A 44,410-nucleotide genomic window follows, 5' to 3' on the forward strand; every position below is an offset into this window, starting at 1 on the left:
GTTAACCAGGGCGGCTGGTACGTCAATAACGGCCTGATGGTGCTGCCGCCGAGCGCTTTTTTTCTGATCGCCTTTCTGATCTGGGCCATCAGAACCTGGAAACCCGAGCAAAACGAAGAGGACTAGTCCTATGGAACATTATCTGAGTCTTTTTATAAAATCCGTTTTCATCGAAAACATGGCGCTGGCATTTTTTCTGGGTATGTGCACCTTTCTGGCTGTATCCAAAAGTGTCAAGACTGCCATCGGATTGGGCGTGGCGGTGATTTTGATTCAAACGATCACAGTGCCGATCAACAATATCCTTTTTCAGTTTCTGCTAAAATCCGGCGCCTTGTCCTGGGCCGGTTTAGAGCATCTGGATTTAAGCTTCCTGGGTCTGCTGACCTATATCGGCGTTATTGCGGGCATGGTGCAAATCCTGGAGATGGTGCTGGATCGATTTATGCCCGCCCTGTATAACGCCTTGGGTATTTTTCTGCCCTTGATCACCGTTAACTGCGCCATTTTGGGCGGATCGCTGTTTATGGTCGAGCGTGATTATAATTTTGCGGAAAGTATTGTATACGGCATGGGTGCCGGAACCGGCTGGGCGCTGGCGCTGGTCTGTCTGGCCGGCATCCGGGAAAAGCTGGCCTACGGCAACCCGCCGGCCGGTATGCGGGGGCTGGCACTGACGTTTACGATCTCGGGCCTGATGGCAATGGCATTCATGGCCTTTTCGGGCATCAAGCTTTGAAAGGTTCAGGGTTCAGGGTTCAGGGTTCAAGGTTAAGGATTCAGATGATGCCTCATTCGTTAGCAACCGAAACCCATTAACCCGGACACGCGCACTAAAGGAATTGCAGGAAATATGACCAAAATTTTTACAAAGTCAGAACTAAAAAGAAAGATGGAGATTGGGATATGAACGAGCTATTTATTGCGGTGGGATTGTTCACCCTCATCGTTTTGATGCTGGTCAGTTTGATTATGTTCGCCAAGGCAAAACTGGTGCCCAGCGGCGATATTAAGATGGTGATCAACAAAGAGAAGGAGCTGGTTGCCCAGCCCGGCGGTAAACTACTGGGAAGTCTGGCGGATCAGGGTATATTTGTCCCGTCGGCCTGCGGCGGCGGCGGCACCTGCGGTCAGTGTCTGGTAAAGGTGCACGAGGGGGGCGGCGACATCCTGCCCACCGAACTGGCGCACATTACCAAACGAGAGGCCCGCGAGGGGGATCGGTTGGCCTGTCAGGTGGCGGTCAAGCAGGACATGGACGTTGAAGTACCGCCCGAGGTGTTTGAGACCAAGAAATGGGTCTGCAAAGTCAAATCCAACGACAGCGTGGCCGACTTTATCAAAGAGCTTATTCTGGAGCTGCCCGAAGGCGAAGAGGTCGACTTCAAGGCCGGCGGCTATATCCAGATCGACGTCCCGCCCCATGAGCTCAGTTACAAGGAATTCGATATCCCGGAACAGTTTCGGCCGGAATGGGACAAGCGCAATCTGTGGGAGCTGACCTCCAAGATCACCGAACCCATCACCCGGGCATATTCAATGGCCAGCTGGCCGGGGGAAAAGGGCGTCATCATGCTCAACGTTCGGGTGGCGCTGCCGCCCGCACAAGGGATACCGACAGGAATTGCCTCATCCTACATTTTCAACCTCAAACCCGGCGATGAGGTGAACATATCCGGGCCTTACGGGGAGTTTTTTATCAACGAAACCGAAGCTGAAATGGTCTACATCGGCCGCGGAGCAGGTATGGCGCCTTTGCGCAGCCATATTTTTGAACTGCTCAAAGGCCAGGACAGCCAGCGCAAAATATCCTATTGGTACAATGCCCGCAACCTGGGCGAATGCTTCTATCTGGATGAATTCGCACAGCTGGCCGAAGAGCACGAGAACTTTTCATTTAAGCTGGCCCTGTCACGTCCGGCGCCTGAAGACAACTGGGACGGACTCACCGGCTATGTTCATCAGGTACTACACGACAGTTACCTGGAAGAACATCCGGCGCCGGAAGATATCGAGTACTATATGTGCGGGCCCCCGGTAATGAGTCAATCGATCATGGACATGCTGGACAATCTGGGGGTCGAGCGCGAAAATATCAACTTTGATGATTTTGGGACCTAATTGATTTTGCTCACCGCAGAGACGCAGAGTACGCAGAAAAAACATTTTATCTAAAAGGGAATAGATTTGGTTGAATTTTTGATCACATTTGTTGTTATCTTGTTTTTCGCTTTCAGCGTGACATTAGGAATTCGCTTGAAAAGACACAAATCCGTAGTAAATTGTCATTGTGAACCCCAAGCCGCCCGCAAAGCGGCAGAATCGCCTTGTCAATCATGCGGGGCAATCGATTCCTGTCATGAATCCGGATAAGTTAGGTGTCAGTACTCCAAATCTTCCCTGAAACCTGACACCTGCTTGCCGCGGCGTAGCTAGCTTGAGCGAAGCCGGGACACCTGAACCGCCAGCGGCGGAACTATAGAGAATGACACCTGAAACCAGATTCTAAAAATTATTTTCAACTCTGGCCGGCAGCGGAATCTGCCGGGCAATGATGGAGAGAAACAATGTTCAAAAGAAAAAAAAGCAAAAATAAGCCGCCTGAAATGCAACATGCGGTTACCACCGGATCGCAAAATTTGATGCGCAAAGTGCCGCGGGTAAAAGATATTATGACCGAAGAACCGGTGACCTTCACCCTGGGCACGACGGTTCACAATGCGGCTAAAAAGCTATTGCAAAAAAGCATTGTAGCCGCCCCGGTGGTCGACGCCGACGAGAATTTCGTCGGCATGTTTTCTCAGCAGGGCTGCATGGTCGGCCTGGTGGACGGCGTCTATCACGAAGTGCCCCAACCGATCCATATAGACGATTATCTGGAGCCCGAAGCGCATACCCTCACGGTCACCGAAACTGCGCCCATCATGACGGCTGTGGCCAAATTTGCCGGCAGTGAGCAGCTGGTCCTTAGCTTGCCGGTTCTGCGCGGTAAAAAAGTGGTCGGCATCCTCGCTCGCCAGGATGTGATCCGCACCTTCTTTGAAATGACCGCCGGGATTCCCGAAGCCGGAGCAGCCATTTTATATATCAGCGGGCTTGAAAAAGAACAGCAGGAGATTAAAAAGCTGCAATGAAAAGAGAATTAGGCTTTTTCTAATGGCTCTGTTTGGGCTCGTCTGGCTGTTGTTGGGGGTGTATTAACGTTTTACCAATCCATTTGCGTTCAATATCATTCGCACTTTTTTAAGGCTTGAAATCCTAATTATATTCGACTATTTAATAAAATCTGTAATCCGATTTCAACGGAGGAAATCTGTTTTTTTGCGTAATTAAAACAGAGTCACATCCGATGAACACCCAACAACCCAATTAAAACATGGAGAACCTTATGCAAAGCCTGCATACCCCGAAATCTCAACAGCGGCATCGCCGGCTCAGATCATTGTTCTTTCTGATGTTTGTCATGCTGTCCATCGGTCTGCTGCAAAGCTGCGCCGTCGGGCCGGACTACACAAAACCGGAATACCAGGTGCCGGATTACTGGCAAATCCGTCTGACAGACGGTCTGGCTGCCGGGGAAGCGCCCCTGGCTACCTGGTGGCAAACCCTCAATGACCCGATTCTCAACAGCCTGATGGAACGGGCTGTAGACGGCAACCTGGACCTGAAGGAGGCTTTTGCCCGTATCAAAGAAGCCCGGGCCATACGCGGCATTGCCACCGGGGAACGCTGGCCGGATGTCAACGCTGACGCTGAAGTGACCCGCCAACGCAACAGCGAAGACTTCTTCACGGTCGGCGTGGACAAAGACGGGAATCCGGACAGCGCTTCGGATACGATCCGCGGCGGCAACTTCAATGCCAACTGGGAGATCGATTTCTGGGGCCGGGTTTCACGCTCGATTGCCTCGGCCAACGCCAACTTCGAGGCCTCGATAGAAGATTATCGCGATGCTCTGGTGATCCTTTACGCCGAAATTGCGTCCAACTACGTGGAGCTGCGCACCTTACAGGAGCGAATTAAGGTAACCCAGTTTAATGTCGAAACCCAGCGGGGCACCCTGGGAATCACCAAGGCGCGCTTCAAGGCCGAGCTGACTTCCGAGCTCGACGTGCGCCAGGCCGAGCTCAACCTGGCACGCACCGAAAGCCGCATCCCGGCATTGCGGCAACTGGCTGCCCAGGCCATTCACCGGCTGGGGGTGCTGATCGGAACATTTCCGGGTGCGCTTTACGCCGAGCTCACACCGCAGAAGCCCATCCCGCAGCCGCCGCCCGAAGTGTTGATGGGCGCACCGGCGGACGCAATGCGCCAGCGCCCGGACATCCGCGCGGCCGAACGGCGCCTGGCGGCCCAGACCGAGCGCATCGGGATTGCCACGGCCGATCTGTATCCGACGTTTTTCCTCTTAGGCGATTTCGGCTACCTGGGGATTCGCAACGATCTCATCGACGGCAGCCGCAAGTCGTACTCTTTCGGCCCCACCCTGAGCTGGAATATCTTTGACGGCGGTCGCGTCCGCAACCGGATCAAGGCCGAAGACGCACGCACCGAGAAGGTTTTGGCCAGCTATGAGAACACTGTGCTCAAGGCACTTGAGGATGTGGAAAATGCGGCGGTCGCCTACACTGAGGAACTCCAGCGCCGGGATATGCTATATCGATCGGTGGTGGCAGCCGAAAAATCGGTCAAACTGGTCAGTGTGCAATACAAAACCGGTTTGACTGACTTTCAGAACGTGCTTGACATGGAGCGCTCACTGGCTGAGCAGGCGGATCGACATGTGGAGAGCGTGGGTCTCGTGACCCAGGATCTGATCTTGATCTACCGGGCATTAGGGGGCGGCTGGGAGCCGGATCCGCCGACGCTGCAAGGCGAAATCCAAAATGCTGCCATGCAAGGCGAGCCTATATTTTGAGACCCTGAACTTGGCACAGTCAGTTTAAAGTGTTCAAAATACTATTGATTTTGCGTTTTTGAACCATAACCTACTTAGATGCGATTTCATTTATTATCAACAAAGGCAGGTATACCATGAAGCGAGTGCTTGTTTTATTGACTATGCTGTTCTTAGCATACTGGACCCTGATGGGGTGCGAAGAAAAAACCAAGCCGGAAATCATTCGGCCCGTTAAAGCCATCAAACTAGAAAGTATTGCCGGTTTCGGCGGGAACAGATTTCCCGGCCGCGCTGAAGCCACCACCGAGCTCAACCTGGGTTTTGAGGTCTCTGGCACGATTAAAGAGCGGCCCGTCAATAAGGGCGACAATGTCAAAAAAGGGCAGCTTCTGGCACGGCTGGATCTGCGTGACTTCAGAAATGAAATCGCAGCCGTTGTCGCCGAGCGTGACCGCAACGTGGCCTATCGCGACCGCATTGCCGAGGCCCTTAAATCCAATGCGGTGTCCAGGCAGTCTCTGGACGACGCCGAGGCCCGGCTGGAGCAGTCCCGCGCGGCGGTGCGCATCAAGCGCAAAGCCCTGGAAGACGCCCATATTAAAGCGCCTTTTGACGGCACGGTTTCCTGGACCTATAAAGAGGCCGGCCAGCGTGTGCGGGCCAAGGAAAACGTCCTGCGCCTGCTGGATATTTCGCGCATCGAGTTCACCGTGGATGTGCCTGAAACTTTGATTGCCAACGCTTATAACGTCGAGGATGTTACCATTGTCTTCGATGCTTTCCCGGATCGCGAGATTGCAGCCCGCATCAAGGAAATCGGCACCGAGGCCTCAGCCGGCACCCGAACCTTTCCGGTGACGCTGATATTCGATCAACCCGAAGACATTGCCATCCTGCCGGGGATGGCCGGGACCGCCACCGGTGATCCCAATGCTGGACAGGCGGAAACTACCGAGCCTGAATTTCTATTGCCGCTGACCTCATTTTTTACCGCCGACGGTAAGACGCACAAGGTCTGGGTGATTGATGAAGCCACCATGATTGTCAAGGCGCACGAAGTGGTCAGAGGCAAGCTGGTAGCCGAAGGCCAATTGACCAAAGGCCTGCAGGAAGGCATGTGGGTGGCCACGGCCGGTGCCCATACGCTGCGAGAGGGGCAAAAAGTCAAATTTGCTGAGCCGACGCGGCGCCGAGAGTGACCTTTGAATGATTAGAAATGATTAGAATGGTTGCTGCCAGGTAACCAAGGAGGATACATGAGCATTACGGAATACGCCATTAAGAACAAGGCCGTCAGCTATTTATTTATTGCGATCGTGCTCTTTGGCGGCATTGGAGCTTATTTTGTACTGGGCCAGCTGGAAGACCCGGTCTTTACCATCAAAAAGGCCATTGTGGTGACCCAATATCCGGGTGCCAGTGCCTACGAGGTGGAACTGGAAGTGACCGACGTCATCGAAAAGGCCATCAAGGAAATTCCCGATGTCGAACATTTGTACTCGTTTTCACGACCGGGTGTGTCCATCATCAAGGTAGACATCGAGCAGCATATCTGGATGGACACCCTTCCCCAAATCTGGGATGAGATGCGTAAGAAAATTCGCGATAAATTGCCCGATTTGCCCCCCGGGGCCGGCAAGCCGGACATTTCGGATGATTTCAACTTTGTTTATGGTTTTGTTTTGGCCATTACCGGTGACGGTTTCAGCTATGCCGAGCTCGAAGAATGGGCCGATGACATCAAAAAGGAACTGGACCTGGTGGAGGGGGTATCACGGGTCGAGCTCTGGGGCGTGCAGGACAAGGTCATCTACATTGATGTGTCCGATCAGCAAATGGCCAACAGAGGACTGACCGCCGAGAATTTCATCGAAACGCTGGGTCGGCAAAACATGGTGGTGGATGCGGGCTCCATTGACGTCCAGGATCTGCGGTTTCGGGTGGCCCCCACTGGTGAGTTCAAAGCCCCGCAAGATATCGGCGAGCTCTTCTTGCACCCCCGGTTGCAGAGCCAGGTCGATCGAATTGCTGCCCCTGATACGACCGACCGGCAGGTCTCCCAGACCGGACGTCCCACTGGCGTTGGAGGCGTGCGCCCCGAAGTAGAGCTGATCCGCATCAACGATATTGCCACCGTCTCAGCCGGCTACCTGGAACCGCCCCAGTCAATGATGCGCACGGACGGACGGCCGGCGGTGGGTATCCAGATTGCGGCCCGTGAGGACGTCAATGTTGTGGACGTGGGCCGGCGGTTGGAAAAGCGCATCGAGGAAATCCTGCCGCACATGCCGGTGGGGCTTGAAATCACCAAGGTCGCCTGGCAGTCCGAGCTGGTTACCGAGTCCATCAGGAGCTTTTTTACCAACCTGGCCGGCTCGGTGGCGATCGTCCTGATTGTCTTAACTGTGCCCATGGGCTGGCGCATGGGCCTGATCATCGGCAGCGGCCTGATATTGACCATCCTGGGCACCTTCGTGGGCATGACCATATTCGGCTACCCCTTTCAACGCATGACCCTGGGGGCGCTGATCATTGCCATGGGGATGATGGTGGACAACTCCATTGTGGTAGCCGACGGCATTCAGGTGAAAATTAATTCTGGGATGGAACGGGTCAAGGCCGCCATCGAGGCGGGCAGCAAGCCGTCCATGGCACTGCTGGGCGCCACCATCATTGCGGTGATGGCCTTTTACCCCATTTTTGCCTCACGAGCGGATGCGGGCGAGTACTGCCGCTCCCTGTTTGTGGTGGTGGGCCTTTCGTTGTCACTTAGCTGGGTGCTGGCCCTTGTGCAGACGCCGCTGATGTGCCTGAGTATGCTGCCCGACGTCAAGACCACCGAGGGCGAGGAGCAAAAAGACCCCTTTGACACCAAATTCTTCAACGGCTACAAGGGGCTGCTGGAGACCGCCATCCGCTTTCGCTGGATTTTCATGGGGGTTATGGTGGCTTTACTGATCGGCGCCATCTATAGCTTCGGTTATGTCAAACAGATGTTTTTCCCCTATGCCTCACGCAACCAGATTATGGTGGACTTCTGGTTTGACGAGGGCACCCGCATCCAGACGGTTGCCGAACGGGTCAAAGCGGCCGAAGAGCAGCTGATGAACAATGAGCTGGTGACGACGGTCAGCTCATTTTTCGGCAAGGGGCCGCCGCGTCTGTATCTGCCGGTGGACCCGGAACTGCCCTATTATCAGAACTATGTCGAAATGATCGTAAATACCAAAAGCTATAAGGATATCGATCAGTTGATTGCCGAGTTTGAGCCCTGGGTCAAGGAAAACTATCCCGACATTACCACCCGGGTGCGAAAATACGGGGTCGGCCCCAGCGATACCTGGAAATTCGAATGGCAGATCACCGGGCCGGCCGAAGCCGATGTTGCCTTCTTGCGCGAGATCGGGGAAAAAGGAAAGGCCATATTGCGAAAAGAACCCCGGGCCAAGGAAATCAAGACCTCATTGATGAACCGCCGGGAAAAAATCGTGCCGGTCTACGACCAGCCCCGTGGGCGCTGGGCCCAGGTCAGCCGCGAAGACATTGGCCGGGCCACCCGCAAGGCCTACGACGGCCAGCAGGTGGGATTGTACCGCGAAGGCGATGACCTCTACCCCATCTTACTGCGGCACCCGCCCGAAGAACGCTATGCGGCTACGGACAATCTCGACGTGCTGCAGGTCAAACCAACCTTCTCGGCCCAGACCGTGCCGCTGGCCCAGGTTACCCAGAATATCCAGACTGAATATGAGGAGCCGTTCATCAATCGCTGGGATCGGCGCCGGACGGTCACCATTCAGGGCACCCCGGCCTGGTGGTCGACCTATCCGGATTTAAAAAAGCACGTCTGGCCCGAATTCAAAAAGCTGATGGACAGCTTGCCGCCTGGCTACGACATCTTCATGGACGGTGAAGACGAAAGCCAGCTCGACAATCAATCATCGCTGCAGCCCGGTATCCTGCCGGCGCTTATCATCATGTTGTTTGTCATGGTTGCGCTCTACAATGCCTTCCGTCCACCGCTGATTATTATTTGTACCATTCCGTTTGCGATCATCGGGGTCACCACCGGTCTGCTGGTCAGCGGCGAGGCCTTCGGGTTTCTGGCAACGCTAGGGGCCATGAGCTTGTCGGGTATGATGATCAAAAATGCCATCGTGCTGCTTGATACGGTGCAGGAGGAAATTGACGCCGGCAAGACCCGTTATGAAGCCATCGTCAGATCCGGCGTCACCCGTCTGCGACCGGTGTGCCTGGCGGCGGCTACCACCGTGCTGGCGCTGATCACCCTGGCGCCCGATGTGTTCTGGGCGGCCATGGCTTACACCATTATGTTTGGGCTGACCTTCGGGACCATGCTGACCATGTTCGTGGTGCCGGTGCTGTATTGTATCTTTTACAAGGTGAAATCACCGGAAAAGGCCTAACCCTGAAATAGGTGTCAGGTTTCGAGCCTTCTGTGCGCCATAGCGGCTTCGTACTCGCAGACGGGTATCGGTCGCCTCGTTCAAAGGTTCAGCGTTCATAGGTTCAGAGGTTAAATAACTGCATAAAAAGGCAACTGCGATCGAAGGACAGAGAATATCTGCCCTATTGTGACGAGGTCGGTCGAGTCGGGGACGAAACCTTTGAACCCCTGAACCCAGAACCTCTGAACATTAGTAACTGATAGCTGAAACCACCCAGTTTCTGAAAAATGCTGTTCTAAGGGCCTAAAGCCTATGACTATAACCAGGGGCCCCATCGATAGAATATCGCATTCCAAGCATCGGTTTTTGATCCTGCTGTGCCTGATCCTGGGATTGCTAGTACTGGTACCGATTATACAGCGGTTTGTCGCCATGAGGATTTTTATCGATGTTTTCCTCACAGCGATTGTCATTTCCATGGTCTACACTGTCAGCGATAAAAAAAGTCATGTCATCATTGGGCTGGTGCTGGCGATTGTCATGGTGGCGCTGCTGTGGCTGCAATATTTTCATCCCAGCCATTGGATTGCCGGCATCAGTATGCTGGCCGGCATCCTTTTTGGTGCCGTGGTGATCACCAGCATCGCGGGCTTCATATTCAAAACTACTGAAGTCAACCGGGAAGTCATCTATGCGGCCATTCTGTTGTACCTCATGGCGGCACTCACGTGGGCTTTTGCCTATACGTTGCTGGAATTAATCGATCCGGCATCTTTTAATATCGATCTGAAACGACCGGAAGGCTATGTATTGCTTTTTCAATATTACAGCTTTGTAACCATAACCACCCTGGGTTATGGTGACGTCACACCGGTCAGCGATGTGGCCAAAGCCCTTTCAGTGCTAGAGGCGGTTGTTGGTCAGCTTTATCTGGTCGTCGTGATTGCCTGGCTGGTAGGAATGTATGTATCTGCTAAATCAAAGCCGTAAGCAGTCAAAAAGATCAGGAAAAGCGCTAAAAATTGAGTATATTTCAAAAATTTACTAGAAATGATGGGGCAATGCACACCGTATCGACAAAATTGACGCTCTTTTGCCAGAATCGCAGACGGGTTTCAAACGCAGAGACCATCACAAGGGGATACAAATGGCCACGGATGATCGACCGAATCTGACGCGCCGCCAGTTCTTAACAGCATCGGCTGCTGGAGCTGTTGGCATGGGCATGGCGCCCTGGGGAACCAGCGCCTTTGCCTCCGAGACGCTGGCAAAAAAACCTTTACAAGCCCATTCGCCCGCTAAAGGGCTCTACAACATCCTGTTCATCCTCACCGATCAGGAACGTTACATCAATCCGGCAGAATACCCGCCCGGCTATGCCCTGCCGGGTCACGAGCGGCTGCGGAGCAAAGGGCTGATGTTTACCAAGCACCAAATAAGTTCGGCGGTTTGTACCTCATCGCGCTCGGTCATCTACACCGGTCAGCACATCCAGCATACCCGACTGTTCGACAATCTGGATTTTCCATGGTCAACCGGCCTCGATCCAAAGCTTGGAACGCTGGGCGACATGCTGGGTAAAGCCGGCTATTATGCCGCCTACAAGGGCAAGTGGCATTTGTCCGGGGAGTTGGGCACGCACAACGAGATGTCTTTGCCCCAGGAAAAGCTGACCCGGGTTATCGAGAGCTATGGTTTCAAGGATTACGTCGGCATTGGTGACGTCATCGGTATGACCCATGGCGGTTATTACAACGACGAATATATCGGCGCCCAGTACCGCCGCTGGCTGCGGCTGCACGGTCAACCCATGGCCCGGCAGGGAAAACCCTGGTTTATGGCCATCAATCTCGTTAACCCGCATGATGTTATGTTCTACAACACCGATGCTCCCGGACAGCACATTCAGGACACACCCAGGCCTTTGATGGCAATCGCCCGCGAACCGAAAATACCGCCTTACGAAAAACAATGGAAGGTGCAGCTGCCCGCAAGCCGCCACGAACCTTTCGATAAGAAAGGGCGACCGCCGGCTCACCGGGAATACCAGTTGGCCCGCGGTGCGCTGGTGGGCAACTTTCCCAACGAGGATGTCCGCTGGCAGCGGCTGCTTAACTACTATTTCAACTGCATTCGCCATGTCGACCTGGTGGTTGAAAATATCCTTGATGAGCTGGAGTTGTTGGGGCTTGCTGAAAATACCATCGTTGTGCTGACCTCAGATCATGGTGAACTGGCCGGCGCTCACGGCTCCCATGGAAAAGGCGCCACAGCCTACAAAGAGCAAAACCACGTGCCGCTGATCATCGCTCACCCGGGATTTCCGGACACCCATGGCCAGCAGTGCAAGGCCCTGACGTCACATCTCGACCTTGTTCCCACATTGATCGGCTGGACAGGTGTGGATTCAGCTAAACGTGCCAGCATCACCCGGGATCTTCGTGGTAAAGACCTGACGCCGCTTTTGATAAAAGGGGCTTCAGCCGGCGTCAACGATGTGCGCAACGCGACGCTTTATTGCTTTAATATGTTTGGATATCTGGATAGCGATCTGTTAAGAAAGATCCAGGCCTACATTAACGCCGGCGGAGAGAAGACAAAGCTTGTAGATCAGGGCTTCAAACCCGATTTTACCAAGCGGGGAGCGATTCGCAGTGTGTTTGACGGACGCTATAAATACACGCGCTATTTTTCGCCTAAACAGCACAATCAGCCGCGTACCCTGAAAGGCATATTTGAGCTCAATGATGTTGAGCTCTTCGATCTCAAATCGGACCCTAATGAGATGCGAAATCTTGCCATTGAGCCGAAGAAAAATGGCGATCTGCTGCTGGCGATGAACTCTAAAATGAATGCCCTGATCGAAACCGAGGTAGGTGTACCTGACGATGGCCGCTTTTTGCCGGGTGAAAATGCCAACTGGGCCGCCACAAAGTATGACCCTTAGGGCCAAACAATATCAAGCGATGATAGCTTAAACGCAATGGTCAAATTGAAGGAGATAATTATGATTCGCCATATAATTTTTTTTGCATTGATGTTTGCTTTGCTAACCGTTTTTGCTCAGACTTCATATTCGATTGATTTCAACAGCCTGGCCGATCAGTCGTCTTTTCGGTGTTCAGGTGGGGTCGTTGGTATCGGTGATTTGGATAGAGATGTTCGCGAAAAATGCGGCCCTCCTTTTCAGATCGGAAGCAGACAGGATTTCGGGCCTGTGTGGATATATTATGAAGAACAGGCAAATTATATGTACTATCTGCCTTTTTTGAATGGAAGATTGCAGCGCATTGTCAGTTCGCCCTGCAGCCCTGATGATCCGGATTGTTTGGATATAAGATAGGGCGAATTGCTTAGAGGATGTCATTAAAATTCAAACGCCATCAAATCAGGGCCCTTGACTCACTAAACCTACCCTTGGCAGCTTAATCACTGTCAAGGCTCAAAGGTATCGCCAAACGAAACGTAGCCCCCTGCCCTTTTTCGCTTTCCAGCGTCAGCTTGCCTCCCAGACAGCGGGAAATAATGTTGGCCCCGGCCAGCCCCAGGCCATGGCCTTTGCGGGCCACAATGGCGCATTCTTTAACCTGCGCGTAGCGTTGAAATACCATATCATGATGCTCCGGCTCAATACCGGGCCCATCATCGATGACTGCCACCACCAGGTCATCACCATCCTTTTCGAGTCGAACTTCGACGCGCTGCTGGCGGTGATGCAGCGCGTTTTTCATCAGATTCCCCACAATCTGGCGGAATTTGGTTTCATCCTGAAACATTTCCAGGTCGCTGGTCTGGGATGAAATATCTAAAACAATGCCGCTGGATTTCAGATATTCAAGGGCTTCAGGTTCGCTTTGATATCCGGCATATTTCTCAAATATTCCCCCGGCGGTGGTTTCCAGGGCATCTTCCAGGGCCTGTAAAATGGATTGCGCCGGACGGAAGCGCTCACCCAGAAAACAACCGGCTTCGGCACGACCAACCTCCAGCATATTATGGAGCAATTCACGGGCTTTTTTCGAGTTGCGCAGCGTGCGTTTTAAGGTCTTTTCCTGGCGCGGGGATAGAGGGCCGAATTTATCCTGGCGTTCGAGCAGCGTCCGCAGACCGGTTTCGATGATGGCAATCGGGTCTTTGAGCTCATGCACCAAAAACTCGATTTCAATATCCCTGAAAAACTGCTCGGCCTCTTCTCCTGTTAGTTGCCGGCCATCTTGGTAGTTGTCTTGTTCACTCATATCTTGGGCCTTTTCAATTAAATTATTGCATCAAAATTAATGAGACAAATTAAGTAACCTCAAAAGGATCGATTTAACAAACGAATTGCTTTTCCAGCTTTATCCTGTTGATTTCAAAATGACCATCTGTCCGCACAGTAATCTTACTTTTTGCTTTTACTAGCTGATCTTTTTCTACTGAATCGCTCGGCCGGATAAAATTGTACCGTCACCGTTGTTCCGCCTTCATTATGACATTTATGGGCATCAACAATAGGCGTGCAGTCAGCCACATTGCCCGGGCATTCATGCCCATTTTTATCCACCAAATTACACGGCTGAGATGTCATCTTAATGTTGAAGTTATACCTTTCCGAAAAAATCTTCATGCGCAGCAAATCAAAGCCTTTGCCGCCGGCTTTAAAATCATAGGGCTGTCGGGTGGAGTATTGCATGGTATCATATGAGGTAAAATAATTCTCGAAAATCAATCTCAAATTTTCATCGCTGATACCGATGCCATTATCTTTGACTTCAAATTCAGGACCGATCTTTCCTTTGCGGGTTTTGACCGATATGTTCCCGCCATCGGGCGTATTTTCAACCGCGTTGCGTACCAGACCTTCCACCACTTTTCCGAGAACATCCGCGGGAACATAAACGGGTGCGGTCTGCGACACATAGGTTCTCAAACGGCACTTGCGATGCGCAAATTTAGGCCGCAGGGCTTTTATTTTCTCTTTGATAAACGGCCCCAGCTCTATGACCTCTGATCTTGCTGTCCGCGGACCATAGCTGTCTTCAATGTGTTGGCGAATCTTGGGGATGATGTCTTTTTCGCCCAGCCCCAGAGAAATCAGCACTTCCAGTTCATCCACGCAAGCATCCAGCAAGGCAGAGAGCATATAATGGGCTTTGTAGTCCTTTTCGCGCAGGATGTCTTCCAGTTGATATTGCATTTCCAACAGGCGTTGCAAATTTCGGTGGGCACGGTCAAAAATGGATTCCCACCCCGGCTGCGCCGCTTCAGAAAGACGCTTTTTTAAAAGATTCAAGGATGCGGCTAAGATCGAAACCGGGGTTTTTAGCTCATGTGACAGGTGGTGGATGACGCGGTCTTTGGTGCGGTTTAGGCTTTTGACATCTTCATATGAGCGCTTGAGCTCTTCGTTGATACTGGCATTTTCAATCGGCAAAGCCACCAAATTTGCGATGGTCGTCAATACCTCAACATGGGTTTGACTAAAATCACCCTCTTTCTTGTTGACGGCACACAACACCCCGATCATGCGACCTTCCAGCATCAACGGGACATCCAGCATGTTGCGCGTGCGATATCGGGCCTTGCGATCGACCTCGCGGGCAAAATGAGGGCTTTTGTAGGCATCGTGTACGATTTGAGGCTTGCCGGTCCGATAGACCAGTCCGGCAATGCCTTTGTCCACCGGGTAGCGGATCTCTTTGAAATTGGTGCCGGTTTCGGATTTTTCGAAAACGGCTTCGCGAAAGAAAAATTCCTGATTGGCTTCGTCCAGTAGTATGACCATGGCACCTTCAACACCCAGCAGATCTTGAATTTCTTTGGTAATCAGGACTAAGCGCTGGTCAAGGCCCCGATACTGATACATGGCCCGGGCAATCCGAAAAAGGGCCCGATTCAAACGCGCATTGCGCTTTTCCTCGGTCACATCGCGCAGGGTGACGATCTGACCGGCGGGCTGATTTTGTTCGTCATAAAAAATGGCGCCGTCAACAATGATATCCAACAGTTGTCCGTCTTTGGTCAATCGCTTGGTTTCAAACCCATGCAGAACCTTGTTTTTGTGCAGGCGGCGGATGCCCTCGATCGTTTGTTGTTTAAAGTTATCGGGGACAAAGGGGATTTTCTGGCCTTCCACTTCTTTCAAACGCCAGCCAAACACCCTTTCAAAGGCCGGGTTTAAATAAGATACCGTGTTGTCCAGATTAAATACGAAAACCGGGATGGGCAAAAAACTGAGAAAGGCCCGATAGCGCTGTTCAGCGCGTCGGCTTTGCTGTGACAGTTCCAGAGCGCAGGATTCGGATTCGCTCAAAGCCTGCTGGGCAATCACTTTATCGGTCACATCTCGGGCGATGCCCCTGAAACCAACCGGCGATCCTGCGTTGTCTTTATGCAGGCTGGCGGAAATCTCCAGATGGCGTCTTTGACCATCCTTGCGAATGATTTCCCAATTGATATCAACGACACCCTTGCCGGTGCGATAAATTCGATTGAAGGCCTCTTTGGCAATTTTGGCGTTTTTTTCATCCATAAACTCGCGAAAATTGCTTTTTCTAATTTTGCGGCGCGAGTAACCAAATATGCGACAGAGTGCATCATTGAAAAAAAGAAAATTGCCTTTTAAATCGACTTCGTAAAAGCCGTCGGCAACATCTTCGATCAAAACGCGATAACGCTCTTTTTGAATTTGCGTCTTCGCAGCCTTGGCATTGACCGCCGAGGATAGATTGCCGGGCTTGCGCTTTGACGTTTTGGCGGTACGATTTTTGGCTCTGCGAGATGTCATTTAAGCTATTCCCATAACCATACCCAAAAGCCTGAATTGCGGCCTAGATGATGCGAAAATGTTACATGACCGAAGCAATTTTTGAACATTCCCTATCAATCGATTTTACCTGTTATAGCGCCTCCTGTATTAATCAGTATGTCAGCTTTTGTTTTCAAGAATTCCAAATGATTTCGCATCCAACAAATTGATGCCATTGGCCTTTAAAACCTCGATGGCCTTGTCATTGTCGCTAAATCGGAAAATCATAATGGCATTTCCCTGGGCAAAGGTAATAAAGGCATACATGAAGATGACCGACACCCCTGCTTGTGTCAGCGGTTTCAGCAGATCTGCCAGACTGCCGGGCTTATCTTCGATTTCAGCCGCAACGACTTCATTGACATAAGCCGGAATCTGCATTTGCATTAGAATCTTGCGGGCGGTTGCCACATCGGATACCAACAATCTCAGCTGGCCAAAAGCACCCGTATCAACCAAATTCAATGCTCTTAAATTGATCCCGGCACCACCAAGCGCATCAGTGACCTCGTGAAGCCGACCAGGCGCATTTTCAATGGAGACGACAATTTGTTTCAGTTTTAAGCTCATAAGAACCTCCCCCCACAATTAAAAATCTGATTTCAAACAACAGCAATGTCTTTACGCTCATTTAGACTATAAGTAAAGGCTTCCTGCTGTCAACCGGAGTTCAATTTGATTGTATGATTCTCACGCAAAGGCGCAAAGATGATATTTCTTTTTGCCGTATTTTACCTATTTGCGATTAAAATCTGAGGACGGCAACTATTCCTCAAGCGGCCAGTGGCCTTTTTCCTCCAAGACCGTTCTCAGCGTTTTTAAGGCCTGATTGGTTGCCGGCACCCCGCCGTAAATGGCGGTCTGAAAAATGACCTCCGCAATTTCCTGTGGCGTACAGCCCACATTCAGTGCCGCATGGATATGCAGCTCCAGCTCTTCCAATCGCGAGAGCACCGTCAGGGCAGCAACGGTTATGAGTTGGCGGGTCTGATGCGGAATCTTTTCACGGGCATACATTTGGCCGGTGATGAAAAGTGATAGATCTTTGGCCATTTTTTTGTCAAATGAACGCCAGAGATCAAAAGGCCGTTCTCCTTGAAAATCTTTAAAATAAAGCCCGGCTGTTGTTTTTGTCTTTTCGATTAAATCCGTCGTCACTGAATACCCCTTTCTCTCTAATTAATAAAAATGTGTTAAACACCACGAAGTACACGAAGGAAACGAAAATCTAAAAGGTTTTCATAGATTTGTGTTCTTTGTGAACTTCGTGACCTTCGCGCTCTTCGTGATCTTTGTGGTTCAAAATCTTTTTAGGCACAAGATGTTCGTTTGCACGACTGCTCTGCCGAAAATGTTACCCATCACCATTACCCAAAAACAATCAGCCCTGCCAAAAGCAGGGCTGATCAAATTTGCAGTTTTATACGCAAACCTTTTTGCAGGCAATCGCCAAGATCGGCGACTAACCCTTAACCTTCTTAACTTCCTCGGTGATCGCCGGGATAACTTCAAACAGATCGCCAACAATACCAAAATCAGCTTTTGAAAATATCGGTGCTTCCTCGTCCTTATTGATGGCCACAATATACTTGGAAGTCGACATACCGGCCAGATGCTGGATGGCGCCTGAAATACCGCAGGCAACATACAATGTCGGCGATACCGTTTTTCCGGTCTGGCCCACCTGGTCACTGTGCGGGCGCCAGCCCTCATCAACCGCTGAGCGCGAAGCCCCGACAGCAGCACCCAGCGCATCAGCCAGCGCTTCAATGCCCGCATAGTCACCGCCGGTACCGCGCCCACCGGAAACAATAATATCGGCTTCCGTCAGCTCAACCTTATCGCTGGTATCCATTTTCTTATCAACGATCGTGGTTTTGACCTCACCGAGCTGCACAGCCGGTTTTTCAACGGCGCTGTCTTTGGCCGCTTCGGCAATGTCCATCACATTGGGTCGAATGGCGACGATTTGGCAATCGCCTTGGATCTCGACATCGGCATTAATTTTGCCGCCAAACATGGGCCGCGTGCAGGTTAAATTGCCATTATCAAGCTGGACGTTGACACAATCCATGGCCACACCCGCATCCAGTTTCGCTGCCAGGCGTCCGGCCAGATCCTTACCCTGTGCTGATGCGCCCGCTATAATAACAGCCGGATCTGCAGCTTGAATCAAATCTGCCAGTACGTTGCTGTAAGCATCGGTGGTATAATCCGCCAGACCGGCGTCATCAGCAACCAGAATCTTATCCGGACCGTATTTTTTGAGCTCTTCGGCAAGGCCGTCGATACCGGATCCCAGCACGACAGCTGTCAGCTCGGCCCCTAAACCATCGGCCACCCGCCGCCCTTCGCTGACAACCTCAAAGCTAACTTTTCGAAGTTCTCCGTCTCTTTGCTCTGTTATCGCAAAAACACCTTGTGCCATTTTATGTCTCCTCTAAATAATTTTGGTTTCTTCGTGTAAGACTTTTACCAGCGCTGCTGCCTTATCGCCTGCGGCTTCGCCCTCGATCATTTTTACGGCCTGCCTTTCAGGCGGCAAACTCATCGCCTTGACCTTTACTTTTCGATTGGCAGCTCCCACCTGAGCAGCGTCTAGACCCAGATCGGCAACTGATTTGACATCCACGGGTTTTTTCTTGGCTTTCATGATACCCGGCAAAGATGCATAGCGCGGCTCATTGAGCCCCCGCTGGGTGGTGAACAGGGCCGGCAATGCGGCCTCCACGACAACAGTGCCGCCTTCAATCGTACGATCACAGATAATTTTACCATCGGCAAGCTCGACTTTGTTGACCATGGATACCTGCGGGATGCCCAGCAGTTCGGCAACAGCCGATGCGACCTGATAGTTGTCTTCATCCACGGCCCGATGACCAGCAATGATCAAATCGTAAGGGATATCCTTCAACGCTGCCGCCAGCAATTTGGCAGTGGCCAGCGAATCACTGCCTTCGGCGGCAGGATCATTGATGTGCACACCCTGGTCGGCTCCCATGGCCAGCGCCGTACGGATGGTTTCGATGGCTTTTTCCTGACCCAGAGACAAAATGGTCACCGTGCCCCCTTGGGCTTCTTTGAATTGCAGGGCGGCTTCAACCGCGAGCTCATCATAAGGGTTCATAATCCACTTGATATCCTGGGTTTTAATGGAAACCCCATCATCTGCAATCTGCACCAGAGATTCGGTGTCCGGCACCTGTTTTACCAAAACAACTATGTCCATATTCCACTCCTTTCTATCTGAACGGGTCCAAAATAACATCTTTTGTCCCAGGTCTGTGTTATAATCCGATTCGAAATACTCGCGTACTATCGTGTACGCTCCGTTTTCGAATCGAATTACGCCTAAACCTGAAACAAAATCTGAATATTTTGCTACCCGTTCAACAAATTATTAGCTATATGCTGTGACAATGCTACACGAGCATTTTGAATCGAATGTTAACAAAGGCCTCGGACAAAAGCTGATGATTTTAAAGCCAGTTTTACCTATTTGCTTTGCGGATGCCCAACTGATCCAAGGCGATAATCCATTTGCAAATATTGGCGGAGCCTTCCACCATGGCATATGTGGGCGCATCCCGGAAAAAGCGCGCTACCGAATATTCGGTTGAGTAACCATAGGCGCCTAAAATCCGCATGGCGTAAAGGGCACATTTGTTGGCCACCTCACCGGCTGCGTATTTGGCCTGAGCCACATCCAGACCGTTGTTTAAGCGGCCCTGATCCTTTGCCCAGGCTGCTTTGTAAACCAGCAAACGCGCGGCTTCAATTTCGGTGGACATCTGGGCAATCATATCCTGGTTCATTTGATAGTCGCCGATCGGCTTGCCAAACTGCTTGCGTTCGGTAGCATACTTAATGGTTTCATCCAAACAGGCCTGCGCTACGCCCACGCCACCGGCAGCTGCCGAAAGACGGGTTTGATTTAAGGATCCGAATAGGATTTTGGCGCCATCACCGGGTTTGCCAAGGATATTTTCCTTGGGCACTTTGGTATCGGTCAGATAGATTTCTCCGGTCGGTGAAGAGCGCGATCCCAGCTTATCCAGGGCCGTTGTGCGCACGTCGTTAAAATTCTTCAGCTCAACTACAAAAGCCGATAGCCCTTTAGAGCCGGCATCACGATCCGTGTAGGCATAATAAATCATCACATCACCCACATCGGCGTTCGAAATCCAGGTCTTGGATCCATTCAAAAGCCAGTGATCACCCTTGTCTTCGGCACGGGACTTGATAGCCATCACATCCGATCCGGCATCCGGTTCGGTCATGGCAAAGCCGCCCATGTATTCGGCGCTGACCAGCTTGGGGATATATTTTTGCTTTAGTTCCTCGCTGCCGTAAGTTTCAATGGTATAGGCGCAACCCAAGGCCTGCATATTTACCTGTACCCGCAGGGAGCTTGATGCCCGCGCAATTTCCTCTGTAATGATCATGGCGGCCAGCCAGCCCATTTCGGATCCACCATAGGCCTCAGAAATAACGGTGCCAAAAAGACCGAGTTCACCCATGGGTTTGACAGCTTCCTCGTAGGGAAAATAATGCTTTTCATCCCACTCATCGGCAAAGGGCGCAATTTTTTCGCTAGCAAAATCACGCACCGTATTTCTCAAAATTTCAAGTTCTTCCGGCAAACTAAAATCCATTTTTTCCCTCCTGAAACTGATGTTATGGGGTCTATGTATACTGTATACACTCTGAGCGCAAAAGATGAACTATAGAGGAAGGCACCATTGGTGTCAAGCAAGAAAACGCCTAAAAATCGGATAAAAATCGCATATTTTACGCCGACTTAGACCTTTCCCTGTTGCTTTGATTCGGTATGGAGAATCTGGCAGTTACATGCAGGTGGATCAATCCAGATGAGCAGATAGCTAAGGACAATTGAGACGATCTAGACAGATAATGTTAGCAGTCGGTAAACGTTAGATTCCCTTGTCACGAATATTTTTATCATGCTTGAGACGCTCCTGGATCCCTTTACCGATGGAATAGTTGCGGCTGAATTCCGACCAGAACTCCCGATCCTTTTCCTTCCAATCGGGGCCGAAGCGGCGGTCAAAATAGTCACCCAGTTTTTCAAAAAGCAGTTTCCAGGGCGGTTCACCGCGCTGATAAGCTCCCAGAATCGAATCCAGCAGCTCATCGAGCTCAGACAGCTTTTCCTTGGGCAGATAGGAAATGGCTCCCTTTTGAATGGATTCCATCAAGGTTTCCCGACTGACCGCATGGGCCGTAAGCATGACCGTTGGGATGCCACGATCAACAGCCTCCTCGAGCAGCTTAAGCCCATTAACTCCCATAATATCCAAAATGGCCAGGTCATAGCGCCCCTTTTTTATTTTTTGCGACGCACTCTCATAATCCCGTGCCGTATCGATGTCCGACTCATCCAGCAAATCCGCGATGGTTTCCAGGATATCCTCTTCATCATCCACGGCCAGAATATGCTTGCCTTTGAGTAAAGATTCGTCACCAGACATGTAAAGCGCCTCCTGTAATCATATGCGGTTCGGTCTCATGTCTACTCCAGAAATCCCATTACTCTGGGCAGCCACAAGACAACATCCGGAATGTAAGTGATGATAAACAGCACGATCATCTGAATGATGATAAATGGAATCACCGCTTTGGTGATATATATTAAATCCTTGTTGGCAATCGCACCGGTGATGTAAAGACTGACCCCCATCGGCGGCGTGCAGTATCCGATGGCCAGGTTAACCGTCAGGATCAGACCAAAATGCATCCAGCTGATGTTAAAGGCATCGAGCATCGGCAGAAACACCGGCCCCAGGATCATGGTTGCCGAAATGATATCCATGAACATACCCACAAACAGCAGCAGGGTGTTCATGGCCAAAAGGAACATGTAAGGTGATTCGATGGCGGCCAATACGGTTTCGGTGATTTTGCCCGGAATATTTTCCAGGGTCAGCAGACGGCCAAAACAGGTGGCACCGGCAACAATGATCAACAAGGTGGCAGAGGTGACTGCAGAGCTGACGGTTACTTTTTTAACATCTGAAAATTTCATCGAGCGGTGAATAAACAGCTCCACGATAAAAGCATACACGCAGGCCACCACCGCGGCTTCGTTGGCGGTAAACGCGCCGGAAAAAATGCCGCCAAAAATAATAACCGGCAGCATCAAGGACCAAAAGCCTTCTTTAAAAACAGCGAAAAGCTCTAAAGGTTTGGGTATGGGGTTGCGAACAATTTCTTTTTTCTTGCGAAAGACAAAATAAGTGTAAATGCAAACACCGAACATAATCAAAATGCCCGGTAAAAACCCGGTTAAAAAAAGACCTTCAAGGGATACATTGCTGATCATGCTGTACAGAATCATCCCGATACTGGGCGGGATGATCACGCCCAGATTGGGTGAGGTGGTCATGACCCCCAGGGTATATTTTTGCGGATATCCGTTGTCGATCAACGCCGGGATCATAAAGCCACCCAGGGCCACCACAGTAGCTACCGTGGAACCAGAAATAGCGCCAAACAGCCCACAGGCCAGCACCCCTGCCATCCCCAGGCCGCCCGGTAGCCAACTGACCACCGCATTGGCCACTTTGATCAACTTTTCAACAATGGTGCCGGCTGTCATGATATTGCCGCATAGGATAAAAAATAGCACCACCACTAGGGCAAAGTTGTCCATACTGCGGAAAATGGTTTGGGCCAAAAGGAGAATGGGCAAGTCGGTGAAAAATAAAAAGCCTAAAACAGCGGTAAAAAACAGACACATAAAGACGGGAATATAGGTCGCCATGCATCCTAGCAGAATGGCCAGGATGATGATGTGACTGGTTTCCATAGTCCGGTTCTCCTTCTCTCAGCTTAACGCAAAAAATTAATCCGAAGCTTTCTTGGCCACTTGTTCTTGGATATCCTCGTAAAATACCTGAATGACGCGTATCAGCATCAGTACACCCATCAATGGCAGGATCGAATACAGATAGACCAGCGGGATCTGCATGATAATGGTTTTTTGCTGGGTGCGAACCTGCAGCGCTGCGATCAACCAACCATAGTAGATCATCATGATCGCAAAAATCATGATCACAAAATTACTAAAAAACGTTAAAGGAACTTTTAGTTTGGGAAAAATCTGGACGGAAGCATCGATTTTGATCAGAGAGCGAGCCTTGACGGCGGCACTGCAGCCGATAAAAGTGGTATAAATGATAACCTCGCGCACCAATTCTTCTGACCAGGCCAATGAATAGTTGAAGCCGTAACGCAAAACAACATTCACAAAAAGGGCTACTAACGCCACCAACACACTGATAAACAGCGTCCATTCCTCAAAAAAGGTCAAGACTTTGTCCAGGAAATGCAGCAATTTTCCAAACATGGGTACTACCCTCATTGGCCAGAGATTAGAAGCTATCTCAAAAATGCATCTAATCCGCCAGAGGCGGACAGGCGCTCAATGGCTGTGTTCAAAACCGATTCAAAATGCTCGAATACTGCCGTGTATGCTCCACTTTTGAATCGGTTTTCGCCTTGCCCTTGAGCGTGATCTACTATTTTTGAGATAGCTTTTAGTAAAAGGGGCTTCGGTCAGACCGAAGCCCCTTTATTAGTGCGTGGTAAAAAAATAATCAAGCTATTTTGTATAGCCCATGTATTTTTGGACTTCCATCAGGAAATTATCCGGGCGATACTTATCGCCGGATTGAAGTTTGTTAATTTCAGGCGCAAATTTCTGATGCACTGAATCGGCCTGATTTTTGAGGGTCATCATCTCCTTGTCAGAGAGTTGAAAAAACTCGATGCCTTTGCCCATAGCGGCTTTGCGTTGCTCCAATTCCTGTGCCTTGGCTGCCATGCGCGCCTCGGCACACATGTCGCGGACCGTCTCAACCAGGGTTTTCTGCAGGTCAGCCGGCAAGCTGTTGAACCAGGCCTTGTTAAACAACCAGATAAACAGGCCCTGGGCATAGTTTAATTCGGTATAGTACTTGGCCACCTCGAATTTCTTGGTGATGCTGCACACGGTGAGGGTATGATCCAAGCCGGTGATAACACCTTGCTTCAAGGCCACCGGAACATCCGGCCAGGGCATCACGACCGGGTTAAAACCCCATGCCTTGTAGGACAGCTTGTTAACTGCGGCTTCGGCGATGCGGAATTTGACCTTCTTGGCATCGGCAATGGTTTTGACCGGCACTGTCGTGGCCCAGCCGTAATTACCATAACTGGCAATATCGACTGCCATAATTCCCTGATGATCCATGGCCATCAGGAAATGGTCAAAAAGTTTTCCGCTGTTGACGAATTTTTCGAGTTTATCAAAAGAATCAACCAAAAACGGCAGGTTGACGATACCAAATCGGGGGCCCAGATTGGTGGAGGCCACCGAGCTGACGGCCATACCCTGAATTGCACCCATTTGCAGCTGGTTGAGAACCTCAACTTCGCCCCCCAGCATGGAGAAGGGTTTATAATCCAGATACATCTGGCCATTGGTTCGTTTCCACAATTCATCCCGAATGGCAAATCCGGTGTAAACGCCCTTTAAAACCGGATGGGAAACATTTGAAACGATAAACTTATATTTGGCACCTGATGGATCGAAGGCGGGTTTCCATTTATCCAGGGAGGGTCCTTTGGCAAGGGCCGGGCTGATAAGCAAACCAAAAACAACTAGAAATAGCGTCGCGCAGAATGTGAATCTTTTTAAATGCATTGGTACCTCCTTTTTCGGCTGTATGCCTTTAATTTCTAAACTTCATTCATTTGCCAAAGATGATTTTATAGCTATATCACAGCTATTTGGCTTTTTGTCAAGGAAAATTATCGGGTTAAAATGAAATATAGATTCCGCTAAATCGTCACTATGTAAGCATTGACAGAGATTGGCCACCACAAATCGAACAAATCTAATATTTAGCTGGAATCGGATGTCCAATATTTTTGAGGATCAAAACGCTGCAGCATCTCCAATTCCTTTTCAGTTGGCTCGGGTGTTTGCACCAAATTCTCAGCAATCTGCAGCGGCCATCCCGTGTTGTCGCGGACTGCGTTCACGCTGACGCCTGGATGAACGGAAGCAAGTGTCATTTCACGGCTTTGAGAATCAAATCGTAAAATACCCATTGTGGTGATCACCGTCGCCGGCCCACCTCGCGGCAGCCCAACCCGGCGTCGCCAGCCAGCGCCGGTTCCAAAGCCGGGTGAGGTGATGTAATCGACCTGGGGCATAAAGCGGCGCTTTTGATGGTTCATGATAATGATGTGTCGTTGCGCCAGGCTGGCCAGATCACAGGCACCACCGCTCCCCGGCAGGCGGGTAGTAACATTTTCCACACCGCCAATATAACTGGTATTCAGGTTGCCGTATCGATCTATCTGGGCACCGCCGATAAAACTAACATCTACCTGACCCTGCTGCAACAGCCCCATCATATCGGCCGTATCAGCCAGCCACCGCGCTCGATAGAGATTGGGTAAATCCCCCATTGTTAAGATGGGCTCGGGTGCCAGCGTATCGCGCACGATCCCTAATTCGTAGATCCCTACGGACTCGGGCGCATGCGTGCTTTTGGCCAACAGAAAACCGAGCAACGGCAGACGCATACCGACAAAAACCACTTCACCGTCAGCAATTTCACGCGCCGCCGCGGTGACCATTAGTTCGGGTAATGTGTAAGACATCTTAGGCGCCTAAATAGTTTACATTTATTTGAAAAATCTCAATCTAGCCGATTCAGTTGGCCGCTGGCTCCTTGCTTCTGGCATCTGGCAGGAAGCCGGAGATCAAAAGCTCGAGCCAGTAGCCAGCAGCCGGGGGCCAGAGGCTTAAAACCATTGAAACTTTGAAGACTCAACCATTTAACCCGGAACCCTGAACCTCTGAACCCAGAACCTAATAGCCATAATCCACCGGCTCTGAGTAATCATGATGCTCAATAGCCAGCTGCGACAGTCGTTTTTTTCCCAGCAATTCTGTATAATCCTGCCAGCTGTGCACGTTATCAACCCATTGTTTACGCCATTCGAGATACGCTTCCCGCGTTTTGCTTTCGGTACGGTAGTCAAGAAATCCTTGATGATCGCGGTTATAGAATCCGGGCACTGGCGAAGGATGACCGCCCCAGGGCGCATGTACCACCGCGCTGACCCGATAACCCGGGGTAATCACCCGATTGGGATCGCGACTGATGACATCCGGTTCCACGATCTCTTCTGCGGTAATAATGATGTGACGGCTGGCCAGACAGGCGTCACGGGTAAGCCCCAGGTTGCCCCAGGCATGAGCATTGCCGTAAACATCCGCCCGCTGAAGGTGAACGATGGCCACATCCGGTTTCAGCGCTGCCACCGCGGCAAGTTTGTCACCGCTAAACGGGCAAGTCATGGTTTTCAGGCGCGTATTGGTTTTGAAAAGATCGCTACCCAGCGCCGTGCGGGTAGGCATAAAGGGGACCCCCATGGCGGCAGCCCGCAACGCCATAGCCAGGGTCAGATTCGAGTGGTCTTCCATTTCCAGGCTGCCGCTTTCAACCGCTCTTCGAAAATTATAACTCGAGCCTGTAATCACATTGCCCACCCAGGCGGCCTGTATTTTACGGACACACCCTGCGCCAATAATTTGATCAAACAGGATATCTGATATCGGTCCGATGAGGGTCAGGTGCTGTTTATTTTGGCGGATGAGTTCGTGTCCGGCAGCAAAGGGGATGAGGGTTTCCTGGGCAAGACCCATGGCAATGGAGCTACCATCAGGTATAAACTGATCAATGGCTTCAGAAAGGGGCAGCAGTTTGGACTCAGCCAACTCGGGCAACCTCCAGATTCAATAGGGAACCAACTAACTTGTGAAAGCGGCTTATTTTTCAGCTTTGATGGATTTTACGAAATCATCAAAGAATTCATTTTGTTTTTTCCAATCCGGCCCAAATCGTTTGTTGAAAAAGCCGCCGAGTTTGTCAAAAAGCTTCCCCCATACGGGTTGTCCTCCCTTGAGAACAACGTCGGCGATGAATTCGTCCAGATTGCTCATTTTTTCTTTGGGCAGAAAGGACACTGCTCCCAGTTTGATGGATTTTTCCAGAGCTTCGGGTGTCAGAGCATAAGCCGTCAGCATAACTGTGGGAAAGCCACGCTTAACAGATGTTTTTAAGAGATCAAAGCCATTGACACCCATGATATCTAGAATGACGATGTCAAAGGTATAGCCAAGCAACAATTGATGCGCAGTGTCATAATCATTGGCTTTGCGCACCATACACATGTCTAAAACCTCTTCCACGGTATCGGTGACATCCACTTCGTCATCGACGGTCAATACTATTTTGTCTTTTAAAAGCGTTGCAGGATCCATAGTCTTGATGTCTCCTTTCTGCAGGTGTTGCTATAGACCAAAAGGTCGGAAGGGTTTTTTAGGGCTTATATCATTATAAATTTCGTCAAGTCAATATATGCCTCTATTTCCCAAGATCAACCTTATTTGTTTTTTTATTATTCTCAGGTATGGTTTATTTTAACTTGCATAACCGGTCAGCCCGTATTAAAGGTCCTATTTTTAGGTTCAAAGGTTCAGGGTTCAAAGGTTGAAAGATTACGAAATCAAACCGAAGAGCACAAAACCTCTGAACCTTGAACCTCTGAACCTTGAACCTTTGAACCTTTGAACCGGTGAACGATGACACCCACCGAAGAAAAACAGATCACGGCCTTAAATGAGACGTTGGCCAAAGAAATTCGGATTAAGTGCCTGCATAACGAACACGAACTGAGCCCTGCCATTGTTAAATTTTGCGAATATCTCGAACAACAGGTGCCCAAAATCCGCGTCAAAAAAGAAACGGCTGACCCGGATGAATTTCCTGCCATCCGTATTCATGATGGATTATCCTATCAGGCGGTCCCCTCAGGGACTGAGATCGGACCTTTCATTGAAGCCCTGCAACTAAATGCCGCGGACCGATCTCAGATAGATGAAAACATTGCACGACAACTGGAAGCCATTGATTTACCGACACATCTGGTTCTGTACGTTGCTGCGCAATGTCGCTTTTGCCCGCAAGCCGTGCGCCAGCTATTGCCGTTGTTGTTTGCAAACAACCATATACACCTGACGGTTATCGATGCGATGTCTTTTCCCGATCTGGCAGAAAAAGACAACCTTCAATCTGTACCGACGTTAATCTTGGAAGATCAATTCCGCTGGACAGGAACTTTTCAAGTAGACGAAATTGTTAAAGTTATGGCAGAACGCGATCCCAGTGCGTTAGGACCGCTATCGCTGGAAATGCTGCTCAAAGAAGGCAAAGCCGGTCAACTGGCGGAAATGATGCTCGCTAGGGCACAAATCTTTCCGGCTTTCTATGACGTGCTGCTACACCCCAAATGGCCTGTTCGTTTAGGTGCCATGGTCGTCATGGATGAACTGATTGAAAAAGATTTAAAACTTGCGCTTCAAACCGCGGAAGTCTTGTGGCGCAGATTTGATGATGTGGATGATCGTGTCAAAGGTGACTTGGTGTATATTTTTGGAGAAATGGCGCAAAGCGATTTTATCCCGCGTCTGGAAGCCCTTCTCCAGGGACAAGATGACGATGAGTTAAAAGAGGCCGTCGAAGAAGCCCTCGACAAAGTAAAAGCAGCACATGTTAAAAAATAGAACGTCTAGCATTCTGTAATTCGCCGAAAACAATAAGCCCGGTGAGTGATGTCACGGGGCTTTTTGGTAAAGATGATGACGCAGGATAAAGGTATTAAGCGTCTTTCTTTTTAGAATCGCCTATAGGTTTGTCTTCAGGCGGTTTTTGTTTTTTGGCCGCTGTTGCTTTTGTTTTTGCCGCCGTTTTGGGTTTGGTATCCGCTTTCGGGGATTCCGATTTTTTCTGTGCTGTTTTTTGCGCTTTGGAAGTGCCCTCTTTTTTCTTATCCGCTACTTTTTTCTTGGATTCCGGCTTTGTTTTGGCATCAGCCTTCTGGGGTTTTTTCGCCTGCGGCTTTTTATCGTCCTTGGCTTCCGCAGCTGATTTCTTTGACGTAGCGGCTTTTTTAGTGGATTTTTTCTTGGATTTTTTCTTGTCCGCCACGTCCAGAACCACCAGTTCGATTAAAGACATAGAAGCCGCATCGCCGGCACGCCGACCCAATTTTACAATCCGAGTATACCCCCCGGCAGAATGACCAAATTTGTCGTTGGCTTCTTCAAACAATTTATGAACAACCTGCTTTTCCCTGACAATAGCGAGGGCTTGCCTTCTGGCATGCAAGTCACCCCGCTTGGCCAACGTGATCAGATGATCGGCCCAGCGCCGCAATTCCTTGGCTTTAGCGCCCGTGGTGCGAATCCGCTCGTGTTTGAACAACGAGGTGACCATATTTCGAAACATCGCATTGCGATGACTCGTGGTTCGGTTAAGTTTCAAGCTGGCTTTTCGATGTCGCATATGGTCAATTACTCCTCTTCTTCGGTTTCATCGTCGGGTGGTTCAAAACCTTCCAGTTTCATACCGAGTGACAACCCCATTTCTGCTAATACTTCCTTAATTTCGTTTAATGACTTACGGCCAAAATTTTTCGTCTTGAGCATCTCCGCCTCTGTCTTGCTGACCAGTTGCCAGATTTTGTTGATATCTGCATTCTTTAGACAATTGGCACTGCGCACGGATAATTCGAGCTCTTCCACGCTGCGGTAAAGGTTTTCATTAAACTTTGGTTTTTCCTTATTCGTGGCCGTTTCTTCCGGTGCCGGTTCCATTTCTTCATCAAAGTTAATAAACACTGTCATCTGCTCTTTGAGAATTTTAGCGGCATAAGCGACCGCATCTTCCGGCATAATACTTCCATCCGTCCAAACTTCCATAGTCAGTTTATCATAATCGGTGCGTTGACCGACCCGGGCATTGCCGACCACAAAGTTGACACGTCTGATGGGCGAGAAAACCGCATCTATCGGTATCGTACCACTAGGTGATCCCTCATCTTTATTGGCTTCTGCCAAAGAATAGCCTTTGCCATACTTTACGGTCATCGTCAAATTGAGCTTCCCTTTTTTGTCCAGGGACGCAATGTGATGTTTAGGATTCAGCACTTCGCTCTTGCCGTCCTCACTCAAAATATCACCGGCGGTCACTTCACCTTCGCCGGAAGCCTCGAGTCTGACGGTTTTGGGCTCAGAATCCGAGAGCTTAAACCGCACTTCTTTCAGATTTAAAATAATTTCAGAAACATCTTCCAGAATACCGGGGATAACACTGAATTCGTGCATGACGCCATCAAATTTTACAGATGTAATCGCAGCACCATATAATGATGACAGTACGATCCGTCTTAATGAATTGCCGATAGTGATACCGAACCCCCTTTCCAGGGGTTCACAAACAAACTTGCCGTAAGATGGATTACTGGTAACCTGAACTTTATCAGGCCTGATCATTTGCTGCCAGTTGACATACATCAGTTCGTCGGATGACATTTTCTAATCTCCAAATCGAAAAGGGTTTTAGATGATCCAACCATCGTCGGCTCTGCCGACCATGATGATCTTCCTGGTACGCTGTTACTTAGAATAAAGCTCCACAACCAGCTGTTCTTGAATCGGCATGGTGATATCTTCACGCACCGGAAATCCGGTCACGACACCTTTGTGCTTTTCTTTTTCAAGCTCCAGCCATTGGGGTATGCCCCTGCGGACGACCGCTTCGATAGAGTCTGAAATGGCCGCAACCTTCTTGCTTTTTTCTTTGACCTCAACTGAATCGCCCCTTTTAACCAAGAAAGACGGGATGTTGACTTTTTTCCCGTTAACCAGGAAATGATTGTGCAACACAAATTGACGCCCCTGAGTGCGGGAATTCGCAAAACCAAGGCGATAGACGACATTATCGAGCCGGCGTTCCAGCAAGACCAGCAAATTGGTACCGGTAACGCCTCTTTGCGCCTCAGCTCTCTCAAAAAACAGATGAAATTGTTTTTCAGAAAGCCCATACATCCGTTTGACTTTCTGCTTTTCACGCAGCTGAATACCGTAGTCAGAAATTTTTCTACCTCGCCGCTCTCCATGCTCACCCGGTGGATAAGACCTTCTATCAAAGGCACATTTATCCGAGTAACAGCGATCTCCTTTGAGATACAATTTTAGGTTTTCACGCCGGCAGTGCCGGCAAACTGAATCTTTATATCTGGACAAAAGATCCTCCTAGTTATTGGTCATATGGTTAATTGGTTGAATCGTTAAATCGTAATTGCGGATATCGTCTTTTACTATTTGACTATTTAACTTATTAACTAAACTCTTCGTCTCTTGGGTGGACGACATCCATTGTGTGGTATGGGTGTAACATCTTTAATCATCGTAACGTTGAATCCGGTCGCCTGCAAGGCGCGCAAAGCAGACTCTCTGCCGGGACCAGGTCCTTTAACATACACTTCTACAGTTTTCATACCATGTTCCATGGCCTTTCTAGCCGCATCTTCAGCAGCCAACTGGGCAGCAAAAGGTGTACTTTTACGCGAGCCCTTAAAGCCCTGAACGCCGGCGCTCGACCAGGAAACAACATTTCCACCTGCATCGGTTATGGTCACAATCGTATTGTTAAATGTTGATTGAATATGGACAACACCACTTACAACATTTTTCTTTACTTTTTTCTTGGTTCGGATTTTTTTGGCCATCGAATTCGCCTCGTTTGAGTAATCAGTTTCTGTTGCCGATTGAACGTTTTGATAAACCGTGATCGACCGTCACATATTCAGTGGGCAACGGATATCTTTCGTGTAAACTATGCTATTTTTTTTGCTTAGCGGCACCTTTCTTTTTAACAGCTGCTCTTTTGGGTCCCTTACGTGTTCTGGCATTGGTGCTTGTACGCTGGCCACGCACCGGCAGCGATTTGCGATGGCGCAATCCGCGATAGCAACCCAGATCCATCAGTCGTTTGATATTCATCGAGACTTCTGTTCGCAGTTCACCCTCAACTTTATATTCATTGTCAATCACTTTGCGGATGCTGCTGACTTGATCTTCCGTAAGTTGATCGGTCTTGGTCTCGGTGTCAATCGCCAGTTTTTCCAGGATGCGGCGCGAAGAAGACCTGCCAATTCCGTAAATATAGGTCAGGCCAATCTCAATGCGCTTTTTCTTGGGTAGATCAACCCCTGCAATTCTTGCCAATGGTTATCCTCCTTTTATCCTTGTCGCTGTTTGTGTCGTTTGTTTTCGCAGATCACCCGCACAACACCTTTGCGACGGACAATTTTACATTTAGGGCAAATTTTCTTTACTGATGCTCGAACCTTCATGAGTCATACTCCTAAAGTTAGATATTGGGTATTGGGTATTCGGTATTGGCAATCAAATGTAGACCGCTTTAACCAATATCTAATACCCGATACCGAATACCCGTCCTATTTTGATCGATAGGTGATTCGGCCACGCGTCAGGTCGTAGGGAGATAATTCAACCGTAACCTTATCGCCAGGTAAAATCTTGATAAAATGCATTCGCATTTTGCCCGAGATATGGGCTAGCACCTGATGCTTGTTCTCCAATTCAACCTTAAACATTGCATTTGGCAATGTCTCCAGGACAACACCTTCAACGACAATAGGTTCTTCTTTGGCCACAGACAACTCCTATTTGCGGGTCTCGACTAATAAACCCTGATCGGCTATTAACGGCCTTTTACTCGCACGCCGCCACCCCGCTTTAAAAATCCCTCATAATGACGACTCAACATATGCGATTCAATCTGGGCGACGGTATCAATCGCTACGCCCACCACAATCAGAAGGGCCGTACCCCCAAAATAAAATGGAACATCAAAGCGGGTGATTAAGATAGAAGGCAGCACGCAGACCGCTGAAACGTAGAAAGCACCGCCAAGTGTGATGCGCGTTAACACCTTGTCAATATAGTCAGCAGTGCGTTTTCCAGGGCGGATTCCGGGTATGTAGCCGCCCTGTTTTTTCATATTTTCAGCAACATCAACCGGGTTGAAAGTCACCGCTGTATAAAAATAACAGAAAAAGAAAATAAAGCCGACGAAGAGCAATTCATAAAAAACATTCCCCGGCCGCATGGTTTCTCCAATTGTTCTGATCCAGGGAATATTAATGAAATTGGCAATCGTTGCCGGAAACATAATGATCGATGAAGCAAAAATTGGCGGAATCACACCAGACGTATTAATTTTCAATGGCAGATGGGTACTCTGCCCTCCATACATTTTTCGCCCCACCACCCGTTTGGCATATTGAACTGGGATGCGCCGTTGCCCTTGCTCAACAAAGATGATAAATCCGATCACGGCCACCATAAAAATGACCAGAATCAGAACAACAAATATTCCCATTTCTCCGGTGGTCAGCAAGCGAAATGTATTTCCACCAGCAGTCGGCAGCCGGGCTACAATACCGGCAAAAATAATCAGCGAAATGCCATTGCCGATACCGCGTTCGGTAATTTGCTCACCCAGCCACATGATAAAGGCAGTGCCGGCAGTTAGGGTAATCACGGTCATTAATCTAAATGCCCAACCCGGAAATAAGACCACCGGGGCCCCACCCGGTGAGCTCATACTTTCCAGCCCAACGGCGATGCCGAAACCTTGAATAATGCTTAAAATAACCGTTCCATAGCGGGTATATTGCGTAATTTTTTTGCGCCCCTGTTCGCCTTCTTTTTTTAGCTGTTCCAAATGCGGTACGACAACCGTTAATAGCTGCAATATGATTGAAGCGCTGATATAGGGCATAATGCCAAGCGCAAAAACCGACAGCCGTTCTAAGGCGCCCCCGGAAAACATATTAAAAATACCAAATATGGTGCCTTCTGCCCTGGCAAAAAAGGATTCTAGCGCGGAAGAGTCGATTCCCGGAACAGGAACATGGACACCGATCCGGTAAACGATAAGCAATCCAAACGTAAACAGAATGCGCTTTTTTAGCTCGGGTATTTTAAATATATTTTGAAACCCGCTACCAATCATTGAATAACCTCTACCGTACCGCCAGCAGCTTCGATTTTTTCGCGGGCAGCCTTGCTGACATGATGTATTTTGACATTGAGGGCCACTTTAATTTCCCCCTGTCCCAACAACTTAATCCCGTCTTTTGGGCCCTTTACAAGTCCGGCTTTCACAAGCGCGGCTTCATCGACCAAACTACCGCTCTCAAATCGCAGTAAATCTCTGACATTGATGACAGCAATCTGCTTTTTAAAAATATTGGTAAATCCGCGTTTGGGAAGACGCCGCTGAATCGGCATTTGCCCACCTTCATAACCGGGTCTGACCCCGCCGCCGGAGCGACTGTTGTAACCTTTACTGCCTCGGCCAGCAGTCTTGCCCCGGCCGGTTCCGACACCGCGTCCCAGACGACGGTTGGGTCTACGCGATTTTGAAGACGGCGATAGTTCATGAAGCTTCATCGACCTACTCCTCAGTGCTCACTAAATGCGAAACTTTGTTGATCATACCCCTAATTTCAGGCGTATCTTTAAGTTCGACCGTTTTATTGATGCGGGTTAATCCCATACCCCGCAGGACTTTACGTTGCTTTGGTGGCCTGCCGATCATGCTTCGAACCAGCTTTACTTTTATCGTTGCAGCCATTTTTATGATCCTTATGAATAATACTGTTCCCGTGTTGCAAAATGTTTTGCCCAATCAGCACTAAAGATCTTCTACTGAAATACCTCTTCTGGCAGCCACCATTTCACGACTTTCAAGCCGCTCAAGACCATTCACTGTCGCTTTCACCAGATTGTGAGGGTTATGAGAACCGAGACACTTTGTTAATATATTTTGGACGCCAACGGCTTCTAAAACCGCTCTAACGGCACCTCCCGCAATAACGCCAGTGCCCTCTGCAGCCGGTTTGAGCAGTACCTTGCCTGCTCCAAAACGGCCAATAATTTCATAGGGGATCGTACCTTCATTTAAAGGCACCGATATCATATTCTTTTTTGCCTTTTCGACCCCTTTGCGGATAGCTTCGGGCACTTCTCCGGCTTTGCCAAGACCAAATCCAACCGAGCCTTGACCATCGCCGACAACAACGATTGCGCTGAAACTAAATCGACGACCCCCTTTGACCACTTTGGCCACCCGATTGATATGGACTACTTTGTCGATAAATTGCGTTTCATCTATTTCTGATTTTAACAAAAGCCTGCCTCCTTGTATTCCGCACGCAAAGCCGCAAAGCCCGCAAAGGAAAGATCTTCTTTATTTAATCTAAGTGCTTTGCGTCTTGGCGTCTTTGCGTGAGAACTATTCGGTTGCGTCTATACTCATTTCGAATTATCAGATTCTCAAAATTTTAAACCGGCCTTACGCGCACCGTCCGAAACGGCTTTTATGCGGCCGTGATACAAAAAACCATTACGGTCAAACACGACTTGTTTGACACCTTTTTCCATAGCGCGTTTGCCGATTATCTCCCCCACGGTATTGGCATTGCTCAATTTATTCTTAGATTCAGGTTTTTCCCGTACGGCCTTTTCCGTGCTTGAAGCCGAAGCAAGGGTTTTCCCCGCAGAATCGTCGATCACCTGCGCATAAATGTGTTTGGCACTTCTAAACACACACAGCCGGGGTCGATCGGCAGAGCCAACCAATTTTTTGCGTATTCTTTTTTTTCGTTTCAGCCGCGCTTGTGTTTTTGGATTAAGTGTTCCCATTTTCTGATGCCTGTTTTTAGGCGGGCTGAAAGCTGGTTGCTTTATACCCGCTTTTTATGGATAAGCTTTTACTGAGCCGCAGCGCCCGCTTTGCCTGCTTTGCGCCGTATGCGTTCCTCGGCGTACTTTATGCCTTTTCCTTTATAGGGCTCCGGGGGCCTTATTTTGCGAATCGCAGCAGCCGCCAGACCCAATTTTTCTTTATCGATACTGCTTAATTTAATGATGGTATTGCGATCAATTGAAGCGGCTACGCCTTCCGGCAAATCAAACTGCACCGGATTTGAATAGCCCACATTAAGGATAATACTATTGCCCTTGGTTTCAGCGCGGTATCCGATGCCATTTATAACCAAGGTGCGCTCAAATCCCTTATTGACGCCGGCGATCATGTTGGCCACCAGGCTTCTGGTCATTCCCTGAAGTGCACGGCTGGTTCTTTTATCCTCAAAAGGCACGACGCTTAAGACACCGTCTTCAATTTTCAGGTCCACGGCAGGATGAATCGATCGCGATAGTTTTCCTTTTTCGCCTTGGACCGTAAGGACCCTGTTTTCAAATGTTAGTTTGGTTTTGTCCGGAATGGGTACCGGTTTTTTCCCGACTCGTGACATATGTTACTCCCACATTCGTAAACCATAAGGTTTAAGTCTCAAGCATCTTGCTAAAGATTGGATCTTTTTACGATCTGCCGCGTAGGTTTTAGAGTTTACTGACGAACCAAGTGGCTACCACACGTTGCAAAGGATCTCGCCACCAACGTTTTCCTGTCGAGCTTTTTTATCTGTCATGATGCCTTTGGATGTGGATAAAATCGAAATCCCCATACCATTGTAGACCGGTTTAATATCATTGCTTTTCACATAAACCCGACAACTGGGTTTACTAATACGCTTTAGCCCGTAAACCACATTAGACTGCCCTGGACCGAATTTGAGGTAAATGCGCAAAATACCCTGCTTACCGTCTTTAAGGAACTTGTAATTTTTGATGAAACCTTCGTCCTTTAAAATCCTGGCAATGTCTGTTTTAAGCTTGGATCCCGGCACATCAACGCTGTTAAATCTGGCTTTGACACCATTGCGAATTCGCGTCAACATATCGGCTATCGGATCGCTTACCGCCATTATCTTCTCCTGTGTTTGATACGTGAGCCTTGAAACTTGAAACTTGATACTAGAAACCAGTCATTAAAGCCAATATTCAAACCTGCCTGTCAAACTGGGACAGGAATTGGGGATTATCAAATTTCCAATTTCGAGTTTCCAGTTTCCAAAATTACCAACTCGATTTTACAACTCCGGGGAGTTTGCCTTCGGATGCAAAAACCCGGAAGCAAATACGACAAAGTCCAAATTTTCTGAGATATCCTCTGGGTCTTCCACAGATCGGACAGCGATTATACTGTCGAACCTGAAACTTGGGTTTTCGCATTGCTTTATTTCGAAGCGCTTTTTTGGCCAAATCTGCCTCCCTAATTTTTAAACGGCATTCCCATCAAGCCCAACAACTGCCTGCCTTCATCGTCTGTCTGGGCTGTAGTTACAATGCTGATATTGAGACCTTTGATCTTATCTATTTTATCGTAATCAATCTCCGGGAAAATGATGTGCTCTTTAATCCCCAGAGAGTAATTGCCACGACCGTCAAATGCTTTGGCGGAAACACCTCTAAAGTCTCTAACACGCGCCAGCGCGATATTGACCAGTTTATAGTAAAAATCGTACATCCGTAGTTGTCGTAGGGTAACCATGCAACCGATCGGCATCCCCTCTCTTAGTTTAAATGCCGCAATGGACTTTTTAGCGCGGGTGATCACCGGCTTTTGCCCTGCGATTGCCTTGAGTTCTTCGGCCGCAGCATCCAGCACTTTTATATTCTGGATGGCCTCGCCCAGTCCCATGTTAAGAACGATTTTGTCCAGTTTGGGAACCTGCATTTTGTTTTTGTAACCGAAGTTGTCCATGAGCTTGGGCACGACTTCGTTTTCATATATCGTTTTTAATTGTGACATCGCCTTCCTCCGTGCGCCGGATTAAGTATCGATTGCTTCTCCGCACTTAACACAAAGCCGAATTTTTTTTCCATCTTCCAGATGCTGCATCTTAACCCGTGTTGCTTTAATGCACTTGTTGCACATAATCATCACATTGGAGATGCGAACCGGCGCTTCACCTTCTACGATACCGCCCTGTCTGTTTTTTGCGCTGGCTCTGGTATGGCGCTTAATCAGATTAATTTTTTCAATGAGCAACTGGCTCTTTTCGCGATCAACCTTGAGCACCTTACCGATTTTACCCTTGTCCTTACCAGCAATAACCTTGACTTTATCGTCTTTTTTTATCCGTATTTTATTCTGAAGCATAGCTGGATTCCCGTTTTGGTTATTGGTTATTAGTTATTCGTTATTGGGAGCGACACATTTTGACGGTATTGCCCATCTCATGATACCAATAACCTATAACAAATTACGAATAACATCTATTAGAGCACCTCCGGTGCTAACGAAATAATTTTCATGAATCGTTTGGCGCGCAATTCTCTGGCGACAGGCCCAAAAATTCGGGTACCGATTGGCTCTCGCGAAGCGTTGACCAAAACAGCAGAATTATCATCAAATCGGATATAAGAGCCATCTGGGCGACGGATCTCTTTTTTGGTTCTAACCACAACCGCTTTTAAGACATCACCTTTTTTGACCTTGGCATTCGGCAAGGCTTCCTTTACCGCCACAACAATGATATCCCCAACTCTGGCATATCGCCTACGGGAGCCGCCTAACACTTTAATGCAATACAACACTTTGGCTCCGGAATTATCGGCTACATTAAGCCGTGTTTCTGACTGAATCATGATATCGTTTCCTTGAAATTAAACCGCTTTTTTAACGATTTTTACGACCCGCCACCTTTTTGAGCGGCTCAATGGGCGGCATTCTGTCAGCATGACCGTATCCCCAATTTGACAGCTGTTGCCTTGGTCGTGAGCAGCAAATTTGGCCCGTCGTCGGATATATTTGTGGTAGAATTTATGCTTAACCAGTCGCTCAACCAAGACCACCACTGTTTTGTCCATCTTGTTGCTGACGACTGTACCCACCAATTGTCTTTTCATTCCTTGTTTTTTCATGACCTTATTATTCTTCAACCGTCTTGTTTTTTAATTCAGTTTCGCGAATGATGGTTTTTACCTGAGCAATATCTCTGCGTGTCCGCTTCATTTTATTGGGGTTTTCAAGCTGCCCGATTTCGTGTTGAAAACGAAGATTAAACAATTCTTCTTTTAGATCGTTAACCTTACGGTTTAATTCTTCAAGGTTCATTTCTTTTATCTCACTGACTTTCATCAGGCCTCACTCCTCTCAACAAACCGCGTTTTTACTGAAAGTTTATGGCCTGCCAGGCGAAATGCCTCTTTGGCGGTTTCTTTGTCCACGCCTTGCATTTCATAAAGAATTCTGCCGGGTCGAATCACCGCTACCCAACCTTCCGGAGCACCTTTGCCTTTTCCCATGCGGACTTCAGCCGGCTTTTTGGTAAACGGTTTATCAGGAAAAATTCTTATCCAGATTCGACCACCTCTTTTAATATGACGCGTCATCGCAATTCTTGCTGCCTCAATTTGTTTCGCGCTGATGGTGCCACAACCGGTGGCCTGCAAGCCGTATTCGCCAAAATTCAGACTAGATCCCCGCCGGGCAATGCCTCGCATGCGGCCTTTTTGTTGTTTGCGAAATTTTACTTTTTTAGGACTTAGCATTTTTTTACTCCGGTTACGCGTTCCGGGTTACGAGTTTTTCTGTTTTTTACGCGCAACGCGCAACACGCAATGCGCAACTGTTATTGTTTTGTATTAAAAACCCAATTATCGGAAAATGCCTTGAATTTTATGCCTCAGCAATTTCCTCTTCATCTTTCTTTAGTATTTCACCCTTGAAAATAAACACTTTTACACCAATAACGCCATATGTGGTTCGGGCTTCGATGAAGCCATAATCGATATCAGCCCGCAAAGTGTGCAGCGGAACCCGGCCTTCACGATACCATTCGGTTCGGGCCATCTCCGCGCCACCCAGTCGACCCGAACAGATAATCTTCACACCCAGGGCACCAAATCGCATCGCGGAAGACACACCGCGCTTCATCGCACGCCGAAACGCCACCCGCCTCTCAATCTGCAGCGCCACATTCTCGGCAACCAATTGGGCATCGATCTCAGGTTTGCGAACTTCCTGGATATCGATCAAAATCTCACGGTCCGTCATCTTTTCAATTTCATTTTTAAGCTGTGATATCTCAGAGCCTTTTTTACCGATGACAATACCGGGCCTGGAGGTATAAATGCGCAGACGGACACGCTTGGACGATCGTTCAATTTCAATTCTGGAAACACCTGCATGATAAAGTTTTTCTTTGACAAACTTTCTCAAGCGATAGTCTTCCAAAATATATTCGGCGTAGTTTTTCCCACCAAACCAACGGGATTCCCACGTTTTGACAATTCCCAATCTCAATCCAACTGGATTAACTTTCTGACCCAAGCTTTTACCTCCTTTGTTAAGCGCTAAGCTGAAGATTCTTCGTCTAAAATGACGGTAATGTGACTGGTGCGTTTTAATATTCGGGTGCCTCTGCCCCGAGCCCTGGCCCGCCACCGTTTCAAAGTGGGGCCCTGGTCGGCTGTAACATTGCGAACCACCAGCAAATCAATGTCGACATCCGGATTCTGATCGGCATTGGCCACCGCTGAACGGATGACTTTCTCCAATATCCCGGCGGCTTTCTGGGGCATAAATTTAAGTGTATTTAAAGCCGTTTCGACCGGCTTGCCTTTTACAGCCCCGACCAATTTATGGACTTTACGGGGCGATATTCGCATATATTTTGCAGAGGCTTTGACTTCCATCAGTTTTGTCCTTGCTATCTGTTATTCGTTAATGGCCTTGCCCACATATCAAATAAAGGAACCGGCTCGATTTCGCTTTAACTAGTAACCAATAACGAACACCGAATAACGCCAGTTGAGCTTTAGCTCAATTGGACTGGTTATTTTAAGCGTGATTTTTTATCACCCGCATGTCCGTAAAAAGTCCGGGTCGGCGAAAATTCCCCCAGTTTGTGACCGACCATGTTCTCGGAAACAAACACCGGTATAAATTTTCGGCCGTTATGGACAGCCAGTGTCACACCGACCATCTCCGGAACTATTGTAGAACGCCGCGACCAGGTTTTAACAACCTGACTACTGCGTGATGCCTGAGCCTCATTGACTCTCTTCAACAGGCGCTCATCAATATAAGGACCTTTTTTCAGCGAACGTGGCATATATACTCCCGTGTTGGTTATTGGTTATTCGTTATTGGATATTAGTTATTGAATCAGCGCTTCGCCGCGCTCATCGCATCGCCAAGTAACGAATAACAGATAACCAATAACTAATCCTACTTTCTTTTTTTAACGATCAGACGATCGCTTTTTCTTTTGCGCCGGGTTTTAAAGCCCTTGGTGGGCCATCCCCATGGACTGCAAGGATGCCGCCCGCCGGACGAGCGACCTTCACCTCCACCCATCGGATGGTCAACCGGATTCATCGCCACCCCACGCACTTTTGGTCGGCGTCCCAACCAGCGCTTGCGACCGGCTTTGCCCAATGATTTGTTTTCATGTGCAACGTTGCCGATCTGCCCGATGGTGGCCTTGCATTTTAAAAGGACCATGCGGACTTCGCCAGACGGCATTTTAATCAGGGCGTAAGCATCTTCTTTGGCCATCAGTTGAGCATAAGTGCCGGCACTGCGAACCATCTGCCCCCCCTTGCCCAACCGCATTTCGATATTATGGATTTGCGTTCCCAAAGGTATATGGCTTAACGGCAACGTATTGCCGGGTTTAATGTCCGCCTCGGGACCGGATTCTACAATATCATTAACCTTAAGCCCTACCGGTGCCAGAATGTAGCGCTTTTCTCCATCGGCATAATGCAAAAGGGCGATTCGAGCCGATCGGTTGGGATCGTATTCGATAGTGGCAACTTTGGCCGGAATACCGATTTTATCCCGCTTAAAATCAATGACCCGATAATGTCGCTTATGACCACCTCCACGACGCCTGATGGTAATGCGTCCATGGGCATTGCGGCCACCGGATTTTTTAAGTGGTTTTAGCAGTCCCTTTTCCGGCGTCTTGCGTGTAATCTCTTCGAGTGACGTATATGTCTGAAAACGCCTTCCGGGAGACGTCGGTTTTACCTTCTTGGTAATCATTTTATTCTCCTAACAAGAGAAGTGGTTTCAAAATCTCAGATCATGTTCGAGAGCAAGGCGTCCCTTGAATTGAAAGCGGAGCGTACACGAAAGTACGTGAGTATTTCAATTCGAGGGATAACACAGCTATCGGACATTAGATGGGGTTTTGAAAACACTTCTAAGCTCCTTCAAAGAAATCAATTCGCTCACCGGGCATCAAAGTAACAATGGCTTTTTTCCAATCCCGGCGCTTGCCAACGTTTCGACCTCTGCGTTTGACCTTACCCTTCACCTGCATTGTCTGAACACTGGCGACTTTAACTTTAAATGCTGTTTCGATCGCCCGTTTGATTTCAATGCGATTGGCGCGTCGATCGACCTCAAATGTCAGCTGATTAGCAATTTCTTTCTGAATATTGGTTTTCTCAGTGATCAAAGGTCGTTTGATGATCTCGTATTGCATCATGCGGCCAGCCTCCTCTCAATGTGCTTTATTGCTGGCTCCAGCAAAATTAACGTCTTGTACTTAAGTATGTCGTAGACATTCAAACCTTCAGCACGAAGCACTTTCACATTCGGTACATTGCGCGAAGACAGTTCCAAATTTTGATTTTCATCACCCGCAACGATGAGCGTATTCGTCAACTTAAGGCTTTTTAAGACCTCAACAAAATCTCTGGTCTTTATTTGTTTGAGCTCAAAGTTGTCAAGCACTATGAGCTCACTGGCGCTCAGTTTACTGCTGAGAGCCATTTTCAATGCCAATCTACGGACTTTTTTCGGCGCTTTAAATGCATACCTGCGGCCATCGGGTCCGAAAACAACCCCGCCCCCCCTGAGCAAAGGTGATTTTATGTCACCACGCCGCGCTCTTCCAGTACCTTTCTGGCGGTACAACTTTCGCCGGCTGCCTTTGACATCACTCCGGTGTTTCACTGCAGCAGTGGCTGCACGTCGATTGGCCAGTTGCATCGTGACAACTTCATGCAATACACTCGGCTTAACCGAAACATTGAAAATGTTTTCAGCCAGGTCAACTGTTGTCACCTTTTTTCCTTTGGTGTTTCGAACATCTACAACTGGCATATCACCCCCGCTTGCAGAATCTGAGACCAGATCATGGGCCTCAAACATCTGCGTATGATCATAAAGATTATGACGATTTAATTTCTCTGAATTTGAGTTTGTTAATGGTGACCAACCCGGATTTGGCACCCGGAACCGCCCCTTTGATCAAGATCAGATTATTGTCCGGCCGGATATCCACAACTTCCAGATTTCGAACGGTTTGGCGATCGTTGCCATAATGTCCCGGCATCTTCTTGCCTTTAATAATTTTTGAAGGCGATGCACTGCACCCCACAGATCCGGGAATACGATGGCTGTGGCTGCCGTGGGTTTTGCGGCCGCCATGAAATCCATGACGCTTCATAACGCCTGCAAACCCGCGTCCCTTTGTGGTACCAATCACATCCACCCGTTCACCGACATTAAACATTTCCAGTGTTATTTGCTGGCCTAAGTTGTATTCCGCCGGGTCGGCGACGGCAAATTCCTTTAGTGTGTCAAAAGCCCCGGAGGCCCCTTTGCTAAAATGCCCTTTGAGCGGCTTATTGACCCGAGATTCCTTTTTCTCACCAAAGCCCAACTGAAGCGCATTGTACCCATCCTTTTCGGCTGTCTTGATCTGGGTAACCACGCACGGGCCGGCTTCAATCACCGTCACCGGCACATACTGACCGTCAGGCAGAAAAAGCCCGGTCATTCCCAGTTTTTTACCAATTAATCCATTACTCATTGCGCGCTCCCCTTTTGCTTGGCATCCTTTTTAAGGCGATTGAGCCCCTTTTTGAGACGTATCCCTTTGAAGCCAAAGGGTCAAAAAATTAGGGATACAGGGCAAACAATCGGCTCAAATTTGTTTATATAACCTGAATCCCTAATAGATCTGGGCTATAGCTTAATCTCCACATCGACACCCGGTGACAGATCCAGCTTCATCAAGGCATCCACTGTCTGCTGGGTGGGTTCCACGATATCCATGAGTCGCTTGTGGGTTCTCATCTCAAACTGCTCACGCGATTTCTTATCAACATGTGGAGATCGCAAAACTGTATATTTTTTTATTCTTGTCGGCAGCGGAATCGGCCCGACCACCTTTGCTCCGGTCTTGGTTGCGGTATCGACAATGTCGTAGGCTGACTGATCAAGTAACTTATGATCGTATGCCTTTAGTCGTATTCTAATTTTGGTATTGGTAATCATGACCTTATGCTTCCGTTATTCGATAATATCGCTGACCACACCGGCACCAACGGTACGACCGCCTTCACGCACCGCAAAACGCAGCTCTTTTTCCATCGCAATCGGGGTGATCAGCTCCGCCTCAATCGCTACATTGTCACCC

General features: G+C 49.0%; 53 protein-coding genes and 1 pseudogene. 10 read left to right on the top strand and 44 right to left on the bottom strand.

The features are described 5' to 3' along the window. The first annotated feature begins 130 nt into the window (after positions 1-130). The 9 genes from nqrE to QNJ26_14910 all read left to right on the top strand — a co-directional run bounded on the left by nqrE (position 131) and on the right by QNJ26_14910 (position 12,652). A complete protein-coding gene (gene nqrE, locus QNJ26_14870; GenBank protein ID MDJ0986822.1) occupies positions 131-739 on the top strand; it encodes an NADH:ubiquinone reductase (Na(+)-transporting) subunit E in 609 nt (202 codons plus the stop codon). A 167-nt stretch (positions 740-906) separates the two neighbouring features. Then, positions 907-2,121 carry an NADH:ubiquinone reductase (Na(+)-transporting) subunit F gene (nqrF, locus tag QNJ26_14875; GenBank protein MDJ0986823.1) on the top strand — a complete coding sequence of 405 codons (1,215 nt, stop codon included), beginning with the start codon at positions 907-909 and terminating at the stop codon, positions 2,119-2,121. Between the two features lie 446 nt (positions 2,122-2,567). Beyond that, on the top strand, positions 2,568-3,134 hold the full coding sequence (locus tag QNJ26_14880) for a CBS domain-containing protein (GenBank protein ID MDJ0986824.1): 567 nt from the start codon (positions 2,568-2,570) through the stop codon (positions 3,132-3,134). A gap of 254 nt (positions 3,135-3,388) precedes the next feature. Further along, on the top strand, positions 3,389-4,918 hold the full coding sequence (locus tag QNJ26_14885) for an efflux transporter outer membrane subunit (GenBank protein ID MDJ0986825.1): 1,530 nt from the start codon (positions 3,389-3,391) through the stop codon (positions 4,916-4,918). Positions 4,919-5,034: 116 nt separating this feature from the next. Beyond that, positions 5,035-6,099 carry an efflux RND transporter periplasmic adaptor subunit gene (locus tag QNJ26_14890; protein ID MDJ0986826.1) on the top strand — a complete coding sequence of 355 codons (1,065 nt, stop codon included), beginning with the start codon at positions 5,035-5,037 and terminating at the stop codon, positions 6,097-6,099. Between the two features lie 57 nt (positions 6,100-6,156). Further along, complete coding sequence (locus tag QNJ26_14895; GenBank protein MDJ0986827.1) at positions 6,157-9,327, top strand: efflux RND transporter permease subunit; 3,171 nt, start codon at positions 6,157-6,159, stop codon at positions 9,325-9,327. 294 nt (positions 9,328-9,621) lie between these two features. Further along, the gene (locus QNJ26_14900) at positions 9,622-10,299 is read left to right on the top strand and encodes a potassium channel family protein (GenBank protein MDJ0986828.1); all 678 of its coding nucleotides are present in this window, start codon (positions 9,622-9,624) and stop codon (positions 10,297-10,299) included. A gap of 157 nt (positions 10,300-10,456) precedes the next feature. Next, a complete protein-coding gene (locus tag QNJ26_14905) occupies positions 10,457-12,256 on the top strand; it encodes a sulfatase-like hydrolase/transferase (GenBank protein MDJ0986829.1) in 1,800 nt (599 codons plus the stop codon). Positions 12,257-12,316: 60 nt separating this feature from the next. Continuing rightward, a complete protein-coding gene (locus QNJ26_14910; protein ID MDJ0986830.1) occupies positions 12,317-12,652 on the top strand; it encodes a DUF2845 domain-containing protein in 336 nt (111 codons plus the stop codon). 82 nt (positions 12,653-12,734) lie between these two features. Here the strand turns inward: QNJ26_14910 and QNJ26_14915 are convergent, their stop codons facing one another. The 14 genes from QNJ26_14915 to QNJ26_14980 form a co-directional block, all read right to left on the bottom strand. Further along, positions 12,735-13,547, bottom strand: a complete 813-nt coding sequence (locus QNJ26_14915; protein MDJ0986831.1) for a HAMP domain-containing sensor histidine kinase — start codon at positions 13,545-13,547, stop codon at positions 12,735-12,737. Between the two features lie 143 nt (positions 13,548-13,690). Next, positions 13,691-16,075 carry a PAS domain S-box protein gene (locus QNJ26_14920; GenBank protein ID MDJ0986832.1) on the bottom strand — a complete coding sequence of 795 codons (2,385 nt, stop codon included), beginning with the start codon at positions 16,073-16,075 and terminating at the stop codon, positions 13,691-13,693. Between the two features lie 141 nt (positions 16,076-16,216). Beyond that, on the bottom strand, positions 16,217-16,666 hold the full coding sequence (locus QNJ26_14925; GenBank protein ID MDJ0986833.1) for an amino acid-binding protein: 450 nt from the start codon (positions 16,664-16,666) through the stop codon (positions 16,217-16,219). 195 nt (positions 16,667-16,861) lie between these two features. Beyond that, positions 16,862-17,254, bottom strand: a complete 393-nt coding sequence (locus QNJ26_14930; protein ID MDJ0986834.1) for a carboxymuconolactone decarboxylase family protein — start codon at positions 17,252-17,254, stop codon at positions 16,862-16,864. Between the two features lie 304 nt (positions 17,255-17,558). After that, positions 17,559-18,524: an electron transfer flavoprotein subunit alpha/FixB family protein gene (locus tag QNJ26_14935; GenBank protein ID MDJ0986835.1), complete on the bottom strand. Its 966-nt coding sequence runs from the start codon at positions 18,522-18,524 to the stop codon at positions 17,559-17,561. Positions 18,525-18,536: 12 nt separating this feature from the next. After that, a complete protein-coding gene (locus QNJ26_14940; GenBank protein MDJ0986836.1) occupies positions 18,537-19,325 on the bottom strand; it encodes an electron transfer flavoprotein subunit beta/FixA family protein in 789 nt (262 codons plus the stop codon). Positions 19,326-19,587: 262 nt separating this feature from the next. Next, complete coding sequence (locus QNJ26_14945) at positions 19,588-20,751, bottom strand: acyl-CoA dehydrogenase family protein (protein MDJ0986837.1); 1,164 nt, start codon at positions 20,749-20,751, stop codon at positions 19,588-19,590. A 279-nt stretch (positions 20,752-21,030) separates the two neighbouring features. Continuing rightward, positions 21,031-21,588 (bottom strand): response regulator, encoded by a 558-nt coding sequence (locus tag QNJ26_14950; GenBank protein MDJ0986838.1) that lies wholly within the window; start codon positions 21,586-21,588, stop codon positions 21,031-21,033. A gap of 41 nt (positions 21,589-21,629) precedes the next feature. Then, positions 21,630-22,925, bottom strand: coding sequence for a TRAP transporter large permease (locus QNJ26_14955; GenBank protein ID MDJ0986839.1), 1,296 nt, complete (start codon positions 22,923-22,925; stop codon positions 21,630-21,632). A 36-nt stretch (positions 22,926-22,961) separates the two neighbouring features. Then, a complete protein-coding gene (locus tag QNJ26_14960; GenBank protein MDJ0986840.1) occupies positions 22,962-23,465 on the bottom strand; it encodes a TRAP transporter small permease in 504 nt (167 codons plus the stop codon). Positions 23,466-23,720: 255 nt separating this feature from the next. Further along, the gene (locus QNJ26_14965; protein MDJ0986841.1) at positions 23,721-24,803 is read right to left on the bottom strand and encodes a TRAP transporter substrate-binding protein; all 1,083 of its coding nucleotides are present in this window, start codon (positions 24,801-24,803) and stop codon (positions 23,721-23,723) included. A 200-nt stretch (positions 24,804-25,003) separates the two neighbouring features. After that, the gene (locus QNJ26_14970; protein ID MDJ0986842.1) at positions 25,004-25,771 is read right to left on the bottom strand and encodes a CoA-transferase; all 768 of its coding nucleotides are present in this window, start codon (positions 25,769-25,771) and stop codon (positions 25,004-25,006) included. 211 nt (positions 25,772-25,982) lie between these two features. Continuing rightward, a complete protein-coding gene (locus tag QNJ26_14975; GenBank protein ID MDJ0986843.1) occupies positions 25,983-26,894 on the bottom strand; it encodes a CoA-transferase in 912 nt (303 codons plus the stop codon). Between the two features lie 51 nt (positions 26,895-26,945). Beyond that, positions 26,946-27,440: a response regulator gene (locus tag QNJ26_14980; GenBank protein MDJ0986844.1), complete on the bottom strand. Its 495-nt coding sequence runs from the start codon at positions 27,438-27,440 to the stop codon at positions 26,946-26,948. 321 nt (positions 27,441-27,761) lie between these two features. Between QNJ26_14980 and QNJ26_14985 the strand changes: the two genes are divergently transcribed. Beyond that, positions 27,762-28,742: a thioredoxin family protein gene (locus QNJ26_14985; GenBank protein MDJ0986845.1), complete on the top strand. Its 981-nt coding sequence runs from the start codon at positions 27,762-27,764 to the stop codon at positions 28,740-28,742. 400 nt (positions 28,743-29,142) lie between these two features. Here the strand turns inward: QNJ26_14985 and rplQ are convergent. The 30 genes and pseudogenes from rplQ to tuf all read right to left on the bottom strand — a co-directional run. Then, positions 29,143-29,523 (bottom strand): annotated as a pseudogene (gene rplQ / locus QNJ26_14990) (50S ribosomal protein L17). Positions 29,524-29,531: 8 nt separating this feature from the next. Continuing rightward, the gene (locus tag QNJ26_14995; protein ID MDJ0986846.1) at positions 29,532-30,551 is read right to left on the bottom strand and encodes a DNA-directed RNA polymerase subunit alpha; all 1,020 of its coding nucleotides are present in this window, start codon (positions 30,549-30,551) and stop codon (positions 29,532-29,534) included. Positions 30,552-30,635: 84 nt separating this feature from the next. Continuing rightward, entirely contained in the window at positions 30,636-31,265 is a 630-nt protein-coding gene (rpsD, locus tag QNJ26_15000) for a 30S ribosomal protein S4 (GenBank protein ID MDJ0986847.1), read from the bottom strand. A gap of 98 nt (positions 31,266-31,363) precedes the next feature. Beyond that, positions 31,364-31,750, bottom strand: a complete 387-nt coding sequence (rpsK, locus tag QNJ26_15005; protein MDJ0986848.1) for a 30S ribosomal protein S11 — start codon at positions 31,748-31,750, stop codon at positions 31,364-31,366. Between the two features lie 112 nt (positions 31,751-31,862). Continuing rightward, positions 31,863-32,249 (bottom strand): 30S ribosomal protein S13, encoded by a 387-nt coding sequence (rpsM, locus tag QNJ26_15010; GenBank protein MDJ0986849.1) that lies wholly within the window; start codon positions 32,247-32,249, stop codon positions 31,863-31,865. A 14-nt stretch (positions 32,250-32,263) separates the two neighbouring features. Further along, positions 32,264-32,377, bottom strand: coding sequence for a 50S ribosomal protein L36 (rpmJ, locus tag QNJ26_15015; GenBank protein ID MDJ0986850.1), 114 nt, complete (start codon positions 32,375-32,377; stop codon positions 32,264-32,266). Between the two features lie 105 nt (positions 32,378-32,482). Next, entirely contained in the window at positions 32,483-32,701 is a 219-nt protein-coding gene (gene infA / locus QNJ26_15020; protein ID MDJ0986851.1) for a translation initiation factor IF-1, read from the bottom strand. A gap of 47 nt (positions 32,702-32,748) precedes the next feature. Beyond that, entirely contained in the window at positions 32,749-34,065 is a 1,317-nt protein-coding gene (gene secY / locus QNJ26_15025; protein ID MDJ0986852.1) for a preprotein translocase subunit SecY, read from the bottom strand. After that, positions 34,062-34,505 carry a 50S ribosomal protein L15 gene (rplO, locus tag QNJ26_15030; protein ID MDJ0986853.1) on the bottom strand — a complete coding sequence of 148 codons (444 nt, stop codon included), beginning with the start codon at positions 34,503-34,505 and terminating at the stop codon, positions 34,062-34,064. Before rplO ends, secY begins: the two co-directional genes overlap by 4 nt. Positions 34,506-34,509: 4 nt before the next feature. Continuing rightward, positions 34,510-34,689, bottom strand: coding sequence for a 50S ribosomal protein L30 (gene rpmD / locus QNJ26_15035; protein MDJ0986854.1), 180 nt, complete (start codon positions 34,687-34,689; stop codon positions 34,510-34,512). A gap of 60 nt (positions 34,690-34,749) precedes the next feature. Then, positions 34,750-35,244, bottom strand: coding sequence for a 30S ribosomal protein S5 (gene rpsE / locus QNJ26_15040; protein MDJ0986855.1), 495 nt, complete (start codon positions 35,242-35,244; stop codon positions 34,750-34,752). Between the two features lie 146 nt (positions 35,245-35,390). Next, positions 35,391-35,759, bottom strand: a complete 369-nt coding sequence (gene rplR, locus QNJ26_15045) for a 50S ribosomal protein L18 (protein ID MDJ0986856.1) — start codon at positions 35,757-35,759, stop codon at positions 35,391-35,393. A 68-nt stretch (positions 35,760-35,827) separates the two neighbouring features. Beyond that, positions 35,828-36,373, bottom strand: a complete 546-nt coding sequence (rplF, locus tag QNJ26_15050; GenBank protein MDJ0986857.1) for a 50S ribosomal protein L6 — start codon at positions 36,371-36,373, stop codon at positions 35,828-35,830. Positions 36,374-36,487: 114 nt separating this feature from the next. Next, positions 36,488-36,886: a 30S ribosomal protein S8 gene (gene rpsH / locus QNJ26_15055; protein MDJ0986858.1), complete on the bottom strand. Its 399-nt coding sequence runs from the start codon at positions 36,884-36,886 to the stop codon at positions 36,488-36,490. Positions 36,887-37,037: 151 nt separating this feature from the next. Further along, positions 37,038-37,223: a type Z 30S ribosomal protein S14 gene (locus tag QNJ26_15060; protein MDJ0986859.1), complete on the bottom strand. Its 186-nt coding sequence runs from the start codon at positions 37,221-37,223 to the stop codon at positions 37,038-37,040. 10 nt (positions 37,224-37,233) lie between these two features. After that, entirely contained in the window at positions 37,234-37,773 is a 540-nt protein-coding gene (gene rplE / locus QNJ26_15065) for a 50S ribosomal protein L5 (GenBank protein MDJ0986860.1), read from the bottom strand. A 21-nt stretch (positions 37,774-37,794) separates the two neighbouring features. Next, positions 37,795-38,124, bottom strand: a complete 330-nt coding sequence (gene rplX, locus QNJ26_15070) for a 50S ribosomal protein L24 (protein MDJ0986861.1) — start codon at positions 38,122-38,124, stop codon at positions 37,795-37,797. Positions 38,125-38,243: 119 nt separating this feature from the next. Next, on the bottom strand, positions 38,244-38,612 hold the full coding sequence (rplN, locus tag QNJ26_15075; protein ID MDJ0986862.1) for a 50S ribosomal protein L14: 369 nt from the start codon (positions 38,610-38,612) through the stop codon (positions 38,244-38,246). Positions 38,613-38,630: 18 nt separating this feature from the next. Beyond that, positions 38,631-38,873 carry a 30S ribosomal protein S17 gene (rpsQ, locus tag QNJ26_15080; GenBank protein MDJ0986863.1) on the bottom strand — a complete coding sequence of 81 codons (243 nt, stop codon included), beginning with the start codon at positions 38,871-38,873 and terminating at the stop codon, positions 38,631-38,633. A gap of 22 nt (positions 38,874-38,895) precedes the next feature. Next, positions 38,896-39,105 carry a 50S ribosomal protein L29 gene (gene rpmC / locus QNJ26_15085; GenBank protein ID MDJ0986864.1) on the bottom strand — a complete coding sequence of 70 codons (210 nt, stop codon included), beginning with the start codon at positions 39,103-39,105 and terminating at the stop codon, positions 38,896-38,898. After that, a complete protein-coding gene (gene rplP, locus QNJ26_15090) occupies positions 39,105-39,518 on the bottom strand; it encodes a 50S ribosomal protein L16 (protein MDJ0986865.1) in 414 nt (137 codons plus the stop codon). Before rplP ends, rpmC begins: the two co-directional genes overlap by 1 nt. Before the next feature lie 127 nt (positions 39,519-39,645). Continuing rightward, positions 39,646-40,299, bottom strand: coding sequence for a 30S ribosomal protein S3 (gene rpsC / locus QNJ26_15095; GenBank protein MDJ0986866.1), 654 nt, complete (start codon positions 40,297-40,299; stop codon positions 39,646-39,648). Positions 40,300-40,322: 23 nt separating this feature from the next. Beyond that, positions 40,323-40,664, bottom strand: a complete 342-nt coding sequence (gene rplV, locus QNJ26_15100; GenBank protein MDJ0986867.1) for a 50S ribosomal protein L22 — start codon at positions 40,662-40,664, stop codon at positions 40,323-40,325. A gap of 140 nt (positions 40,665-40,804) precedes the next feature. Continuing rightward, on the bottom strand, positions 40,805-41,083 hold the full coding sequence (gene rpsS / locus QNJ26_15105; GenBank protein ID MDJ0986868.1) for a 30S ribosomal protein S19: 279 nt from the start codon (positions 41,081-41,083) through the stop codon (positions 40,805-40,807). A gap of 116 nt (positions 41,084-41,199) precedes the next feature. Then, entirely contained in the window at positions 41,200-42,021 is an 822-nt protein-coding gene (rplB, locus tag QNJ26_15110) for a 50S ribosomal protein L2 (protein ID MDJ0986869.1), read from the bottom strand. A gap of 160 nt (positions 42,022-42,181) precedes the next feature. Continuing rightward, the gene (locus QNJ26_15115) at positions 42,182-42,469 is read right to left on the bottom strand and encodes a 50S ribosomal protein L23 (protein MDJ0986870.1); all 288 of its coding nucleotides are present in this window, start codon (positions 42,467-42,469) and stop codon (positions 42,182-42,184) included. Further along, positions 42,466-43,089, bottom strand: coding sequence for a 50S ribosomal protein L4 (rplD, locus tag QNJ26_15120; GenBank protein MDJ0986871.1), 624 nt, complete (start codon positions 43,087-43,089; stop codon positions 42,466-42,468). The genes QNJ26_15115 and rplD overlap by 4 nt, the downstream gene beginning before the upstream one ends. Positions 43,090-43,156: 67 nt before the next feature. Further along, positions 43,157-43,801: a 50S ribosomal protein L3 gene (gene rplC / locus QNJ26_15125; GenBank protein ID MDJ0986872.1), complete on the bottom strand. Its 645-nt coding sequence runs from the start codon at positions 43,799-43,801 to the stop codon at positions 43,157-43,159. A gap of 155 nt (positions 43,802-43,956) precedes the next feature. Next, complete coding sequence (rpsJ, locus tag QNJ26_15130; protein ID MDJ0986873.1) at positions 43,957-44,265, bottom strand: 30S ribosomal protein S10; 309 nt, start codon at positions 44,263-44,265, stop codon at positions 43,957-43,959. Between the two features lie 18 nt (positions 44,266-44,283). After that, the coding region (gene tuf, locus QNJ26_15135) for an elongation factor Tu (GenBank protein ID MDJ0986874.1) at positions 44,284-44,410 on the bottom strand (127 nt) is incomplete at its 5' end.

The sequence above is a fragment of the Desulfobacterales bacterium genome, from assembly GCA_030066985.1.
Classification (GTDB): Bacteria; Desulfobacterota; Desulfobacteria; order Desulfobacterales; family JAHEIW01; genus JAHEIW01.

Coding starts and splice junctions, on each gene's coding strand:
- nqrE (MDJ0986822.1), top strand. CDS start 131: ATGGAACATTATCTGAGTCTTTTTATAAAATCCGTTTTCATCGAAAAC.
- nqrF (MDJ0986823.1), top strand. CDS start 907: ATGAACGAGCTATTTATTGCGGTGGGATTGTTCACCCTCATCGTTTTG.
- QNJ26_14880 (MDJ0986824.1), top strand. CDS start 2,568: ATGTTCAAAAGAAAAAAAAGCAAAAATAAGCCGCCTGAAATGCAACAT.
- QNJ26_14885 (MDJ0986825.1), top strand. CDS start 3,389: ATGCAAAGCCTGCATACCCCGAAATCTCAACAGCGGCATCGCCGGCTC.
- QNJ26_14890 (MDJ0986826.1), top strand. CDS start 5,035: ATGAAGCGAGTGCTTGTTTTATTGACTATGCTGTTCTTAGCATACTGG.
- QNJ26_14895 (MDJ0986827.1), top strand. CDS start 6,157: ATGAGCATTACGGAATACGCCATTAAGAACAAGGCCGTCAGCTATTTA.
- QNJ26_14900 (MDJ0986828.1), top strand. CDS start 9,622: ATGACTATAACCAGGGGCCCCATCGATAGAATATCGCATTCCAAGCAT.
- QNJ26_14905 (MDJ0986829.1), top strand. CDS start 10,457: ATGGCCACGGATGATCGACCGAATCTGACGCGCCGCCAGTTCTTAACA.
- QNJ26_14910 (MDJ0986830.1), top strand. CDS start 12,317: ATGATTCGCCATATAATTTTTTTTGCATTGATGTTTGCTTTGCTAACC.
- QNJ26_14915 (MDJ0986831.1), bottom strand. CDS start 13,547: ATGAGTGAACAAGACAACTACCAAGATGGCCGGCAACTAACAGGAGAA.
- QNJ26_14920 (MDJ0986832.1), bottom strand. CDS start 16,075: ATGACATCTCGCAGAGCCAAAAATCGTACCGCCAAAACGTCAAAGCGC.
- QNJ26_14925 (MDJ0986833.1), bottom strand. CDS start 16,666: ATGAGCTTAAAACTGAAACAAATTGTCGTCTCCATTGAAAATGCGCCT.
- QNJ26_14935 (MDJ0986835.1), bottom strand. CDS start 18,524: ATGGCACAAGGTGTTTTTGCGATAACAGAGCAAAGAGACGGAGAACTT.
- QNJ26_14940 (MDJ0986836.1), bottom strand. CDS start 19,325: ATGGACATAGTTGTTTTGGTAAAACAGGTGCCGGACACCGAATCTCTG.
- QNJ26_14945 (MDJ0986837.1), bottom strand. CDS start 20,751: ATGGATTTTAGTTTGCCGGAAGAACTTGAAATTTTGAGAAATACGGTG.
- QNJ26_14950 (MDJ0986838.1), bottom strand. CDS start 21,588: ATGTCTGGTGACGAATCTTTACTCAAAGGCAAGCATATTCTGGCCGTG.
- QNJ26_14955 (MDJ0986839.1), bottom strand. CDS start 22,925: ATGGAAACCAGTCACATCATCATCCTGGCCATTCTGCTAGGATGCATG.
- QNJ26_14960 (MDJ0986840.1), bottom strand. CDS start 23,465: ATGTTTGGAAAATTGCTGCATTTCCTGGACAAAGTCTTGACCTTTTTT.
- QNJ26_14965 (MDJ0986841.1), bottom strand. CDS start 24,803: ATGCATTTAAAAAGATTCACATTCTGCGCGACGCTATTTCTAGTTGTT.
- QNJ26_14970 (MDJ0986842.1), bottom strand. CDS start 25,771: ATGTCTTACACATTACCCGAACTAATGGTCACCGCGGCGGCGCGTGAA.
- QNJ26_14980 (MDJ0986844.1), bottom strand. CDS start 27,440: ATGGATCCTGCAACGCTTTTAAAAGACAAAATAGTATTGACCGTCGAT.
- QNJ26_14985 (MDJ0986845.1), top strand. CDS start 27,762: ATGACACCCACCGAAGAAAAACAGATCACGGCCTTAAATGAGACGTTG.
- QNJ26_14995 (MDJ0986846.1), bottom strand. CDS start 30,551: ATGTCATCCGACGAACTGATGTATGTCAACTGGCAGCAAATGATCAGG.
- rpsK (MDJ0986848.1), bottom strand. CDS start 31,750: ATGGCCAAAAAAATCCGAACCAAGAAAAAAGTAAAGAAAAATGTTGTA.
- rpmJ (MDJ0986850.1), bottom strand. CDS start 32,377: ATGAAGGTTCGAGCATCAGTAAAGAAAATTTGCCCTAAATGTAAAATT.
- secY (MDJ0986852.1), bottom strand. CDS start 34,065: ATGATTGGTAGCGGGTTTCAAAATATATTTAAAATACCCGAGCTAAAA.
- rplO (MDJ0986853.1), bottom strand. CDS start 34,505: ATGAAGCTTCATGAACTATCGCCGTCTTCAAAATCGCGTAGACCCAAC.
- rpmD (MDJ0986854.1), bottom strand. CDS start 34,689: ATGGCTGCAACGATAAAAGTAAAGCTGGTTCGAAGCATGATCGGCAGG.
- rplR (MDJ0986856.1), bottom strand. CDS start 35,759: ATGGGAACACTTAATCCAAAAACACAAGCGCGGCTGAAACGAAAAAAA.
- rplF (MDJ0986857.1), bottom strand. CDS start 36,373: ATGTCACGAGTCGGGAAAAAACCGGTACCCATTCCGGACAAAACCAAA.
- rpsH (MDJ0986858.1), bottom strand. CDS start 36,886: ATGGCGGTAAGCGATCCGATAGCCGATATGTTGACGCGAATTCGCAAT.
- rplE (MDJ0986860.1), bottom strand. CDS start 37,773: ATGTCACAATTAAAAACGATATATGAAAACGAAGTCGTGCCCAAGCTC.
- rplX (MDJ0986861.1), bottom strand. CDS start 38,124: ATGCTTCAGAATAAAATACGGATAAAAAAAGACGATAAAGTCAAGGTT.
- rplN (MDJ0986862.1), bottom strand. CDS start 38,612: ATGATTCAGTCAGAAACACGGCTTAATGTAGCCGATAATTCCGGAGCC.
- rpsQ (MDJ0986863.1), bottom strand. CDS start 38,873: ATGAAAAGACAATTGGTGGGTACAGTCGTCAGCAACAAGATGGACAAA.
- rpmC (MDJ0986864.1), bottom strand. CDS start 39,105: ATGAAAGTCAGTGAGATAAAAGAAATGAACCTTGAAGAATTAAACCGT.
- rplP (MDJ0986865.1), bottom strand. CDS start 39,518: ATGCTAAGTCCTAAAAAAGTAAAATTTCGCAAACAACAAAAAGGCCGC.
- rplV (MDJ0986867.1), bottom strand. CDS start 40,664: ATGGAAGTCAAAGCCTCTGCAAAATATATGCGAATATCGCCCCGTAAA.
- rpsS (MDJ0986868.1), bottom strand. CDS start 41,083: ATGCCACGTTCGCTGAAAAAAGGTCCTTATATTGATGAGCGCCTGTTG.
- rplB (MDJ0986869.1), bottom strand. CDS start 42,021: ATGATTACCAAGAAGGTAAAACCGACGTCTCCCGGAAGGCGTTTTCAG.
- QNJ26_15115 (MDJ0986870.1), bottom strand. CDS start 42,469: ATGATGCAATACGAGATCATCAAACGACCTTTGATCACTGAGAAAACC.
- rplD (MDJ0986871.1), bottom strand. CDS start 43,089: ATGCCAGTTGTAGATGTTCGAAACACCAAAGGAAAAAAGGTGACAACA.
- rplC (MDJ0986872.1), bottom strand. CDS start 43,801: ATGAGTAATGGATTAATTGGTAAAAAACTGGGAATGACCGGGCTTTTT.